Source organism: Amycolatopsis circi, from assembly GCF_003385235.1.
GTDB lineage: Bacteria > Actinomycetota > Actinomycetes > Mycobacteriales > Pseudonocardiaceae > Amycolatopsis > Amycolatopsis circi.
On the sequence record NZ_PQIA01000053.1, the window covers coordinates 1 to 55518 of the forward strand.

General features: G+C 69.2%; 54 protein-coding genes and 1 pseudogene. 24 read left to right on the forward strand and 31 right to left on the reverse strand.

From position 1 onward, the window contains the following. Window positions 1–308, reverse strand: a 308-nt coding sequence (locus D0D37_RS22570) for an LLM class flavin-dependent oxidoreductase (protein WP_116202604.1), incomplete at its 3' end; no start/stop codon positions are given. Between the two features lie 106 nt (window positions 309–414). Then, complete coding sequence (locus D0D37_RS22575) at window positions 415–1596, reverse strand: NAD(P)-dependent malic enzyme (protein WP_116202557.1); 1182 nt, start codon at window positions 1594–1596, stop codon at window positions 415–417. Between the two features lie 371 nt (window positions 1597–1967). Here D0D37_RS22575 and D0D37_RS22580 point away from each other — a divergent pair, with 371 nt between their 5' ends. Continuing rightward, window positions 1968–2576 carry a dTDP-4-dehydrorhamnose 3,5-epimerase family protein gene (locus D0D37_RS22580; protein WP_116202558.1) on the forward strand — a complete coding sequence of 203 codons (609 nt, stop codon included), beginning with the start codon at window positions 1968–1970 and terminating at the stop codon, window positions 2574–2576. Here the strand turns inward: D0D37_RS22580 and D0D37_RS22585 are convergent. Both D0D37_RS22585 and D0D37_RS22590 read right to left on the reverse strand, forming a co-directional pair. After that, window positions 2573–4192: a GMC oxidoreductase gene (locus D0D37_RS22585; protein ID WP_116202559.1), complete on the reverse strand. Its 1620-nt coding sequence runs from the start codon at window positions 4190–4192 to the stop codon at window positions 2573–2575. The genes D0D37_RS22580 and D0D37_RS22585 overlap by 4 nt on opposite strands. A gap of 144 nt (window positions 4193–4336) precedes the next feature. Further along, window positions 4337–4810 (reverse strand): hotdog fold domain-containing protein, encoded by a 474-nt coding sequence (locus tag D0D37_RS22590; RefSeq protein ID WP_116202560.1) that lies wholly within the window; start codon window positions 4808–4810, stop codon window positions 4337–4339. An 86-nt stretch (window positions 4811–4896) separates the two neighbouring features. On the opposite strand from D0D37_RS22590, the gene D0D37_RS22595 reads away from it, so the two are divergent. Beyond that, a complete protein-coding gene (locus tag D0D37_RS22595; protein ID WP_116202561.1) occupies window positions 4897–5487 on the forward strand; it encodes an acid phosphatase in 591 nt (196 codons plus the stop codon). A 1-nt stretch (window position 5488) separates the two neighbouring features. Continuing rightward, a complete protein-coding gene (locus tag D0D37_RS22600) occupies window positions 5489–5971 on the forward strand; it encodes a GNAT family N-acetyltransferase (protein ID WP_116202562.1) in 483 nt (160 codons plus the stop codon). A gap of 54 nt (window positions 5972–6025) precedes the next feature. On the opposite strand, the gene D0D37_RS22605 is transcribed toward D0D37_RS22600, so the two are convergent. Then, a complete protein-coding gene (locus D0D37_RS22605) occupies window positions 6026–7609 on the reverse strand; it encodes an alpha/beta hydrolase (RefSeq protein WP_116202563.1) in 1584 nt (527 codons plus the stop codon). 120 nt (window positions 7610–7729) lie between these two features. After that, complete coding sequence (locus D0D37_RS22610) at window positions 7730–8212, reverse strand: hypothetical protein (protein ID WP_116202564.1); 483 nt, start codon at window positions 8210–8212, stop codon at window positions 7730–7732. 355 nt (window positions 8213–8567) lie between these two features. On the opposite strand from D0D37_RS22610, the gene D0D37_RS22615 reads away from it, so the two are divergent. Then, on the forward strand, window positions 8568–9494 hold the full coding sequence (locus D0D37_RS22615) for a diacylglycerol/lipid kinase family protein (protein ID WP_116202565.1): 927 nt from the start codon (window positions 8568–8570) through the stop codon (window positions 9492–9494). A gap of 271 nt (window positions 9495–9765) precedes the next feature. Beyond that, a complete protein-coding gene (locus D0D37_RS22620; RefSeq protein WP_009082948.1) occupies window positions 9766–10020 on the forward strand; it encodes a WhiB family transcriptional regulator in 255 nt (84 codons plus the stop codon). A 261-nt stretch (window positions 10021–10281) separates the two neighbouring features. Here the strand turns inward: D0D37_RS22620 and D0D37_RS22625 are convergent, their stop codons facing one another. Both D0D37_RS22625 and D0D37_RS22630 read right to left on the reverse strand, forming a co-directional pair. Then, window positions 10282–11238: a GNAT family N-acetyltransferase gene (locus tag D0D37_RS22625; RefSeq protein WP_116202566.1), complete on the reverse strand. Its 957-nt coding sequence runs from the start codon at window positions 11236–11238 to the stop codon at window positions 10282–10284. A 44-nt stretch (window positions 11239–11282) separates the two neighbouring features. Then, complete coding sequence (locus D0D37_RS22630) at window positions 11283–12803, reverse strand: sensor histidine kinase (RefSeq protein WP_116202567.1); 1521 nt, start codon at window positions 12801–12803, stop codon at window positions 11283–11285. Window positions 12804–12993: 190 nt separating this feature from the next. Between D0D37_RS22630 and D0D37_RS48875 the strand changes: the two genes are divergently transcribed. After that, window positions 12994–13068 (forward strand): 50S ribosomal protein bL37, encoded by a 75-nt coding sequence (locus D0D37_RS48875; RefSeq protein ID WP_098515123.1) that lies wholly within the window; start codon window positions 12994–12996, stop codon window positions 13066–13068. Between the two features lie 66 nt (window positions 13069–13134). On the opposite strand, the gene rsrA is transcribed toward D0D37_RS48875, so the two are convergent. Both rsrA and D0D37_RS22640 read right to left on the reverse strand, forming a co-directional pair. After that, a complete protein-coding gene (rsrA, locus tag D0D37_RS22635) occupies window positions 13135–13458 on the reverse strand; it encodes a mycothiol system anti-sigma-R factor (protein ID WP_116202568.1) in 324 nt (107 codons plus the stop codon). Beyond that, window positions 13455–14081, reverse strand: coding sequence for a sigma-70 family RNA polymerase sigma factor (locus D0D37_RS22640; RefSeq protein WP_116202605.1), 627 nt, complete (start codon window positions 14079–14081; stop codon window positions 13455–13457). The genes rsrA and D0D37_RS22640 overlap by 4 nt, the downstream gene beginning before the upstream one ends. Before the next feature lie 189 nt (window positions 14082–14270). Here D0D37_RS22640 and ybaK point away from each other — a divergent pair, with 189 nt between their 5' ends. Continuing rightward, window positions 14271–14750: a Cys-tRNA(Pro) deacylase gene (ybaK, locus tag D0D37_RS22645; RefSeq protein WP_116202569.1), complete on the forward strand. Its 480-nt coding sequence runs from the start codon at window positions 14271–14273 to the stop codon at window positions 14748–14750. Here the strand turns inward: ybaK and D0D37_RS22650 are convergent. Next, window positions 14747–15484 carry a class I SAM-dependent methyltransferase gene (locus D0D37_RS22650; protein ID WP_116202570.1) on the reverse strand — a complete coding sequence of 246 codons (738 nt, stop codon included), beginning with the start codon at window positions 15482–15484 and terminating at the stop codon, window positions 14747–14749. The genes ybaK and D0D37_RS22650 overlap by 4 nt on opposite strands. Further along, window positions 15481–17475: a sensor histidine kinase gene (locus D0D37_RS22655; RefSeq protein ID WP_116202571.1), complete on the reverse strand. Its 1995-nt coding sequence runs from the start codon at window positions 17473–17475 to the stop codon at window positions 15481–15483. Before D0D37_RS22655 ends, D0D37_RS22650 begins: the two co-directional genes overlap by 4 nt. A 148-nt stretch (window positions 17476–17623) precedes the next feature. On the opposite strand from D0D37_RS22655, the gene D0D37_RS22660 reads away from it, so the two are divergent. Further along, complete coding sequence (locus tag D0D37_RS22660) at window positions 17624–18805, forward strand: alpha/beta hydrolase (RefSeq protein WP_116202572.1); 1182 nt, start codon at window positions 17624–17626, stop codon at window positions 18803–18805. Window positions 18806–18808: 3 nt separating this feature from the next. Here D0D37_RS22660 and D0D37_RS22665 read toward each other — a convergent pair whose 3' ends face one another. The 3 genes from D0D37_RS22665 to D0D37_RS22675 all read right to left on the reverse strand — a co-directional run bounded on the left by D0D37_RS22665 (window position 18809) and on the right by D0D37_RS22675 (window position 21026). Further along, on the reverse strand, window positions 18809–19486 hold the full coding sequence (locus D0D37_RS22665) for a response regulator transcription factor (RefSeq protein ID WP_116202606.1): 678 nt from the start codon (window positions 19484–19486) through the stop codon (window positions 18809–18811). A gap of 179 nt (window positions 19487–19665) precedes the next feature. After that, window positions 19666–20274 (reverse strand): alpha/beta hydrolase family protein, encoded by a 609-nt coding sequence (locus tag D0D37_RS22670; protein WP_116202573.1) that lies wholly within the window; start codon window positions 20272–20274, stop codon window positions 19666–19668. Continuing rightward, window positions 20271–21026, reverse strand: coding sequence for an SOS response-associated peptidase (locus D0D37_RS22675; RefSeq protein ID WP_116202574.1), 756 nt, complete (start codon window positions 21024–21026; stop codon window positions 20271–20273). Before D0D37_RS22675 ends, D0D37_RS22670 begins: the two co-directional genes overlap by 4 nt. 112 nt (window positions 21027–21138) lie before the next feature. On the opposite strand from D0D37_RS22675, the gene rsgA reads away from it, so the two are divergent. The 4 genes from rsgA (at window position 21139) to D0D37_RS22695 (ending at window position 25083) form a co-directional block, all read left to right on the forward strand. Further along, the gene (rsgA, locus tag D0D37_RS22680; protein WP_116202607.1) at window positions 21139–22170 is read left to right on the forward strand and encodes a ribosome small subunit-dependent GTPase A; all 1032 of its coding nucleotides are present in this window, start codon (window positions 21139–21141) and stop codon (window positions 22168–22170) included. Between the two features lie 72 nt (window positions 22171–22242). Further along, window positions 22243–23046 (forward strand): SCO4651 family lipoprotein, encoded by an 804-nt coding sequence (locus tag D0D37_RS22685; protein WP_116202575.1) that lies wholly within the window; start codon window positions 22243–22245, stop codon window positions 23044–23046. Window positions 23047–23225: 179 nt separating this feature from the next. Next, window positions 23226–24134, forward strand: a complete 909-nt coding sequence (locus D0D37_RS22690) for an SCO4651 family lipoprotein (protein WP_162834398.1) — start codon at window positions 23226–23228, stop codon at window positions 24132–24134. A 151-nt stretch (window positions 24135–24285) separates the two neighbouring features. After that, window positions 24286–25083 (forward strand): SCO4651 family lipoprotein, encoded by a 798-nt coding sequence (locus D0D37_RS22695; protein ID WP_116202577.1) that lies wholly within the window; start codon window positions 24286–24288, stop codon window positions 25081–25083. A 233-nt stretch (window positions 25084–25316) separates the two neighbouring features. Here D0D37_RS22695 and D0D37_RS22705 read toward each other — a convergent pair whose 3' ends face one another. Both D0D37_RS22705 and D0D37_RS22710 read right to left on the reverse strand, forming a co-directional pair. Continuing rightward, entirely contained in the window at window positions 25317–25808 is a 492-nt protein-coding gene (locus D0D37_RS22705) for a DUF6912 family protein (RefSeq protein ID WP_116202578.1), read from the reverse strand. Next, complete coding sequence (locus D0D37_RS22710) at window positions 25805–27202, reverse strand: WS/DGAT/MGAT family O-acyltransferase (protein WP_116202579.1); 1398 nt, start codon at window positions 27200–27202, stop codon at window positions 25805–25807. The genes D0D37_RS22705 and D0D37_RS22710 overlap by 4 nt, the downstream gene beginning before the upstream one ends. Before the next feature lie 34 nt (window positions 27203–27236). Here D0D37_RS22710 and D0D37_RS22715 point away from each other — a divergent pair, with 34 nt between their 5' ends. Then, complete coding sequence (locus D0D37_RS22715; RefSeq protein WP_116202580.1) at window positions 27237–28001, forward strand: TrmH family RNA methyltransferase; 765 nt, start codon at window positions 27237–27239, stop codon at window positions 27999–28001. Window positions 28002–28051: 50 nt separating this feature from the next. Next, entirely contained in the window at window positions 28052–28219 is a 168-nt protein-coding gene (locus D0D37_RS22720) for a TrmH family RNA methyltransferase (protein WP_116202581.1), read from the forward strand. Window positions 28220–28339: 120 nt separating this feature from the next. Here the strand turns inward: D0D37_RS22720 and D0D37_RS22725 are convergent, their stop codons facing one another. Beyond that, window positions 28340–28723: an HAD-IA family hydrolase gene (locus D0D37_RS22725; RefSeq protein WP_116202582.1), complete on the reverse strand. Its 384-nt coding sequence runs from the start codon at window positions 28721–28723 to the stop codon at window positions 28340–28342. Window positions 28724–28890: 167 nt separating this feature from the next. Between D0D37_RS22725 and D0D37_RS22730 the strand changes: the two genes are divergently transcribed. Continuing rightward, complete coding sequence (locus D0D37_RS22730) at window positions 28891–29370, forward strand: Rv3235 family protein (RefSeq protein ID WP_116202583.1); 480 nt, start codon at window positions 28891–28893, stop codon at window positions 29368–29370. A gap of 208 nt (window positions 29371–29578) precedes the next feature. On the opposite strand, the gene secA is transcribed toward D0D37_RS22730, so the two are convergent. The 6 genes from secA to mtrA form a co-directional block, all read right to left on the reverse strand. Then, window positions 29579–32500, reverse strand: a complete 2922-nt coding sequence (secA, locus tag D0D37_RS22735) for a preprotein translocase subunit SecA (RefSeq protein ID WP_116202584.1) — start codon at window positions 32498–32500, stop codon at window positions 29579–29581. A gap of 262 nt (window positions 32501–32762) precedes the next feature. After that, the gene (hpf, locus tag D0D37_RS22740; protein WP_116202585.1) at window positions 32763–33446 is read right to left on the reverse strand and encodes a ribosome hibernation-promoting factor, HPF/YfiA family; all 684 of its coding nucleotides are present in this window, start codon (window positions 33444–33446) and stop codon (window positions 32763–32765) included. Window positions 33447–34211: 765 nt separating this feature from the next. Next, window positions 34212–34856 carry a ComF family protein gene (locus D0D37_RS22750; RefSeq protein ID WP_116202608.1) on the reverse strand — a complete coding sequence of 215 codons (645 nt, stop codon included), beginning with the start codon at window positions 34854–34856 and terminating at the stop codon, window positions 34212–34214. Between the two features lie 62 nt (window positions 34857–34918). After that, window positions 34919–36673: an LpqB family beta-propeller domain-containing protein gene (locus D0D37_RS22755; RefSeq protein ID WP_116202587.1), complete on the reverse strand. Its 1755-nt coding sequence runs from the start codon at window positions 36671–36673 to the stop codon at window positions 34919–34921. Further along, window positions 36670–38400: an MtrAB system histidine kinase MtrB gene (mtrB, locus tag D0D37_RS22760; RefSeq protein WP_116202588.1), complete on the reverse strand. Its 1731-nt coding sequence runs from the start codon at window positions 38398–38400 to the stop codon at window positions 36670–36672. The genes D0D37_RS22755 and mtrB overlap by 4 nt, the downstream gene beginning before the upstream one ends. Window positions 38401–38407: 7 nt before the next feature. Beyond that, entirely contained in the window at window positions 38408–39085 is a 678-nt protein-coding gene (gene mtrA / locus D0D37_RS22765) for an MtrAB system response regulator MtrA (RefSeq protein WP_005150760.1), read from the reverse strand. Window positions 39086–39522: 437 nt separating this feature from the next. Between mtrA and D0D37_RS22770 the strand changes: the two genes are divergently transcribed. From D0D37_RS22770 to solA, 3 genes are all read left to right on the forward strand, one after another. Next, window positions 39523–40308 carry an IclR family transcriptional regulator gene (locus D0D37_RS22770; protein WP_116202589.1) on the forward strand — a complete coding sequence of 262 codons (786 nt, stop codon included), beginning with the start codon at window positions 39523–39525 and terminating at the stop codon, window positions 40306–40308. 181 nt (window positions 40309–40489) lie between these two features. After that, window positions 40490–42727, forward strand: a complete 2238-nt coding sequence (locus tag D0D37_RS22775) for an FAD-dependent oxidoreductase (RefSeq protein WP_116202590.1) — start codon at window positions 40490–40492, stop codon at window positions 42725–42727. Next, window positions 42724–43845, forward strand: coding sequence for an N-methyl-L-tryptophan oxidase (gene solA / locus D0D37_RS22780; RefSeq protein WP_116202591.1), 1122 nt, complete (start codon window positions 42724–42726; stop codon window positions 43843–43845). The genes D0D37_RS22775 and solA overlap by 4 nt, the downstream gene beginning before the upstream one ends. A gap of 32 nt (window positions 43846–43877) precedes the next feature. On the opposite strand, the gene D0D37_RS22785 is transcribed toward solA, so the two are convergent. Then, entirely contained in the window at window positions 43878–44777 is a 900-nt protein-coding gene (locus D0D37_RS22785; RefSeq protein ID WP_116202592.1) for an SDR family oxidoreductase, read from the reverse strand. Window positions 44778–44861: 84 nt separating this feature from the next. On the opposite strand from D0D37_RS22785, the gene D0D37_RS22790 reads away from it, so the two are divergent. Beyond that, window positions 44862–45434 (forward strand): TetR family transcriptional regulator, encoded by a 573-nt coding sequence (locus D0D37_RS22790; RefSeq protein ID WP_116202593.1) that lies wholly within the window; start codon window positions 44862–44864, stop codon window positions 45432–45434. An 18-nt stretch (window positions 45435–45452) separates the two neighbouring features. On the opposite strand, the pseudogene D0D37_RS49000 reads toward D0D37_RS22790, so the two are convergent. The 3 genes and pseudogenes from D0D37_RS49000 to D0D37_RS22805 all read right to left on the reverse strand — a co-directional run. Then, window positions 45453–45554, reverse strand: a pseudogene (locus D0D37_RS49000) (dTMP kinase); the annotation flags it as partial. 97 nt (window positions 45555–45651) lie between these two features. Further along, window positions 45652–46293, reverse strand: a complete 642-nt coding sequence (locus tag D0D37_RS22800) for a dTMP kinase (RefSeq protein ID WP_116202594.1) — start codon at window positions 46291–46293, stop codon at window positions 45652–45654. Between the two features lie 26 nt (window positions 46294–46319). Further along, window positions 46320–46577, reverse strand: a complete 258-nt coding sequence (locus D0D37_RS22805; protein ID WP_244223628.1) for a hypothetical protein — start codon at window positions 46575–46577, stop codon at window positions 46320–46322. 354 nt (window positions 46578–46931) lie between these two features. On the opposite strand from D0D37_RS22805, the gene D0D37_RS22810 reads away from it, so the two are divergent. Beyond that, window positions 46932–47894, forward strand: coding sequence for a hypothetical protein (locus D0D37_RS22810; RefSeq protein ID WP_425266965.1), 963 nt, complete (start codon window positions 46932–46934; stop codon window positions 47892–47894). 68 nt (window positions 47895–47962) lie between these two features. On the opposite strand, the gene D0D37_RS22815 is transcribed toward D0D37_RS22810, so the two are convergent. After that, window positions 47963–48607, reverse strand: a complete 645-nt coding sequence (locus D0D37_RS22815; protein ID WP_116202597.1) for a TetR/AcrR family transcriptional regulator — start codon at window positions 48605–48607, stop codon at window positions 47963–47965. A gap of 104 nt (window positions 48608–48711) precedes the next feature. Here D0D37_RS22815 and D0D37_RS22820 point away from each other — a divergent pair, with 104 nt between their 5' ends. After that, entirely contained in the window at window positions 48712–49491 is a 780-nt protein-coding gene (locus D0D37_RS22820) for a glucose 1-dehydrogenase (protein WP_116202598.1), read from the forward strand. After that, window positions 49488–49955, forward strand: a complete 468-nt coding sequence (locus tag D0D37_RS22825) for a nitroreductase/quinone reductase family protein (RefSeq protein ID WP_116202599.1) — start codon at window positions 49488–49490, stop codon at window positions 49953–49955. Before D0D37_RS22820 ends, D0D37_RS22825 begins: the two co-directional genes overlap by 4 nt. 160 nt (window positions 49956–50115) lie before the next feature. Here D0D37_RS22825 and D0D37_RS22830 read toward each other — a convergent pair whose 3' ends face one another. Continuing rightward, a complete protein-coding gene (locus D0D37_RS22830; protein WP_116202600.1) occupies window positions 50116–50580 on the reverse strand; it encodes a YbaK/EbsC family protein in 465 nt (154 codons plus the stop codon). A gap of 47 nt (window positions 50581–50627) precedes the next feature. Here D0D37_RS22830 and D0D37_RS22835 point away from each other — a divergent pair, with 47 nt between their 5' ends. Next, entirely contained in the window at window positions 50628–51170 is a 543-nt protein-coding gene (locus tag D0D37_RS22835; RefSeq protein ID WP_116202601.1) for a helix-turn-helix domain-containing protein, read from the forward strand. 504 nt (window positions 51171–51674) lie between these two features. Here the strand turns inward: D0D37_RS22835 and ahcY are convergent. Further along, entirely contained in the window at window positions 51675–53156 is a 1482-nt protein-coding gene (ahcY, locus tag D0D37_RS22845) for an adenosylhomocysteinase (protein WP_116202603.1), read from the reverse strand. Between the two features lie 128 nt (window positions 53157–53284). Here ahcY and D0D37_RS22850 point away from each other — a divergent pair, with 128 nt between their 5' ends. Further along, window positions 53285–55516 (forward strand): hypothetical protein, encoded by a 2232-nt coding sequence (locus D0D37_RS22850; RefSeq protein WP_116202609.1) that lies wholly within the window; start codon window positions 53285–53287, stop codon window positions 55514–55516. Window positions 55517–55518 lie beyond the last annotated feature (2 nt).

Sequence of the window (55518 nt, forward strand, 5' to 3'; positions counted from 1 at the left end):
GCATACCCCCGCGACTGCTCCCGATGCCCAGCCCCGATCCCGAGCACAAACCGCCCGGGAAACCTCGAAGCCACCCGCTGATACGAGGCCGCCAGCACCGCCGGATCCCCCGACCACACGTTGACGATGCTCGACCCCACCACCAACGACTCAGTAGCTTCGAGCAGCTCGTCAATCCCGGCCAGCTCCACCCCAGGCCCACCGAGCCACAGCCCCGAATACCCCAGCCGCTCGATCTCGGCCGCCATCGCCGGAGTAGTCAACGCCCCGACCTGCCAAACGCCGTACCCGCGCAATCCGATCTTCATGAAGACCACCGTGCCGACCAAAAAATGGACCAGCAAGTCCAAAATGAGCCCAAAAGAAAGGCTCCCCGGCGACCAACGCCGGGGAGCCCGTTCCAAGAGAAGAACCTCAGCCAGTCACGCCGTCCTGCTCAGCAGCCTTGGCCACCGCAGCCGCCACCTCCGGCGCGACCCGCGGGTCCAGCGGACTGGGCACGATCCGGTCCCGCCCCAGATCGTCCGAAGCCACCGCCACGATCGCCTCGGCAGCGGCCAGCTTCATGTTCTCCGTGATCGCCCGCGCCCCCGCGTCCAGCGCCCCGCGGAACACCCCGGGGAACGCCAGCACGTTGTTGATCTGGTTCGGGAAGTCACTGCGCCCGGTAGCGACGATCGCCGCGTGCTGCGCGGCCACCGCCGGATGCACCTCCGGGTCCGGATTGGACAGCGCGAACACGATCGAGTCATCCGCCATCGTCGACAGCAGCGAGGGATCGATCGTCGCCCCGGACAGCCCGAGGAACACGTCCGCCCCGCGCAGCGCCTCGGCGAGACCGCCGGTCAGCCCGGCCTTGTTCGTGGTCTCCACCAGCTGCCGCTTGATCGGGTTCAGGTCCTCGCGTCCGGCGTGGACGATGCCGCGCGAGTCGAGCACCGTCACGTCCGCGACGCCAGCCGCGAGCAGGATCTTCGCGCAGGCCACCCCAGCCGCGCCCGCCCCGGACACCACGACCCGCTCGCCGGCGATGTCGCGGTCGAGCACCAGGTTCGCGCCGCGCAGGGCGGCGAGGGTGACGATCGCGGTGCCGTGCTGGTCGTCGTGCATGACCGGGCAGTCCAGCGCCTCCTTGAGCTTGTCCTCCAGCTCGAAGCAGCGCGGCGCGGAAATGTCCTCGAGGTTGACCGCGCCGAACGACGGGCGCAGCCGGACCAGGGTCTCGACGATCTCGTCGACGTCGGTGGTGTCGAGCACCAGCGGGATCGAGTCCAGCCCGCCGAAGGTCTTGAAGAGCACCGACTTGCCCTCCATGACCGGCAGCGAAGCGCTCGCGCCGATGTCCCCGAGGCCGAGCACCGCGGTGCCGTCGCTGACCACTGCCACGAGCCGGTCCGCCCAGGTGTACCGCTTCGCCTTGGCCGCGTCCTCGGCGATCGCGCGGCTCACCTTCGCCACGCCGGGCGTGTAGGCGATCGAGAGGTCGCGCGGGTCGGAGATCGGCCGGGTCGCCGCCACGGAGAGCTTGCCGCCCTCGTGCCCGGTGAAGATCTCGGCGTCGGTCACGGCCGCGACGGTGCTGGCCTGGTCGGTCATCGGGTTTCCTGTCGTGGGAATGACGGAAGCGGGCGGATGGGTCTGGGTCATCGAACGTACTCCTGGGACTGCGAGCGGGGGACCACCTGGTCGACGGGCGAAACGCGCCCGTCGAGAGTGGGAACTCGTCCTCCGGACGGCAGCCCAGCGCGGTAGCGCCGGCCTGTCGGCGAGGCGTCTGCGCGGCCATCCGATCCGTGGGGTGTGGCGATGGCCGCCGACGCTGCGGTTCGTCAATCATGACAGGCCCCCGGTCGCACCCGACCCCTCGGTGCGGCTCATGTCACAGATTCGCGATTCCCAAGACGTCCGTCCGGTTTCGGAAGCAGTTCCGTTCCGGGTCCGGAAACGCACTCGATAGGGTGGCCGCCATGGACTTCCGCCCGCTCAAGGTCTCCGGCGCATTCGAGTTCGTCCCGCGCGTCTTCCCCGACGAACGCGGATTGTTCGTCGCGCCGTTCCAGGAAGAGGCGATCGTCCGCGCCGCCGGGCACCCGCTGCGCGTCGCGCAGACGAACCACAGCGTTTCCCGGGCCGGCTCGATCCGCGGCGTGCACTTCGCCGACACCCCGCCGGGACAGGCGAAGTACGTCTACTGCCCGAGCGGGTCGCTGCTGGACGTGGTGGTGGACCTGCGCGTCGGCTCGCCGACGTTCGGCGAATGGGACTCGGTGCGGATCGACTCGACGGAATTCCGCGCGGTGTACGTGGCGGAAGGAATCGGGCACGCCTTCGTCGCGCTGGAAGACAACACCGTGATGACCTACCTGTGCTCGGAGCCGTACAACCCGGCGGGCGAGCACGGCATCAACCCGCTCGACCCGGCGCTGGACCTGCCGTGGCCCGCCGGACTGGCGCCCATTGTGTCCGAAAAGGACAAAGCGGCGCCGACCCTGGCCGAAGCGCTCGACCAGGGCCTGCTGCCGACGTACGCGGATTGCGTGGCGTACTACGAAAAGCTGCGGTCAGCGCACCGCTAGGCGCGCACGCCGTCCTCGGTGATGACCCGTTCGATATTGCGCTCGGCCAGCGCGGTGATCGTCACGAACGGGTTCACGCCGGTGCTGCCCGGAATCAGCGAACCGTCCGTCACGTACAGGTTCCGGTACCCCTTCACGCGCCCGTAGTTGTCGGTCGCGTCGCCGAGCACCAATCCGCCGAGCGGGTGGTAGGTGAAACGGTTCTCGAACGCCCGCGTGTCGCCGAAGAGGTCGTAGCGGTAGATCGTGGAGTTCGCCTTGTTGATCCGGTCGAACAACGACTTCGCCGCGTCGATCGACGGCTGTCCCTGGTCCGGCGTCCACTGCAGTTTCGCCGAATCGCTCGCGGCGTCGTAGGTGAAGTGGCCGCGTTCGGGGTTCTTGGTGATCGCCAGGTACAGGCTCGCCCACGTTTCGAGCCCGGCGGGCACCGGCGCGATTTCGGCGAACACCGGATTCGTCGGGTTGTCCCAGTCGTCGATGCCGAGCGCGGGCATCCCGGCTTCCAGGCTGCCGGTCGTGTCCCAGACGTGGTTGGCGCGGCCGAGCATCACGTTGCCGTTGGTGCCCCAGCCCTGACCGACGGCCTCGGACAGCCGCGGCAGCCGTCCGGTGTCGCGGGCGCGCACCAGCAGTTCGGTCGAACCGAGGCTGCCCGCGCCGAGGAAGAGGTACTTCGTGGACAGATGCTTGGTGGAGAGCACGTTGCCGAGCGCGTCGGACTCGCGCACGACGAGCGTGTACGTGCCGTCCTGCTGCTGAATGATTTCGCGGACCTGGTGCAGCGTCTGGATGGTCACGTTCCCGGTGCCGAGCGCGGCGGCGAGATACGTCTTGTCCAGCGAACGCTTGCCGTGGTTGTTGCCGTAGATGACCTCGGACGCCAGCGCCGAGCGTTCGACCGTGCCGGCTTCTTCCTTCTTCATATACTCGAAGTCGTAGACGCTCGGTACGAACGTGGTCTTCAACCCGGTTTTCTGCGCGGCTTTCCGGGAAACCCGCGCGAACTGGTAGGACTTGCAGGTCTCGAACCAGTTTTCGTCGATGTGGTTCACGCCGAGACCCGCGTTGGCGCGCGGGTAGTACTTGCCGTACATCTCGTCGGCGTTCACCTGCGGCAGGATTTCCTCGAAGTACGAACGCTTCGGCTGCACCGCCATCGCGCCGTTCACCAGCGATCCGCCGCCGACGCCGCGCCCGACGTACACCGACATCCCGCCGTAGTTCACCCGGTCCAGCACCCCGGCGTACGGATCGATGTCGTGGTTCGCCACGTCCAGCCACAGGAACGACGCGAGCGGCGCTTCAGTGCGCTTCTTGAACCACATCGACCGCCGGTCCGGCTTCAGCATGTCGCAGAAGACCTTGCCGTCCGGGCCCGGCTCGTTCCACAGCTGGCCCATTTCGAGCATCACCGTGGGCACGCCCGCCTCGCCGAGCCGCAGCGCGGTGACCGCCGCCCCGTACCCGGTGCCGATCACCACCGCGGGCGAATAGTCCGGCAGCGGCGCGACGGTCCCCGCACGCGCGGTCGTCGCCGAAATGCTGGTCAGTCCGAGGGCCGCGGCGGAGTTCAGCGCGGCGAGGCCGAGAAAACGGCGGCGGTTGAGGGGCATTCACGCATGCTGACCTGGTGCGCCCGCACTGACAAGGCCCAAAGTGAACGGTGTTCGCATTTGCCCAGTAAACGGCGTTAAGTTCACTCGGCCGGGGTAACGCCCCTCGTGCGCGGCAATCCCGGTTCTAACCGTGATCAGCACTCACGACCTACGCGGCGTGACCCACACGGTGATCGTCGCGGTGACCACCTCGGTCCCGCGCGAGTCCACGATCCGCACCGGAACCGGAAGATCGAATCCCGCGGAGCCGAACTCGGGGATCTCCGACAATTCGGCGATCGCCCGCAGCCCGGTTCCGGCCTTCGCGACGTAACTCACTTCCATGCCCTTGGGCAGCCACCGGTGCGTGGCCGGGACGGTCGCCTCGGCCAGCATGCCCATCGCGATCTCGGCGAGATTGCAGGCGGCGATCGCGTGGAAGGTGCGGATGTGGTTGTGGACACCCCACCACTTCGGCGCGGTCACCGAACAGTGGCCGGGACGGATCTCCCTGATGGTCGGCAGCACGGTGCCGAAGTAGGGCACGCGCAGGCACATCGCGGCGGAAAACAGCTGCTTGCCACCGGGTTTGGCGGCCAGCTTGCGCCACAGCCCGTACGTCGAGGGCGAACCCATCAGCACCTCCCAGGTGAAGTTACTCACCAGTAGCCTGACACACGACGAACCTGCCGGGCAAACCCGCCCCGGCTATATTCGGCCGCGTGGCACATCGGCTCTTTCTTCTCCGGCACGGCCAGACCGAATGGTCGTCGAACGGCAAGCACACCGGGCGCACCGACATCCCGCTGACCCCGGCGGGCGAGGAACAGGCGCGCGCGGCGGGCGGCACCCTGCGAACCCTGCTCGGCGGCCCCGGGCTGGTGCTTTCCAGCCCGCGCGGCCGCGCGCTGCGCACGGCGGAACTCGCTGGCCTGCGCGTGGACGAGGTCACCGAGGACCTGGCCGAATGGGATTACGGCGACTACGAAGGCGTCACCACGCCAGAGATCCGCGAGACAGTCCCGGACTGGACCGTCTGGACCCGCCCGATTCCCGGCGGCGAAAGCGCGCAGGACGTGCAGGCGCGCGCGGACAAGGTGCTCGACCGTGCCCGGCGCGAGATCGACAACGGCGACGTCGTCCTGGTCGGGCACGGGCACTTCAGCCGCGTGCTCGTCGCGCGCTGGCTCGGCCTGCCCGGCACCTCGGGTGTCCACTTCGGACTGGACCCGGCCGGTCTCGCGGTACTCGGCGACGAGCGCGGCGAACCGCAGATCGAGCACCTGAACCTGCTGCCCGCCTTGGAGGGATGAAGTGACCGACCCCCGCGTACGGCGGATCCGGCCGGAAGACGTCGACGCCGTCGTGGAACTGGTCTACGCGCTGGCCGAGTACGAACGCGCCCCGCAGGAATGCCATCTCACCTCCGAGCAGCTGCACAACGCGTTGTTCGGCGAGGCCCCGGCGCTGTTCGGCCACGTGGCCGAAGTGGACGGCGACATCGCCGGATTCACCTTGTGGTTCTTGAACTTCTCCACCTGGCGCGGCACGCACGGGATCTATCTGGAAGACCTGTACGTCCGCGAGGAACAGCGCGGTTCGGGCCTCGGCAAGGTGCTGCTGGCGACGCTGGCCGCGGAGTGCGTGGACAAGGGTTATCACCGGCTGGAGTGGTCGGTGCTCAACTGGAATCCGGCGGTCGGGTTTTATCGGGCGCTTGGGGCATTGCCGCAGGACGAGTGGTCGGTGTATCGGCTGACGGACGAGCCGTTGAGGGTGCTCGCCAAGGAAGCGTGAAGGTCGTGAGTGCTGATCACGGTTCTAACCGCGATCAGCACTCACGAGCCCCCTTTACGGCGTGGGCAACGGCAGCCCCGGCAGGTTCTGGTCCGCCGGTACCACCCCGTCGACCAAGTAGCCGTCCACCACTTCGTCGACCGCCTTGTTGCCGCCGATCCCGTAGATGCCGTGGTCGCCTTCCCCGGTGACGGTCAGCATCCGCGAGTTCTGGAACGCGGCATGCGCCTTCCGCGCGCCTTCGATCGGCGTGGCCGGGTCGTGCTCGGACTGGACGATCACCACCGGCGGCACACCCTTCCCGTTCAGCACCGGCATCGGCCGAGGCCGGCCCGGCCAGAAGGCACAGACCTGCGTCGACATCCACAGCGAACTGTGCAGGGTCACGCCCCGGTCGAGGTATTCCTGCGACCGGCGGATCAGCGACTGCCGGTCGCCCTTCCACGGCCCGTCATTGCACAGGGTCGTGATCAACGTCGACACCATCGCGTCATCAGTGCCGGTCTGGGCCGCAACGCCCATCGGACCGGATTTCTTCGCCTCCGCCAACGCCTTGCCGAGCGCCACGCGGGCACCCTCCTTGACTTGCGCCGAAGCCCGCGCGTCGGTCAGCGTTTTGACCCGGACCAGTACGGCGGCGATCGTCGGAAACTGGCTCTTGGCCTTGAGCGCGCCGACGAGGAAGGAGTCCAGCGCGACCGCGCCGATCTTCGTGCCGTTCACCTCGACCGGCTCGCGGGTCAGCGCGTACCGGACGCTCTCGTAGGTTTGCCGGGCCGCCTCGCCGCTCGTGCCGAAGTGGTATTTGACGTCGTAACGGGCCAGCCAGGGCAGGAAGTCCTGCCGCCAGCGGCGTTCGTAGCCTGTCGGCTGGAAGTCGAACGACTGCTGCCAGGTGCCGGTGAACTGGGTCGAGGAGTCCAGCACGAACCGCCCGGTGTGCTGCGGGAACTGCTGGGCGTAGTGCGCGCCGAGCCAGGTGCCCGCCGAGTACCCGATCCAGTTGATCCGGTCGCGGCCGAGCAGGGTGCGCAGCAGGTCCAGGTCCCGGACGTTCTGGAAGGTGCTGATCAGCGATCCCAGCTCGCCCGCGGCCCGGTGGCAGGCGGTCGCGACGTACCGGATCGCGTCGACGATCTGGTTCAGATTGCGCGGATCGCGGTCGCGCGGGTCGAGATCGGCTCCGGTGCTGGCCGCGCCGCCGCAGGTAACGTTGGTGCTGCGGCCGGTGCCGCGGGTGTCGATGCCGATGATTTCCTGGTGCTCGCGCAGCCTGTCCTGGCCGCGCAGCAGGGCGGGGAACCAGCGGCCGGGACCGCCGGGGCCGCCCGGGTTGGTGAGCACCGACGCCGTCGTGGCGCCGGTGGACTTGAGCCTGCTGATGGCGATGGTCAGGAACTGCCCGTCGTCCGGACGGTCCCAGTCCCGAGGCGTGCGGTAGACCGAGCATTCGAGCCCGGAGATGTCCGTGCCCGGCGGCAAATCGGCCAGCTCGCCTGGAGCGCAGGCGTGCCAGTCCAGCGCCTGACCGATGTAGCGGGCCGGGATCTTGGCGGTGTCCGCCGCGGCCGGCAGTGCCGCGGCGAGCAGCCCGCACACGACCGCTGAGCTGGTCACGACGAGGCGCAGTCTCCTCATGGCTTCCCCTCTTAGGAATTCGGGTGAATTCGCTTGCGCAGTCCCGATTCCATCGGCTGAGGGGTGCCCCGGACAGTGCCGCCATGTCACCTACCCGCTATGACGTGACGTCACTACCGCTCAATCCTGTTCGCGACGCTCCCGCTCGGCACGCCGTCCCGCGAGCCCGCCGCGCTCGGCCGCCTCTTCCTCGGTCTCGTCGTCGTGCATTCCCAGCGCCCAGGCCCGCGACGGACGACGGAACAACAGCACCAGCGCCGCCAGCCCGCACAGCCCGATCGGCACGCCCCACAGCGGCTGTCCGGACGGCCCCAGCAGGTACCAGCCGACCCCGATCAGCAGCAGCGCCACGACGACGCCGGGCGAGCGCGCCCACGTCTGGCCGAGCAGCAGCCCGACCGAGGCGGCGAGGAAGATCAGCGCCAGCACCGCGTAGGTGCCGAACTCGGCCCACACGTTGTTGCCCGGGATCGGCGGGTTCCGCAGCCCGTGCACCAGCAGCACCACGCCGAAGACCAGCAGGCCCAGCCCGGGAAGCCCGGTCAGGACGCCGGCGAGGCGGACCTCGAGCGGGGTGGGCGGCGGGTTCTCGGGATGCGACACGGGCGCGGCCCTTCTGCAGCTGCGGTGCGGAACTTTGCGGGAACTTGCCGGGGCACAGCCACCCGACCAGCGCGAGTCACCGTGCGTGAGCACTACTGATCGTATGCCACCCGGTCGGCCGTTTTCCGGGGCGGCGGCCGAAGAGAAAATCGGGGCAGTCGTGGATGAGCGGGCGGTCGGCCCGGGTGCACTTGTCACGACGCGCGGAGTTTTCGCCGTCTGCAGAGGAGGACCGCCCGCCACAGGGTCGCCACAGGTCACCGAGCCGGGACGGCGTGCGCAAGCGGCTGAGCTTCGCGTCACCATGTGGCGCTGGAGGTACGTCCGCCGAGCGAAATGCACTTACCCTGCGGTAGTGCGCGCCATCCTCGTCGTGAACCCCCAGGCCACCTCGACCACCGCGGGTGGCCGGGACGTGCTGGCGCACGCGCTGGCCAGCCAGGTGAAGCTCGACGTCGTCGAAACCGACTATCGCGGGCACGCGCTCGCGGTGGCCCGTTCGGCGGCTCGCGACGGCTACGACCTGGTGGTGGCGCACGGCGGCGACGGCACGGTCAACGAGGTCGTCAACGGCCTGCTCGCCGATTCCGCGGGCGCTCCCGGGCGCTCCGGGTCCGTCCCGATGCTCGGCGTCGTGCCGGGCGGCTCGGCCAACGTGTTCGCGCGCGCGGCCGGACTGCCCGCCGATCCGGTCGAGGCGACCCACCAGTTGCTCACCGCGCTGGAAACCGAACGGACCCGAAGGATCGGCCTCGGGCTGGCCGACGGGCACTGGTTCACCTTCAACGCGGGCCTCGGCTGGGACGCCGACGTCGTCGGCCGCGTCGCGAAACGGCGCGGCAAGCAAACCAGCGCGAGCCTCTATCTGCGGGCCGCGGTGCGCTCCTACTTCCGGCCTCCGCTCGGGCGGCCGGCGCTGACCGTCCGGATCCCGGGCGAGGAACCCGCCGAGGCGGTGACCGCGTTCGTGTCGAACACCGATCCGTGGACTTACCTCGGGGAACGTCCGGTCCATCTCAACTCCGGCTGCTCGTTCGAGACCGGATTGGGCCTGTTCGCGTTGAACGGTCTGCGATTGCCCACCGTGTTCACGCATGTACGGCAAGCTCTCCTCACGGAGAGCGATCAGCACGGCCGCCGTCTGCTCCGCCGCGACGATGTGCCTCTGATCCGCATCGACGCAGCTGAACCGGTCAACTTCCAGGTCGACGGGGACCTCGTCGGGCAACGCACCCGGGTCGAGTTCCAGAGCGTCCCGGATGCACTCACCGTAGTCGGATAGCCGACCGACCCCTGATCGCCCGCGGCAAAGTGTGTGCTGCCGCTCGGCGACGCAAACCTTCCGTTCACCGCACCGGCCTTCCGGCGAGCGGACATTTTCAGAACGAAACCGCAGGTCAGAGGCATAGCTCGGGCGGGTGAGCTGACTCACCGATCTTGTCGAAACCCTTGTCGAACGCGGTGCTTCGTGAAAGCATTCACAAGCACCCAAAAACACGACCGCCACTACTGTGGCGCGGCCCTCCCGCGTCACTGTGAAGGAGCTCACGAACATGGACTGGCGCCACGACGCGGCCTGCCGAGACGAGGACCCCGAGCTGTTCTTCCCGGTGGGAACCAGCGGTCCGGCTCTGTTGCAGGTCTCCGAGGCGAAGGCCGTGTGCCACCGCTGCCCCGCGGCTTCCGACTGCCTGGCCTGGGCTTTGGCCAGCGGCCAGGACGCCGGCGTCTGGGGCGGAATGAGCGAAGACGAGCGACGCGCGCTCAAGCGCCGCCGTACGCACATCGGCACGCGTACCACCGCCTGAGTCTTTCGACTCAGCTGCTGCACCCAGAATCACATCGCACCACCTCGGACCGGACTTTCGCCCGGCGGGCATTCGCGTGCCCGTGCCGCACATGGCGACATATACCCGGTTCGAGCGTAACAACCGAGGTCGGCCACCCCGCATCCGGGTGCCGCCTCACCCAGGACTATCCACGTCCTCCCGCGGAACGTTGAACGGGCCGGTACCGCCGAGCTTCACCGGTACCGGCCCTTCGACGCGTCTGGGTCCACTGTGGACACTTCACGCCTCGAGCGCCCAGCGCACGTAGCGCATCTTCGGGGCGAACCCGGCGTGCTCGAAAACTCCGGGAGCGCCGGACGGGCTCGCCGCGTCCACGGTCAGGCTGGCTTGGTCGTAGCCGTTTTCGACCGCGGCCCGCAACGCGCACCCGATCGCCGCGCTGGCGAGCCCGCGGTTCCGGTAAGCGGGAACCGTGCCGATCACCATGAGATGCGCGTCGCGGATACCGGTCGCTTCGGCGTCGGCGGCCCAGGACAGGGTCAGCACGAGACTCGCCGGAACACCGGTTTCCTTGTCCCGTAGCAGAAAGCTGAGTTCCGGCCGCAGCGCGTGGCCGGCGAATTTGTTCTGCCACGCGTCCGCGGGCAACGGCGGCGCGTTCCAATGATCCACAAAGGACTCGTTGCGGACGAGCCGGAACTCGTCGGCGTTCTCCGCCGACCACCGCTCGACGCGAAACCCGCCGGGCACCGGCGCGACCGCACCGCCCAGCGGATGTTCCATCCGCCGGAAATACCGGACCGGCGCGAACCCTTGCGAGCGAACGAGTTCCGGCACGCCCTCGATGTGCTCGGCTTTGTGGACGTCCACAAAGAGCCTCAGCTCCGGGTGGTGCGCCGCGTGCACCGTTCTCGCCGCTTCGATCCCGGCTTTCACGAGCGTGGTGCCGATTCCGCGGCGGCGGTATGCGGGATGGACTCCGCCGTCGAGAAGCACCCGGTCGACCTCGTCCGCGAACTGCTTGTAGCGGATTTTCATGTAGCCGACCATGCGCTCGCCGTCGAACGCGGCGAGACTCGCGCGTTCGAGATCGGCGTACGGATCGATCAGCTCCTGGAGAGTGTCTTCCGCGGTGTAGTACTCGCCGATCCGGTCGACCGCCTCGATGGCGTTGAGCAGATCGGCCGACGACTGGGCGTCCGCTTTCGTGAGCGGCCGCCACGTGAGGGCAGGCATGCGCCGGACAGTAATCCGGTGCGAACAGGCTGTCGCCAGGTTTTCTAGAGCCGCCGCGACAACGGAATCCGCAGCGCCGCTTCGGTGCCCGGGACCCGGTTGCCCGCCTCGTCGGTCCGGACCTGGCGCAGCGAAAGCGACCCGCGCAGTTCCGATTCGACCAGCGTCCGCACGATCTGCAGGCCCAGCCCGTCGCTGCGCTCCAGCGAGAACCCGGACGGCAGGCCGCGGCCGTTGTCGCGGATCAGGATGTCCAGCCAGCGCGCGGACCGCTCCACGATCAGCTCGACCTTGCCCGGCCGTCCCTGCGGGAACGCGTGCTCGATCGCGTTCTGCACCAGTTCGGCCAGCACCATCACCAGCGGCGTGGCGATCTCGGCCACGACCACGCCGAACGAGCCCTTGCGCGTCATGCCGACCTGCGATTCCGCGGTGGCGACCTCGCCGACCATCGGGAGCACGTTGTCGAGCAGCTTGTCCAGGTCCACGCGCTCGTCGACGGAGATCGACAGCGCCTCGTGCACCATCGCGATCGACGACACCCGCCGCACCGATTCGCCCAGCGCCAGCCGGGCCTCGTCGCTCGTGGTGCGCCGGGACTGCAGCCGCAGCAGCGCGGCAACGGTCTGCAGGTTGTTCTTCACGCGGTGATGGATCTCGCGGATCGTGGCGTCCTTCGACATCAGCGCGCGGTCGCGGCGCTTGACCTCGGTGACGTCGCGGACCAGCACCAACGCGCCCGCGGGCTGCCCGGCCGGGCGCAGCGGCAGCGCACGGAACAGCACGACCGCGCCGCGCTTCGAGTCGGCCTCGGTGCGGGTGGAGGGCTTGCCGTCGAGGGCCTCGATGATCCGGTGCGACACCTCGGTGGCGTCGAACGGGTCGCGGATCAGCAACCGGGTGAGCGGGGCCAGCCGCTGTCCGACGAGGTCCGATTCGTGGCCCATCCGGTGGTAGGCGGACAGGCCGTTCGGGCTGGCGAACACGACGGTGCCGGCCTGGTCGAGCCGGACGAGACCGTCGCCGACGCGCGGGCTGGTGTGCGTGTCGGTCTGGTTGCCGCCGGCGGGCGGGAAGGTGCCGTCCACGATCATCTGGCACAGGTCGCCCGCGCTGCCGAGGTAGGCGATCTCCAGCGGGCTCGGGACGCGCGGCGCGGCGAGGTTGGTCTCGCGGCTCAGCACGGCGATCACGTCGCCGCCGAAGCTCACCGGCACCGCCTCGCGGCGCATCGGCAGGTCCCGGTACCAGTGCGGGTCTTCCTCGCGGCAGATCTTGACCTCGCGCATGGCCTTGGCCAGCTGCGGATGCTCGTCCACGGTGAACCGGGTGCCGACGACGTCCTCGGGATGCGCGGTGGGCGCGGTCGTCGGCCGGGCGTGCGCGACACACACGAAATCGCCGCCGTCGGGCTGGTGTTCCACGGAAACCGGAACCCAGAGCAGGAAGTCGGCGAACGACAGGTCGGCCAGCAGCTGCCACTCCGCGACGACGGTCTGCAGGTGGTCGGCCGCTTCGCCGGGGAGGCCGGTGTTCTCGGCGAGCAGGTCGGCAAGGGTCGACACGGCTACCGGCCGCCCTCGAATGCGGTGTGTTCGTTCATGCCTGCGCACCTCCTGAGTCCATCCAACCAGAGCGCAGAAGCGGGTGCCGCCGAGGAGTCGCCGGGCCGCATGACACACTTGACCAGTTGACCCGTGCCCGGCCGGTGTGTCGCACCCCGCCCCGGGACACTCAGCACACCGAGGAGAGAACATGTCGAAGCGCGCCCGCAAGCGTCGCGACCGCAAGAAGAACGGCGCCAACCACGGCAAGAAGCCCAACGCCTGAGTCCGCGCCAGGACCTGACGCGGCCCCCGCACCGGATCGGTGCGGGGGCCGTTGTCGTGAAAGCGGTCAGTCGCGGCTGGTGCGCTGTTCCACGGTGATCTCGGTGCGCTCCACGGTGACGCCGCCCTGCGTGGCGACGGTCTGCCGGATCGACGCGCGCAGCCTGCTCTTCAGCTCCGCCGGGGCGAGGTCGCCGCCGCATTTGCGGGCGAGCAGGTGCTTGAGCTGCTCGTCGATGCCGTACTCCTCGAGGCACGGCGGGCAGTCCTCGATGTGCCTGCGCAGTTCCGCGTCCCGCTCCGGACTGCATTCGCGGTCGAGCAGCAGGTAGATCTCCGCGAGCGCGTCCTCGCAGGGCATCTTCTCCGCGGGCACGTCTTCCGAGCTCATCGTTTCGCCACCTCCTCGCGGTTCCCCCGGATGAAGCCGCGCTCGCGCGCGACGTCGGCCAGCAGGTCGCGCAGCTGCGCGCGGCCGCGGTGCAGCCTGGACATCACGGTGCCGATCGGAGTGTCCATGATCTCGGCGATCTCCTTGTACGCGAAACCCTCGACGTCGGCGAGGTAGACCGCGAGCCGGAACTCCTCGGGGAGCTTCTGCAGCGCCGCCTTGACGTCGGTGTCGGGGAGATTGTCCATCGCCTCGACCTCGGCCGAGCGAAGGCCGACCGACGTGTGGCTCTCGGCGCGGGCGATCTGCCAGTCGCTGATCTCGTCCGTGGGCTGCTGCACCGGCTGCCGCTGACGTTTGCGGTAGCCGTTGATGTAGGTGTTGGTGAGGATGCGGTACATCCACGCCTTGAGGTTCGTGCCTGCCTTGAAGGACGCGAACGCCGCGTACGCCTTCAGGTAGGTCTCCTGGACCAGGTCCTCGGCGTCGGACGGGTTGCGGGTCATCCGCATAGCGGCCGCGTACAGCTGGTCGAGCAGGGGCATCGCGTCGCGCTCGAAGCGCTCCGCTAGCTCCAGCTCGTCGGCCGCCGTCTCCGGCGCGGAGTTGGGGGTGCTCGGCAAACCGTTCCCTTCCCGTTCGGCGTCGATGCGCTTCTGCGCATACGGCAGCACCGAGTTTACGCGGGGGTTCGGGAAGCCGGTCCCGGGACGGCTCCTGCCGGGGCGGGGAGTGGCGAGCGTGGTGGTCACGATGTCTGTAACAGAACGTCCCGACCGGGCATTCCCGGCTTGTTTCGTAGACTCGCCCGCATGGCGGGCAAGGGCACTCCGGCGACGGCGCTGCTGCAGAAGCAGAAGGTGACGCACACCGTGCACACCTACGACCACGATCCCCGGGCGGAGTCGTTCGGCCTGGAGGCGGTGGAAGCGCTGGGCCTGGAGCCCGGGCGGGTGTTCAAAACGCTGGTCGCGGACGTGGACGGGAAACTCGTCGTCGGTGTGGTGCCGGTCACCGGCCAGCTGGATCTGAAGGCGCTGGCCGCGGCGGCCGGGGGCAAAAAGGCGAAAATGGCCGACCCGGCCGCTGCCCAGCGGGCCACCGGTTATGTGCTCGGCGGGATCTCGCCGCTCGGCCACCGGAGCCGCCTGCCCGTAGTCCTGGACGGTTCGGCGCTGGGCTATCCGACGATGTTCTGCTCCGGCGGCCGACGCGGGCTTGAGGTGGAGCTGGACCCGGCCGAACTGGTGCGGCTGACTGGTGCGGTGGTGGCCGGGATCGCGGCTGGTTAAGCGGCTTCGGGCGCTTCTGGTACTTCGAGGACGAAGAACAGGAAGCAGAGAAAAGCTTCCTTGCCCTGCATTTCCTCGGGGAACTTCTCGCGCGCGCCCTCTGCCGGATACGGCTCGCTGAGCACCGAGGTGCGGAATCCGGCCTTGGTGAAGGCTTCGGTCATCGCGTGCAGCGGGCGGTGCCAGTACGAGAGCACGCCCTTTTGGCCGTTGAAAGTGTATTCCTCGGACCATTGTTCGGTGGCGAAGTAGTTGCCCTCGGGGTGGACGATTTTGTAGATGATCGGATGGTTGACGGCCAGGATCAGCCGTCCGCCGGGCCGGATGATCCGCCGCAGCTCGGCCAGCGGAGCGGTCCAGTCCTCGAGGTAGTGCAGGACCAAGGCCGCGATGACGTCGTCGAACGCCTGGTCGGCGTAGGGAAGCGGCTGGCTGATGTCGGCGACCCGGAGATCCGCGTCGTCGCCGAGTCTCTGCCGCGCGAGGCGGACCATGGTGGCACTGAAATCGAAGCCGCTCACGTGCGCGCCGCGGTCCCTCAGCGAGGCGAACAACGGTCCGGCACCGCAGCCCGCGTCGAGGATCCTGCGGCCGGTCACGTCGCCAGCGAGATCGAGAATCGCGGGGCGGGTGTAGTAGGCGTTGATGAGACTGTGCTCGGTTTCGATCGCGTAGGCCTCGCCGAAGGTGTCGTAGTCATTGGCGAGGGTTTCGTCGGAAGCGTTGGCAGTCATGGAATCCACCCTGGCACGGGTTCGCTTTCTCGGACCGGCAACTGGGCGCGCACCGTAGTGCCGGAGTCCGGCAGGCTGACGATCGTCAGCCTGCCGCCCACAGTGTCCGCCCGGTCGCGCAACCCGGCCAGACCGCTTCCGTCGGTGGAATCCGAAGGGAAGCCGCAGCCGTTGTCACGGATTTCGAGGCACAGCTCCCCTGCCTCCAGCGAAAGCCGCATGGTCACCTGCGTGGCCCGGGCGTGCTTGAGAACGTTGGCCAGCGCCTCCGAAACGATGAAATAGGCGGTCTCCTCGAGGTCGACGGCGAACCGGGCGGCCCGCACCTCCGGATCGGCGTCGACGGCGACGGGGATCGGCATCCGGCGGGCGCGGGATTCCACCGCGGCCGCCAGGCCTTGGTCGGTCAGCTCGGCTGGGTGAATGCGGTGAGCCGCTTCGCGGACTTCGTCGATGACGCGGCAGAGCGCCTCCTGCGCCGCGTCGAGCGCCGGATCGACGTGGCCGGGATCCCGCCGGAGCTGGTCGCGGGCAAGCCCCAGCGTGGTCAGCAACACGATCAGCTCCTGCTGGATGCCGTCGTGCAGGCGCCGCTGGATCCGTCGCCGCTCGCTGCTCTGGGCGTGCACGATGCGGGCTCGCGACGCCTCCAGCTCGCCGGCCTGACGCTCGATCTGGTCCAGGCGGGCCAGCAGTTCCGCGGAAAGCCCGACGTTGTGCACTGCCAGCGCGCTCTGCCGGGCGAGGGTGGTGACCAGTTCCTCGTCCGCGGCGGTGAACTCCCCTTCGGTCTTGGGACCGCACTCGATCAGGCCCAGCCGGTCCCCGCCGTGCCGGAGGGCCGCTTCCAGGCGAGCGGTCGCGCTCGGCGGCGGTTCGCCCGCGGTCGCGACGACCGATTGTTCCGGTGGTTGCAGGCGCACGCGTGCCCAGCGCAGATCCAAGGCCTCGCGCAGACCGCCGGCCAGCTGATCGGCGAGCGCGGGCAAGTCGAATGCCTGCTCAAGAGTGCCGCCGAGGTGCACCAGAAGTTCGTAGCTGCTGGGACGGCGACCGAACACCCGGAGGGAAGCGGCGCGGGAAAGCCGGGCCCGGATCGGCAAGACCGCCAGGGCCGCGGCGACCGTGACCAGCATCGCCGGCCAGAGCGAGAGAAAGCGGCTCGCGGCGAGGCTCAGCCCGGCCACCACGCCGAGGTACCACAACGCGATCAGCAACCAGAGCAATCGGTACCGGGTCGAACGCCGGACCTCGACGCCGAGCATCCGGTAGCGGAAAGCCGCCACCGCCAGCGCGACCGGAACCGCCACCGTCGCCAGCAAGACGAGGATCGGGGCGAGTTGTCCGGTGCTGCCGGGCACCAGCCGGCTCGCCAGGACCAGCGGGGCCAGCACCGCCGTACCGACGAGCACCGCCATCCCCAGCAGCCAGCGCAGGAGGCGCCGTTGTGCCCGGGGAAGCAGAAAGTACCGCGCGGCCAGCAAAACCGGTCCCAGCACGAGAAGCCACATCCCCAGCGGAATCGGGCTGACCGGAAGCGGCCCGCCCGCGAACGTGAGGACCAGCGCGAACGGCACCACCAGCCACAGCGCGCGCAGCACCGCCTTCTCGTAGGCGAACCGGTAACGACCGTCCGGCAGCAACCCCACCAACCGGACCGCCGTCACGACGAGAACCGCCGCGATCCCTCCGATCAGCACTCGCCAGATCCGGGGCAGCTGAACGAAATCGAACGCGTTTCCCGCCGCGGCGGCCAGGAACGCGACAGCCGTCAGCATCGCGAACAGCACGCCGACGGCCAGCGCCTGCCGCGCGACCGGATGCGGTGGCACCAGCCGCCACGCGAAAACCCCGACCAGCCAGCTCGGCAGCGGCCCGGCGACTGCGATCGCCAAGGTGAGCGGGTTGTCCAGCACGGTCAGTGCCGCGACGACCGACCAGAGCACGCAGGCCGCGCCAGTCAGCGCGGACACCCGGAGCAACCACCGCATCTTCCCTCCCCAGTGGCCACCATGGTCGCCGGGCTCGCCGGTAGAGGCAAACCTCCACCGGGACGCCAGGACTGCCGGATGTTCCGGGCCGCCGCGGCACGCGAGAGTTCTGGGGCCAGCTGGACCCCAAACCGTTGCGGAGGAAGAAATGTTTCGTGGATTGATCGTGGTCGTCGCCGCGTCGCTGCTCGCGGGAAGCACTGCCCAGGCTCAGCCCGCGCCATCGCTCGTCCTCGATCTGCCGGCACCGACCGGCCCGCATGCCGTCGGCGTCGCAGAACTGCATCTGGTCGACCGGGCCAGACCGGACCCGTGGGACGCCAAGCTGGCCTTTCGGGAGCTGATGACCACCGTGTTCTACCCCGCCGCCGACACTCGCGGCTACCCGATCGCCCCGCAGATGACGGCCGCCGCGGCACAGCTTTTTCCCGGGATTGACGCCCAATGGCTGCATCCGGAACTACCGCGTTCGGGGGTGGACTGGGCAGCCACCATGACCCACGCGCACACCGGCGCGCCCGCTGAGCCGGTCCGGCGACCGGTCGTGCTCTACAGCCCGGGCCTCGGTGACCCGCGCACGCTCGGCACCAGTGTCGCGGAAGACCTGGCCAGCCACGGCTACGTGGTGGTGACTGTCGATCACCCCGGAGAGACGAGCGAGGTCGACCTGCCGGGCAGACTGCCGCGGACCATCAAGGACCTGCCCGCCGATCCCCGAACCAGTCCGTCGGTCTTCCGCACGATGATGACCACTCGCTTCGCCGACCTCCGCTTCGTCCTCGACGAGCTGGAATCCCTTGCCGCGGGCGGGAATCCGGACGCGGAGAAACGCACTCTGCCCGACAGTCTCGACCGAGCCCTTGATCTGCGGCGCGTCGGCATGTACGGCCACGGAGCCGGCGGCGCGACGGCGGCCGAGGCGTTGTACGAGGACCCGAGAATCGACGCGGCAGCCGACCTGGACGGGTACCTCGACTACCTGCCGGACTCTCCCGGCCAGGACGGCGAACTGCTCCCGGTGGCCGCGCACGGCGTCCACCGGCCGGTGTTGCTGCTGGGAACAGCCGGTTTCCGGGACGCGCGGATCACCCGGACGTGGTCCGCGCTGCTCGCTCACCGGCACGGTTGCACCCGCTGGTCGCAGATCGACGACGCCGCGCACTGGGCGCTCACCGACTTCGGCGTCGAGGCACCCCAATTGGAAGCTGCCGGGCTGATGAGCCAGCAGAACCGGGACAAGCTCGTCGGGACCATCGGGGATGCCGCGGCTGTAGTGCGTGATCGCGTGGTCTCGTTCTTCGATCAGCACTTGCGGCATCGCACTCGCTGACTGTCAGGCGGGCGTGTCGTGGCGGAGGTAGGCCAGTACCGCCGCCACGCGGTGGTGCAGGCCGGGCTCCCCGGCGAGGCCGAGCTTCGCGAAAGTGGAGTTGACGTGCTTCTCGATCGTCGATTCGGCCAGGTTCAGGGACTCGGCGATACCCCGGTTGTTCCGGCCCTCGGCCATGAGCCGCAGGACGTCGAGTTCGCGCGCAGTCAGCCTGGCCAGCGGCGATGCGGCGTCGCGCCGGCGGCTGTGCAGCAGAACTTCCACGATGCGCGGGTCGACCACCGAGCCGCCGGAGGCGACTTCGCCGAGAGCGCGGACGACTTCGCCGACGTCGCCGATCCGTTCCTTGAGCAGGTAGGCCAGCCCTGAGGTGCCGTGCTGGAAGAGGGCGAACGCGTACTGTTCGCTGGCGTGCTGGGACAGCACCACCACCCCGATCCCGGGATGACCGGCCCGGATGGCATGGGCGGCGGTGATGCCTTCGAGGTGGTGGCCGGGCGGCATCCGGATGTCCGCGACCACCGCGTCCGGACGCTCGCGCTCGACGGCGGCGAGCAGTTCCTCGCCAGTGCCGACAGTGGCAAGGACCGTGACGCGGCCAGAGCCTTCGAGGAGTTTGCGGGTGCCTTCCCGGACCAGGTAGTGGTCGTCGGCGATGACGACGCGCAGCTGATCGGTCATTTCGCGGTCTCCGAATCCGACGGCTGCGCGCGAGCCCACTACGCCCAGTCTATCCGCCGCCGCCCGAGCAAAACCGGGATCAACGACAGTTGCCCACAGGCCCGGCAAGCTGTGGACAACTCCTCATAACAAGCACTGACCTGCAGTTTTGTCACACCGGACTATCCACACCCGCACCGTCAAAGATGCGGCCGGACAACCCGCCCCAGCCACTCCGCCGCGGCCCGCGCCACCGCGTCCAAATCGCTCGCCAACGAATGATCCCCCGCCACCACGACAACCTCGTGATGCGGCGCGGCCGAAGGCCTCCCGAACGGATCCCGCTCACCCTGGATCACCAGCGCGGGCACCTCCACCGCGTCCAGTTCGGCCTGCCGCGACTTCTCCGGCTTCCCCGGCGGATGCTCCGGAAAAGCCAAGCACAGCACCGCGACCGCCTGCCCGGCCGAGGCCGTCCGGCAAGCGACCCGCGCACCGGAAGACCGACCGCCGAACACCAACGGCAAGTCGTCGAACCGGGCGGAAATCTCGTCCGCCACCGTCAGCCAGGCCGTGTCCAGTTGCTTGGCCGGAGCCGGAGCCCGGCGGCCAGCCACCCGATACGGCTGTTCCACCAGCGCCACATGCATCCCGGCCGCCTTCGCCGCCTGGGCTACCGCCACGAGATCCTTCGCCCCGATGCCGCCGCCCGCGCCGTGGCCGAGCAGCAGCACCGCGTCGCCGTCGGGCGCGCAATGCAGTTCGACCCGCGCGAGGCCGTGTTCGGTGTCGATCTCCAGCGTGGTCATGACAGGTCGAACAGCGAGTCGACGGACTGCTCGGTTTCCGCGCGCCGCAACAGGTCCGGGCCGTTGTTGCGGACGTTGTTCACCAGGCTCGACACCGGCCGCAGCTCCAGCGATTCGACGACCGCGGGCGGCGTCGGCACCATCAGTTCGTCCACTTCGGACCGGTCCGGGTCGAGCCAGCCCGTCCAGTGGTCGCGCGGCACGATCAACGGCATCCGGTGATGCACGTCGGCGAGCTGGCCTTCGGCGTCCGTCGTGATGATCGAGAAGGTGATCAGCGGTTCGGCGTCGGCGTCGTCCTTCGGCCGCCAGCTCTCCCAAATTCCGCCGAACGCAAGCGAATTCCCGGAGGGATCCGTCATGTAGAACGGCTCCTTCTCCTTGCCCGTGCGCCGCCACTCGAACCAGCCGTCGGCGGGAACGAGACACCTGCGCGACGCCAGTGCGCGCTTGAACGCGGGCTTCTCCTTCGCGGTTTCCGCCCGGGTGTTGATCATCCGCGAACCCGCCGAAGGATCCTTGGCCCAGAACGGAACCAGGCCCCACCGCATGATCCGCAGCGAGCGCTCCGCCGGTTCGTCTTCGAGGACGAGCCCGTCGGCGTCGCGGGGATGGCGCTGCACCACGGTCACGACGTTCTTGGTCGGCGCGACGTTGTGGTCCACTCGCGCCCGGCCCTCGGTCAGGTCGACCGCGGCGAACTCCTCGACCAGCTTCGCCGGGTCTTTCGTCGCGGCGTAACGGCCGCACATGCCAACCTCCTCGGGGTGCCTCAAGGGCCATCGTCGCACGCAAACCGGGCCCCGCGCGACCGGCATGGGATCATTCGACCAGGCAAAGGGCGACCGGGAGGACGTGGGCGGCTTGGCGCGAGGCGACTGGACGCGGCTGGACGAATCCGACGTGCGGGTGCGTCCCGGCAAGGGCACCAGGCCACGCAGCAAGCGCAGGCCCGAGCACGCCGACGCGGTCACCGCGATGGTGATCGGCAAGGACCGCGGCCGCTGGACGTGCGCGGTCGACGCCGACCCGGGCCGCGTCGTGATGGCCATGCGGGCCCGCGAAATGGGCCGCGTCTCGGTGGTCGTCGGGGACATCGTCGCGCTGGTCGGCGACGTGTCCGGACGGCCCGACACGCTCGCCCGGATCGTCCGCGTCGACGAGCGCACCAGCGTGCTGCGCCGCACCGCCGACGACACCGACCCGTACGAGCGCGTGGTCGTCGCGAACGCCGCGCAGCTGCTGATCGTCACCTCGCTGGCCGACCCCCTCCCCCGGCCCGGATTCATCGACCGTTGCCTCGTCGCGTGCTACGCGGGCGGCCTGGAACCCGTGCTGTGCCTGACGAAAGCCGACCTCGCCAGCCCGGATTCGCTGCTCGCCGGCTACGCGGGCCTGGACGTCCCGGCCATCGTCACCCGGCACGACGAGGAACCCGAGGGCCTGCGCGAACGCCTCGCCGGCCGGATCACCGCCCTCGTCGGACACTCCGGAGTCGGCAAGTCGACATTGGTCAACCGGCTGGTCCCCGCCGCCGAACTGGCGACCGGCGACGTCAGCTCGGTCGGCAAGGGACGGCACACCTCGGTGGCCGCGGTGGCGTTGCCGCTGGCAGGCGGGGGCTGGGTGGTCGACACCCCCGGCGTCCGGTCGTTCGGCCTCGCGCACGTGACCGCGGACGACATCGTCGACGCCTTCGAGGAGTTCGCCGAGGCCGCCGAGGAATGCCCGCCGAACTGCGGCCACCTCGGCCCGCCCGAGGACCCGGGCTGCGCGCTGGACGCCGTGGTCTCCGACGGCAACGCCGGGGCGGACCGGCTGACGTCGCTGCGAAGGCTTTTGGTCTCGCGAGCGGGCGGCGGAAACAGCGGCGGCGACATCCGCGCCGAATCGTGATCTGACCGGCGTAACCCCTGGCGTCCGCTGCCGATACGAAGTGCGACAGCACCAAAGTCCAGGGGGAACTTCATGCGGCTCCGCGTTGGCGCCGTGGCCGTTTGCGCCGCGCTCGCGCTGGCTGGGTGCGGCGCGCCCGCAACGTCGTCGGCGGCGAGCCCGTTCGCTGATGCCGGATCGCTCGCCGCGGCCATCCGCCAGAGCCTCGGCAAAACCGGCACGGTGCGGCTGATCATGTCCGACGAGGGCGGCAAAGGATCGGCCGAAGTCGAGGTCGGCCTCCTCTACAACGGCCCGCACACCGCGGTCGACCTGCGCCTGTCCAACGGCAGCGAAGTGCGCATGCCCGGCGAGACGTTGTTCTTCAAACCGGCCAGCGCGCAAGCCGACCAGCTTGACTCCGCTCGCCGGTGGATCCGTTTCTTCCCGCTCGCCACTGACATGTACTCCAGAGCGTTCTGGAAGCTCGCGAAGCAAACCGCCGAACAGACCGACCCGCTGCGCACCGTCGACCAGCTCGCCCAGGCCGGCGAACTGACCGGGTCCGAGCAGGTCGAACTCGACGGCCGCAAGCTCACGCACTACACCGTGCAGCTCGATTTCGACCGCGTCGCCGAGCATCTGATCGGGTTCATCGCCGACGAATCGCAGGACCGGATCCGGGCGCGGCTGTCCGGGAAGGGCGTCCGGATCCCGCTGAACCTGTGGCTGGACGACTACCAGCGGCCGGTCAAGGTCACCCTGGACGAACGGCCCATGGCCCGGTTCGACCCCGGCCTGACCGGCTCCGTGCTGACCGTCCGGTACCAGCGCTGGGGCACTCCGGTCGAGGTCGCGGCGCCAGCGGCGGATCTGGTGGACAACATGGGCGGATAAGATAAACCGGAAGAAAACCTCTCCGGCGGAGGGAACCTTTGCCCGCCGGACAGCGTCACAGAAGCGACCTCGCGGAGTCACCCGCCAGTGGCCCGCGCGCCGGACCGCAAGGACGCGGCCATCGAGGCCGGCCGGCGACAACGCAGGTGAAAGACCGATTCCTTCCTAGGGGGAGAACCATGCGCAAGACCACGACGTTCGCCGTCGCCGCCGGTGCGGCGCTGGCGCTGGTGCTGACGGGCTGCGGCTCGAGCGCCGAGAACGGCACCGCGGCCCCGGCCGGCCAGGCCAAGGACGGCGGGTCCGGCCTGGCGTCGCCGTTCAGCGACGCACTGAAGCTGGCCGACGCGGCCAAGCAGGGCACCGAAAAGGCCAAGTCGGCGAAGATGTCGATGGACATGGCGATGGGCGGCCAGACCATGAAGGCCGAGGGCGCGATGCGCTTCGACGGCGAGAACTCGGCCATGACGATGACGATGAACATGCCGCAGGGCTCCATCGAGATGCGCTACGTCGACAAGACCCTCTACATCAAGGTCCCGGCCGCGCAGGCCAAGCAGTTCGGCTCCGACAAGCCGTGGCTGAAGATCTCGCCGGACGCCAAGGACCCGACGTCGCAGTCGTTCAGCAAGATGATGTCGCAGTCGACCCAGCAGAGCGACCCGACGCAGATCCTCGACCAGGTGTCGAAGACCGGCCAGATCGTCGGGGCCGACCAGGTCGAGCTGAACGGCGAGAAGGTCAACCACTACAAGGTGGAGATGGACGTCAGCAAGTCCGTCGAGACCTACTCCAAGGGCCAGCCCGCCGAGGTCCAGGAGCAGATGAAGAAGATGCTCGCGGGCAAGAACATCAAGATCCCGGCCGAGATCTGGATCGACAAGGATCAGCTCCCGCTGCAGATCACGATGGACCAGTCCGAGATGATGAAGTCGCTCGGCGCGTCGACGGGCTCGAGCGCCGCGGCCGCCGCGGGCGGCAAGATGACCGTCAAGTACACCGACTGGGGCAAGCCGGTCGACGTGGCCGCGCCGCCCGCCGACCAGGTCGCCGACTTCGGCGAGGTCATGAAGAAGATGGGGCACTGATCCCCGAGGCTTTTCGCGGGCCCCGAGCCGCTCCGGCTCGGGGCCCGTTTTTTGTGCGCTACTGCCGGTAGCACGCGTTCCCCCGAACGGGTCGGCCCCGCTCGCTGTGCTTGGCTTGAGGCCCTTACGGCCGGTCAGAGAGGGTTTTCGGATGCGCAGGACGGCCGTCGCGGGTGTCGCCGCGCTGCTGGCGATCGCCTCGGCGGGATGTTCCGGCACCCCGGAGCCGCAGCGCTTCACCGACGCCCGCGCGCTCGCGGACGCCGCCTCCGCCGCGACCTTGGCCGGGCACACCGCGAAGTTCACCGCTGACGTCACCACCGGCACCCTCGTGTCCCACGGAAAGGGCCAGGCGAAATTCGACCGCGCGGGAACGGCTCTGTCGATGACGACGGACTACGTCGGCGAGCCGATCGAACTGCGCCTGGTCGACAAGACGCTGTACGCGAAGGTCCCGGAGAGCGCGCGGGACCAGGTCACCGACCACAAAGCGTGGGTGAAGGTGTCGCCGGACGGCACCGACCCGCTTTCGCAGGTGCTGGGCGGCAGCCTGGCGCAGCTGGCCGAGCAGAACGACCCGGCACGCACCCTGGCGCAGGTCCGCACGGCGGGGACGGTGGCCTCCAGCGAGGAAACCACCCTCGACGGAGCCTCGGCCGAGCACTACCACCTGACCGTCGACCTGGCGAAGCTCGGCTCCGAACTGCCCGGCGGCCTGCCCGCCGAAGCGCTGACCCGCCTCGGCGACCGCGGCAAGACGGTCCCGTTCGACCTTTGGCTGGACGCGCAGCACCGGCCGATGCAGCTGGTCCTGGACCTGACGCCGGTCATGCAGGCCACCGGCCAGACCGGTGTCGCCACAGTCAAAGCGCGCTACACGGACTGGAACTCCCCCGTCACGGTCAACGCCCCCGCCCCGGCCGACATCGGCACCCTGACCGGCGGCTGACCCGCCACCAAAGCCTCGTGAGTGTTTATCCCGGTTAGAACCGGCATAAACACTCACGAGACCCGGCACCCTGACCGGCGGCTAGGCCAGGCCAGCGGGCCGCACCCGCAGCTTGGCCGCGATGCGGGCGAGCGCCTGCTGGTCGGCGGCGGTGAGCCACTGCGCCTCGGCTGACTGTCCGTGAAGGGCTCCTTCCGGGAATCTGATTCCCTCAAGGAGTCCTTCACGGACCGCTAAAGCAGTTCGAGCAGGAAGGGCAGTTCCTGCAGCGCGTACCAGGCCAGCTCGTGGTCTTCGGCGTCGCCGAGGGTGAATTCGGCGTCCTCGTCGCCGAGATCAGCCGCGTCGATCACCGCCGCGGCGGCGGTCACCGCGTCCTCCGCCTCGGCCGAGTCCACGTGGATGGCCGCGATCTGGGACTTCGGCACCGGACCCGCGAGCCGCACGACGGCCGAGTCCAGATCGGGCCGCAGCGTCGCGTCGTCGACGTCCACCGACACCACCGCGCGCCGCGGTTCGCCCTTTTCCTCAGCGGCGATCAGGCGCAGCGAGGCCCGGGCCGCGTCCAGCAAAGCGGCGTATTCCAGTTCCTCGTCGGAACCGCTCGCGTACGCCTCGCGCAGGGCGGGCGTCAGCGCGAAACCGGTGCCGCTGCGAGCGCGGAACTCGCCGTTGGCCTCCAGGTCTCGCAGCATCGCGATCGTCGCAGGCAGATAAACCCTCACCAGTGCGCACCCTTCAGCTCTTCAAGCGCTTCTTCGATCATCCCGCCGAGCAGCCCGACGTCGAACGCGGCCTTGCGGTCGCCGTTGAGTCCGAAGTAGACACCGCCGTGGTAGGAGGTGACCCCGATCGCCAGCGCCTGCGTGCGCATCAGCGGCATCACCGGGAACATCTCCACCAGTCTCGCCTCCCCGGCGTACATCGGCACCTGCGGCCCCGGCGAATTCGTGATCATCAGGTTGAAAATCCGCCCGGACAGCGATCCGCCCGCCCGCGCGCCGAGCGAATGCAGCGTCGCCGGCGCGAAGCCGCTCACCTTCAGCAACCCGCGCGCGGCCACCGATCTTCCCGAATTCAGGTGCTCGGCCATCGCGTGGCCGATGTGCTGCAGCCGCAGCACCGCGCTCGGCTCGCCGACCGGCAGGTCGATCAGGTACGCCGCGACCTGGTTGCCGACCAGCGCGGGCGTGGCGAACTCGGCGGTTTCGGCGTCGGTGACCGCCATCGGCACGAGCGCGCGCACGGTTTCGGTCGGCGTGAGGTTCTCCCCGCGCGACAGCAGCCATTCCCGCAGCGCGCCGGTGATCGCAGCGAGGATGACGTCGTTGACCGTGCCGCCGTGGTCCGCGCGGATCTTGCGGAAATCCTCCAACCGCGTACGCACGACCGAGAACACGCGACCGCCAGACACCCGGACGTTCAACGGCCCGGGCGGTGCGGGCCGCGTGATCGTCGCCGCGACGCCACCGAGCGTTTCGACAGCCTTGCTCACCGTGGTCACCGCGTCGCCCGCGATCGAGCGCACGTTCTCGATCAGCTCGCCGGGCCGTTGCACGGTCTCGCTCATCGCGTCGAGGACCTGCTGCGTACGACTCGGCTCGCGCCGCGGCACCCACATGTCCTCGAACGGCTCGGGCGGTTCGGGGGTCTCATCGAGGATCAGCTGGCCGAGGTCGATCGTGCCGACACCGTCCACAACGGACTGGTGCGTTTTCGTCACCATCGCGACCCGGTCGCCGGACAATCCCTCGACGAAATACGCCTCCCACAACGGCCGTTCCGGCGCGAGCCGCCGCGACATCAGCCGCGCGACCAGGTCGAACAGCTGGTCGTCGCTGCCCGGCTGGGGCAGCGCGGAGCGGCGGACGTGGTAGTTCAGGTCGAAGTCGACGTCGTCCACCCACACCGGGCGCGCGAGATGCCCCGGCACGCCGAGCACGCGCTGGCGGTAGCGGGGCAGGAACGCCAGCCGCGCGCCGACGAGGTCGAGCACCTGCTCGTAGGTGAATCCGGACGACGGCCGCTCGAAGATCGCCACGCCCCCGACGTGCATCGGCGTCGTCTGGTCCTCGACGTACAGGAACGAGGCGTCCAGCGCGGACAGGCGGTCGGGCATGAGCCGATCCTTACACAATGCGAGACTGGCCGGTGTGGGTGATGAGCTGGCGGGTTCGCCGAAAGACCGCTTCCTGACCGTTTACGGGCGCAAGCCCGTGCTGGAGGCGCTGGGCGATCCGGACCTGCGCGTGGACAAGGTGATCCTCGCCGACACCGCGCGCGGCCCCGCCGCCACGGAGATCCAACGCGCCGCGAAAGCCGCCGGGGTGCCGGTGCAGCGCGCGAGTGCGCACCGGGTGAAAGTGCTGGCCGGCAACGGAAAACAGGACCAGGGCGTACTGGCCGATGTCGTCGCGCCCCGAATGCGCGCCCTTGCCGCGGCCCTCGACGACCGCCGTCCGCCTGCCCGGCTGCTGCTCCTAGACGGCATCACGACGCCAGCCAACGTCGGAATGATCCTGCGCACCGCGACGGCCGCCGGTTTGTCTGGCGTGATCGTGCCGCGCCGGGGCGTCGCCGCGCTGGATCCGATGGTGGTGAAGTCCTCGGCAGGCGTTGCCTTCCGGGCACCGGTACTGCGCTGCGGCTCGGCGCGCGAGGCGGCGGAAATGCTGGTGGAGGCCGGATACAGCCTGTTCGCGCTTGGTGCCTCGGCGGGGACGTCGGTGTTTGATGTGGAGCTGCCGCAGAGGTCGGCTTTCGTGCTGGGCGGGGAGACGGAAGGCGTCGGCGAGGCAGTCGCTGAGCTGGTGACCGAGTGGGTGTCGATCCCGATGCCCGGCGACGTCGAATCACTCAACGTCTCCGCCGCAGCCGCAGTCCTGTCCTTCGAACTCGTGCGACGCGGAGTCAACTGAACAACACCGCGAACGTCGAGGACATCGGTGTTCGATGTGGAGCTGCCGCAATGGTCGGCGTTCACGCTCGGCGGGAGACCGACGGCGGTGCCGAGGCGGTCGCTGAGTTGGTGACCGAGTGGGTGTCGATCCCGATGCCGGGCGACGTCGAATCGCTGAACGTCTCCGCCGCAGCCGCAGTGCTGTCCTTCGAACTCGTGCGACGCGGGGCCAGCTGAACAACACCGCGAGCGTCGAGGACATCGGTGCCCGACGCAAAACCGCCGCAACGGTCGCCGTTCGTGCTGGGAGAGGAGACGCGGCCGCAGTGCTGTCCTTCCAACTCGTGCGACGCGGGCTCAGCTGAACAACGCCGCCAGTTCCTCGAGAGTGTCGGCGATCGAGCGGTGGTGCACGCCGACCATGCCCGCGGCGACGGCCCCGCGCACGTTTCGTTCTGCGTCGTCCACGAATACGCATCTGGGCGCGGCCAGGCCGATCCGCTCGGCCGCGACTAGGTAAATCTCGCGGTCCGGCTTGGCCACGCCGACCTCGCCGGAGAAGACGAGTGCGTCAAAGTACTGCGACAGCTCGGTTTTCACCCCCGGCGCGGCTCCCGGAGCGTTCGAGACGAGCGCGGTGCGGGTGCCGTTCGCGCGGGCGTCTCGGAGGTATTCGTAGAGAAGCGCGGCGTCCGGGTCGGTAAGCACTCCGGCGTAGTCGACTAGCAAGCCTTTCAGCACTTCGTCAGCCTATCTGCCGTTCGGCCGCGCCAGGCCCATAGCGCATCGGGCAGATCCAGTCTGCGACATTCTGCCCTTTTCGCCGGATCAGGCATTCAATGTCCCATCGGGCGGCGGTGAAACGCACTAACTCCTGGGTGGACGTCCACGTTTCGGGAGGGAACTCAATGACGAACCACAGCCTCCGGCCGCTTTCCGCTGTCCCGGGGGTCACCGGCCGACGCACGCATCGTCGCGGCGCGTGGCCGTCGCCGTACGATCTGCCGCCTGCTGGGCATCGGCTGTTGCGGCTCAGCGATCCGCCTACCGGGCGACGGCTCAGCCAACGGCTCAACGCCATTCTCGAAGTCCTCGCCGGACGGCGCGCGGCCGGGCAGATCCGTCCGCTCGTGGACGAGGCGTTGTTTTCCCGGCTCAGCAGCCAGGGGCTGATGCCGGGCATCCGCCATCACGTCGCCGGGGAGCTGCGCGTCTGCCGTCCAGCCGAGACGGCGCTCGAAACCAGCGCGATCATCCATTCCGGACCTCGGGTGCTCGCGCTGGCGGCCCGGTTCGAGCGCACGCGGACGGGCTGGGTGTGCACGCGGTTTCACGTGCTCGCGCCGCGAACCGAAAGTGTGCAGGCTGGACGGCCGTCGGTGGCCTGAGCGGGACAGGTGTCCTGACTACCAGGACAAGGGTCCTGCGGCCACAAAGACTAAGCAGGCCTTATTTAGCGGGCATGGGTCCGAGCGGGTCATTCCGCCCAACCCGCTCGACCAGCCAACGCCGAGTCCACTGTGGACCCGAACGACAGAACGGCAGCACGAGCGTTCTCGTGCTGCCGTTCTCAGTCGTGCCATCCGCAGTGGACGGTCAGCGACGCGGTCCCTTCTTGCCCTTCTTGGACTGCGCCCGCTCGGCGGCGCGGCGTTCCCGCCGGGTGCCGCCGTTCGCGCCGCCCGCTTCCGAGTCGTTCGCACTGTCCGAATGGGACTCGACGCCGCCGCCCTCGGACGGGCCCGACATCGTCAGTCCGGATTGGACACCGCCGCCGCCGAGTCCCTTGCCGCGCAGGGCGGACGGGACCGAATCGGAGTCGGTGGCCGGCGGCTGGGGCGGAGCGGGGCGAGCGTGCTTGCCCCCGTCCTCGTCCTGGCCGAAGGCACCGGCCGCCGCGGCGGTCGCGGACGTGACTCCGCCCGGGAGCGCCGACGGTTCCGGCTGCTGCACGGTTTCCGGCTCGGCGCGCTCGACCTGGAGGTTGAACAGGAAGCCGACGGCCTCCTCCTTCAGCGAGTCGAGCATCGCGCGGAACATGTCGAAGCCCTCGCGCTGGTACTCGATCAGCGGGTCGCGCTGCGCGAGCGCCCGCATCCCGATGCCCTCCTTGAGATAGTCCATCTCGTAGAGGTGCTCGCGCCACTTGCGGTCCAGCACGGTGAGCATGACCTGGCGCTCGAGGCGGCGCATCGAGCCTTCCTCGCCGACCAGCTCGTCGATCTCGGCCTCGCGCTTGGCGTACGCGGCGAGCGCGTCGTCGACCAGCGCCTGGGTGAGGCCTTCCGCGTCGAGATCGCCGTCTTCGACCAGCTCGTCCCAGTCGAGACTCACCGGATACAGCGTCTTCAGCGCGGTCCACAGCTGCTCGTGGTCCCAGTCCTCGGCGTAGCCCTGGGACGTCGCGCCCGCGGCGTACGCCTTCACCACGTCGATGATCATGTGCTCGATCTGCTCGCGCAGGTCCTCGCCGCCGAGCACGCGCAGTCGCTCGGCGTAGATCACCTTGCGCTGCTCGTTCATGACCTCGTCGTACTTGAGGACGTTCTTGCGGGTCTCCATGTTGAGCTGCTCGACCTGGGTCTGCGCGCTCTTGATCGCCTTGGAGACCATCTTGTGCTCGATCGGCACGTCGTCCGGCAGCCGCATCGTGGTCATGATGCGCTCGACCAGCACCGCGTTGAACCGGCGCATCAGGTCGTCGCCCAGTGAGAGGTAGAACCGCGATTCGCCGGGGTCGCCCTGTCGTCCGGAACGACCGCGCAGCTGGTTGTCGATGCGCCGTGATTCGTGCCGCTCGGTGCCGAGCACGTAGAGGCCGCCCGCCTCGCGGACCGCGTCGGCTTCGGCCCGCGCCTCTTCCTTGATCTCCTCGAGCACCTTCGGCCACGCGGCCTCGTACTCCTCGGAGTGCTCGACCGGGTCGAGGCCGCGCTCGCGCAGCACCTCGTCGGCCATGATGTCCGGGTTGCCGCCGAGCACGATGTCGGTACCGCGGCCCGCCATGTTCGTGGCGACGGTGACCTGGCCCTTCTTGCCCGCGCGCGCGACGATCAGCGCTTCCTTGTTGTGGTACTTCGCGTTCAGCACCTCGTGCGGCACGCCCAGCTTGAGCAGCAGCTTCGACAGGTGCTCGGACTTCTCGACGCTCGTCGTGCCGACCAGCACCGGCTGGCCCTTTTCGTGCCGCTCGGCGATGTCCTCGGCGACGGCCTCGAACTTGGCCTGCTCGTTCTTGTAGATCAGGTCGGCGCGGTCCGCGCGGACCATCGGCCGGTTCGTCGGGATCGGCACCACGCCGAGCTTGTAGGTCTGGTGGAACTCGGCCGCCTCGGTCTCGGCGGTACCGGTCATGCCGGCCAGCTTCTTGTAGAGCCGGAAGTAGTTCTGCAGCGTGATCGTGGCGAGCGTCTGGTTCTCTGCCTTGATCTCGACGCCTTCCTTGGCCTCGATCGCCTGGTGCATGCCCTCGTTGTAGCGGCGGCCGACGAGGATGCGCCCGGTGAACTCGTCGACGATCATGACCTCGCCGTCGCGGACGATGTAGTCCTTGTCCTTGTGGTAGAGCTCCTTGACCTTCAAAGCGTTGTTCAAGTAGCCGACCAGCGGGGTGTTCGCCGCCTCGTAGAGGTTCTCGATGCCGAGCTGGTCCTCGACGAACCGGACGCCCTTCTCGGTGACCGCGACGGTGCGCTTCCGGACGTCGGTCTCGTAGTGGTACTTCGAGTTGATCAGGTTGGCCTTCTCGACCCGCTCGCGCGTCCCCATCGTGGTGGTGTCGATGCCCTGCATCAGCGGCGCGAGCCGGGCGAACTCGACGTACCACCGCGACGACTGGTCCGCCGGGCCGGAGATGATCAGCGGGGTGCGCGCCTCGTCGATGAGGATCGAGTCGACCTCGTCGACGATCGCGAAGTTGTGCCCGCGCTGCACGCACTCGTCGAGCGACCACGTCATGTTGTCGCGCAGGTAGTCGAAGCCGAACTCGTTGTTCGTGCCGTAGGTGACGTCGGCGTTGTAGTGCTTGCGCCGCTCCTGCGGGTCCTGCTCGGCGATGATGACGCCGACCTCGAGCCCGAGGAAGCGATGGATGCGGCCCATCCACTCGGCGTCGCGCTTGGCGAGGTAGTCGTTGGTGGTGACGACGTGCACGCCGTCACCCGGAATGGCGTTCAGGTAGGCCGCGAGGACGCAGGTCAGCGTCTTGCCCTCGCCGGTCTTCATCTCGGCGACCTGGCCGAGGTGCAGCGCGGCCCCGCCCATGAGCTGGACGTCGTACGGCCGCTGCCCGAGCACCCGGTGCGCCGCTTCCCTGGCGACGGCGAACGCCTCCGGCAGCAGCTCGTCCAGGGATTCGCCCTTGCCGTACCGCTCGCGGAACTCGTCGGTCTTGGCCCGCAGTTCGGCGTCCGACAGGTCCTTCACGTCGTCTTCGAGGGTGTTGATGTGATCGGCGATGTTGCGCAGCCGCTTCACCATCTTGCCCTCGCCCGCGCGGAGCAGGCGGTTCAGCACCATCCGGTCGACCTCACTAGCTGATCATGATCGAGCCCAGGCCGTTCCCGGGCAGTAATCGCCACGGCTGGCGCCCGTGTGCGCCGCCGCCGTCTCCCCCATCGTAGGGAACGCGGGCTGGTCCGCGCACGCACGTCGTCGCAGAAGGTCACGGGAGGTTTGCACAGGTCCCGACGAAGGTCGGGTAGCGCGTCGTGCTCCGGGCGCGCGGACGGCCCGCACGCGTTCGCGTGCGGGCCGCCGGCGAGGTTGTTCTCCGGTGGGGTCAGCCCAGCCGGATCACGCCGTAGTCGAAGCCCTTTCGCCGGTAGACGACACTCGGCCGGCCGGCCTCGGAGTCGTTGAACAGGTAGAAGTCGTGGCCGACCAGCTCCATCTCGTAGAGAGCCTGGTCCACCGTCATGGGGTCCGCGTCGTGTTGCTTCTCGCGGACGACGCGGCCGGGCTGATGGCCCAGGTCCTCGTCTTCCCAGCGCCCCTGCCGGGGAATGTCGCCCGCACTCGTCGCCGCGAAACCGTTCGCCATGGATTCGGTCGCGTCGGGTGCGTCCAGGACGGCCGTGCCCGTGGCGGGCCCGGCGACGGCATCGGATCCGCCGACCGCGGACGTCGCCTCGGCGACCGACTCGGGACGGCTGCGTCCGTAATGCACGCGCCTGCGGTCGTGTGTCCGCCGGAGCCGGTTTTCCAGCTTGGTGACGGCGGAGTCGAGCGCTGCGTAGAAGTCGGCTGCGCTCGCTTCCGCGCGAACAGCCGGACCGCGGCCCTTCCCGGTGATTTCGACGCGCTGGCAGCTCTTGGCCTGCCTGCGGTTGGGCTCGTGGAAGAGCTCCACGTCGTAGCGGATGACCTTCTTGTCGTAGCGCTCAAGGCGGGCCAGCTTTTCGCTGACAAGCGCCCGGTAATGCTCGGGCACCTCCACGTTGCGGCCCTTAACGACGATGTCCATACACGACCTCCCTCGCTGAGGAAACTGCGAGCTGTTGTGTTCTCACGGCACCGGTACTACAGCGGCTACTGCACGGGTTCGGCGGGCTGATAAAGAATTCGCGACCGGATCACGACGTCTCGTGGCGGTAGCGCGAACGCGGACTCAGCGGGCCGCCGGCGCCAGGGACATGGGCTGCACACCTCCCTGCCTGCGGGTATTGCTGATAGCGGTGCACGTTAGCTTCATCACGCCGTCCGCAACAGCCCCCGAGCCGGGGGATGTCACGATCCGGGAACCCGTCACGGGGCGCAGTGAATCATGCGTGCGCAGCCCGGAACCGCCGCCCGGAAGGCCGAGCGCGCGAGCCCAAGTTTCACGCGGACGGCTCAACCCGGCGACACCCCGGACGCCGAGGGTGACCGGCCCCCTCAGCACAGCCGCCACCTCGGTGGACTGCCCCGCCGCGGGAGTGATTCCGGCCTTGATCCTCATGTCCGGACAACGGGCGACGACGGCGGGAGGTTCCCTCTTGACATCACTCGTGTAGGTGACACCTGGCGGTAGTGTGCGTTCGAGCGCGGGCGGCCTCCCTGGCGAGAAAGCGGCGGAAGTTTTCGGACGGGTGGTTTTTGGAAGCGTTCCGTTTTAGCGGCGACCGGAGCGGACGATCAGTTTCCGAACAGCCGGATTTCGGTTTCGGATGGCGCCGGTCTCGGCACTCGGCGGATTCTCGGCGGACTGGGCCAGGGCGCGTTCGGGTTTCGGACGTGGGACAGGCTGCTTTCAGACTGTCGCCAGCAGGGCGAGTACCGCCACCACCGGCACGCCCGCGTTTTTCAACGCCGTGACGCATGCGGCGGACGTGGCGCCTGTGGTGATCACGTCGTCCACCACCACGACCCGCGTGCCCGGCGGCGGACGGCCAGCCGCGGCGAAGCGAAGTCGCCCTTCCAGGTTGGCCGCTCGTTCCGCCCGGCTCAGGCCGACCGCGTCCTGTCCGCCTTTCAACACCAGGGCAGGCGCGACATAAGCCCCCGTCAGCCGAGCGGCTTCCGACGCGATCCGAAGGACGTGCGGCCCTCCTCGAACCCGCGAAGCGGTCCGTCGGCTCGGAGCCGGAACCAGGCACCACGGACTGGCGCGAGGCTCGCCGGGAGACAACGCCATCAGGGCGGCGGCCAGTATCCAGCCCAAAAACGGGGCCACGTCCCGACGGCGGCGTTCCTTGCAGGCGATCAAGGTTCGCTTGGCGACGCCCGCGTAGCGCGCCAAGGCGTAGGCCGGAGCCAACGCCGCCAGCGGCGCGCGAAACACCTCAGTGGGGGACCCCCACGCCGTGGAGCATCCGGCGCACACGGCCGCGCCGCGGATCTCGCATCCCGCGCAGTAGGTCGGCAGGAGCAGGTTCATCAACAGTCTCAGCAACATGACCAAGAGTGTGCACCCGACCACCGACAGTTTCGGGCCGCGCGAAGACCGGAGCCCGGAAATCAGCCCGGATAGAACGGATCCGCGTTCTGCATCGAGTGCGACTGCGGCCGCCACACCTCGCCCAACTCGGTCGCCGTCCACAGTCCGCCCGCGTCCGCGACCACGATCGGCTGGCCCGGGGCCGCCGCGACCGCGCGCACCGGTGCGGTGAGGTTCGAACTGTTGTAGGCGTCCATCCGCCGTCCGTCGACCGACAGGCGCTGCACCGGCTGCGAGGGCGAAGACGTCGCGGCCACAAGAGTGTCCGGCGTAGAACCCCAATCCACGTCCGAGACGTCGATCAAGACCCCAGGCTGCAGGACGCGCGGCTCGCGCAAGGTGACCGTGTCGCCGCTGCGCACCACCGACGCCACGACCAGCTGGCCGTTCACCGTCGCGGCCACGCGGGCGCCGTCCCGGGAAAGCCGGAGGACACCGATCGGCCCGAGTGCCAGCAGGTCGTTCGCGTTGACGCTCTGGCGCAGCCAGCGGCCGTTCGGGTCGAGCACCATCCGCGCGATGATCGAATGGTCGACGACCGTCCACACCTCGTTCGACGGGCCGGCTCCGGGCTGGGCGGGCCGCCAGGTCGGGCGGCTCAGCGAACCGCCGCCGAGGTCGACCGTCGGCAGGTCGCGGCCGAGGTCGCCGATGCGCAGCCGGACCCGGTCGCCGTCCTGCTCGACCACCGCGAGGCGTTTGCCGTCGATGGACTGGGCCGCGTTCACGACCTGGTAAGCGCCCTCGCCCGCGGCGCCCGCGATCGGCGCGCCGTCGCTGAGCGAGCGGACGCGGCCGCCGATCGTCATCAGGCCCCGCAGATCCGGGCTCGCGTTGTACGAGGGCACGTCGCTGCCGCGCCAGTACTCGTGGTCGCGCACGAGCGGCGCGCCGTCGGCCAGCAGCCGGATCCGGGTGGACGTGACGGTCTGCATCGACAGCACGATCTGCGCGGCGATCAGCGACCGGGTTTCCGGGCTGGTCCCGGCGAGCCCGCTCAACGGGACGGTGAGCGAGCCGTCGTCGTTGTTCTTCACGTTGCTTTCGAGCGACACCCCGTCGCCGAACAGGTTCTTCACCGCGCCGGCGAGCCCGGCGGACGGCCCTTGCAGGATCAGGTCCATGACCCGGCCCGGCATGCCCGACTGCGGTTTCGCCGGGACATAGCGCAGGTCCGGCACGAAGGCCCCGGAATCCGGCGAGTAGAAACTCACCGCGACCGGGTTGTAGTTGCCGTCGAATTCGTCGTCGGTCACCAGCAGCACCGGCGGGGGCGGGCTGGAGATCCGCCATTGCCCGTCGGCCTGCTTGTGCACCTGGAAGGTCTGCTCGACCGGACCGCTGCCGGGAATGAACGCGGAGTCCGCGCTGAGCGTGCCCAGCACCGAACCGCGCACCGAAACCGTGCGGACGTTCGGATCCGGCGCCGTCGACGACGGAGCGGGCGTGGCGGTCGCGCCGGAAGCCGCGGTGTCGTAGACCGTGCTGAACGTCTTGTCGATGATCGTGAACGAGCGGTTCGGCCGCCACGCGCCGCGCTGTTTTTCGTCGAGGAACGCCCGCGAGGCCGCGTTGCCGGACCGCGGATCGGCGTTGGCCTTGATGAACAACCGCACGATGTCGAGCGGTTCGGCACCCGCGGGCGGTTCCGGCGCGTCGTTGGCCTGCTGCGGAGCCTTTTCGACGGACACCACGACCGGCAGCGATTCCTGCGGAACGTTCGCGCAGCTCACGAGCACCAGTGCGCAGGCGAGAAAGAGAAGCGCTCGCCTCACTGACCGACCTCCTCCCGGTCCGGGGCCGGATCGGCGAGGATCGCTTCCGGCGCGGGGTGCAGTTCGGCGACCGACGACGGCGACAGCGTGATCTCCGAAACGGCGTCGGGCGGGGGCAGCACCAGCGGGCTTTCCGCGATCGGCACGCCCTGGCGGCGCGGCACCTCGAGCCGGAAGCACGCGCCGTGTCCCGGCTCGCCCCACGCATCGAGGACGCCGCCGTGCAGCCGCGCGTCCTCCTGGCTGATCGCGAGGCCGAGCCCGGTGCCGCCGGTGCGCCGGTTGCGCGACGGGTCGGCGCGCCAGAACCGGTTGAACACCAGCTCGGCCTCCCCCGCCCGCAGGCCGACGCCGTAGTCCCGGACGGTGATCGCGACCGCGGTCTCGTTCACCGCGACCGTCAGCACCACCGGTTTGCCCTCGCTGTGGTCGACGGCGTTGGCCAGCAGATTGCGCAGGATCCGTTCGATCCGGCGCGCGTCCACCTCGGCCGCGGTGTCCTCGTCCGGCAGCACCAGTTCGACGACGCTGCCCGCGGTTCCGGCGAGCACCCGCACCTGCTCGACCGCGCGGGTCGCGATCGGCCGCACGTCGATGTACTCCGCGGACAGCTCCTCGACGCCCGCGTCGAGCCTGCTGATCTCCAGCAGGTCGCCGAGCAGCGCCTCGAACCGGTCCAGCTCGTCGACCAGCAGCTCGGTGGAACGGGCGAGGCCGGGCGGGAACTGTTCGCGGGACGCGTGCAGCACGTCGGCGGCCATCCGCACGGTGGTCAGCGGGGTGCGCAGCTCGTGCGACACGTCGGAGGTGAACCGGCGCTGCAGGCCGCCGAATTCCTCGAGCTGGCGGATCTGGTTCTGAATGCTGGCCGCCATGCTGTTGTAGGACACCGCGAGCTTGGCGAGGTCGTCCTCGCCCACGACGGCGAGGCGCTGGTCGAGATCGCCGCCCGCGAACTGCTCGGCCGCCGCGACGGCTTGCCGGACCGGCCGCACCACCTGCCGGACCACCAGGTTCGTGATGCCGGCGAGCAACAGCAGCAGCACGATTCCGGCCACGAACAAGGTGTTCTGGACCGTCGACACGGTGGTCTGCTCGCTCGTGAGCGGGAACAGCAGGTACAGCTGCAGCGGACTGGCCCCGGACATCAGCGAGGTCCCGACGATCAGGTACGTGGTCCGCACGCCGTTCTCGTCGACGGTGTGCTCGAGCCGCGCGAGGTGGTCGGCCTCGACGAACTGGCGCAGCCGCTCCGGCACCGAGTTGAACGGCCCGACGTACACCGGGTCGGCGTCCGATTGGCCGCGCCCGACGCTGGCCAGCACCGGTTCGAAGGTGCCCGCGGTCGAACCCGCGCGCGAGGAGGACGTGGTCGAGATCTTCTTGAGCGCGTTCTGCAGGCGCGTGTGCAGCGCGTCCGGGGACTCGCCGCCGATCCCCACTAGCTCGCGCGCGGCGGTGTCGGCGAGCGCCTGGGTCTGCTCGGTCGCGGCGTGGCGCTTGGTGTCCAGCAGCCGTTCGGTGATCTGGTTCTGCAGGACCATGCCCAGCACGAACACCACGGCCGACGACAGCGCCAGCGTCGAGATCGTGACGCGGAACTGCAGCGAGTGCTTCCACAGCTCGTTGAACGCCACCGCTCGGCGGCGAGCGAAAACCACGACCCGGCCGGCGAGCCGGGCCGTGGCGCGGGCGGCGGCTCGGAGCCGCCCCGCGAAACCGGTCATCGCACGCTCACGGCGGGCCGGCCTTGTACCCGACTCCGCGCACCGTCAGCACCACCTCGGGGTGCTCCGGGTCCTTCTCCACCTTCGAGCGCAGGCGCTGGACGTGCACGTTCACCAGCCGGGTGTCGGCCGCGTGCCGGTAGCCCCACACCTGCTCCAGCAGCACCTCGCGGGTGAACACCTGGCGCGGCTTGCGGGCCAGCGCCACGAGCAGGTCGAACTCGAGCGGGGTCAGCGGGATCGCCTTGCCCTCCCGGGTGACCTCGTGCCCGGGAACGTCGATCGCGAGGTCGCCGATGGTGAGCGATTCGGCGGGCTCGGCCTCGGTGCGGCGCATCCGGGCGCGCACGCGGGCGACGAGTTCCTTCGGCTTGAACGGCTTGACCACGTAGTCGTCGGCGCCGGATTCGAGCCCGAGCACGATGTCCACGGTGTCGCTCTTGGCGGTGAGCATGACGATCGGCACGCCGGACTCGGCGCGGATCGCCTTGCACACGTCGATGCCGTTCATGCCGGGCAGCATGAGGTCGAGCAGGACCAGGTCCGGTTTCAGCTCCCGCAGCGCGGGAAGCGCCCGCGAACCGTCCGCGACCACCGCGGTGTCGAACCCTTCGCCGCGGAGCACGATGGTGAGCATCTCCGCGAGCGCCGGGTCGTCGTCGACCACCAAGACACGTGCCTTCATGACCACATGTTCGCACTACCTCCCGCACCGGCGCGCACGACCCGCGCGTTTGACCACCGGAAAGATCAAGATCACCGGCCCAATGCCAGGGACTCAGGCCGTGCGGCCTCGGCGTGCCGATCGTCTGCAAAAGACTCAAAGCTCGCCGAAATGCCCGATCCATGCCCTCGCGGCCGCTTGCTCGCGTCCGTGAGGGGAACCCTGAGGGAATCAGAGTCCCCCAGGGTTCCCCTCACGGACAGCGCACCCCGCACCCGCCCTCGCCAACCCTCGCGACCAGGACAGACACCCCTCAGGCCGCACCCACAGCGCCTCCTCAAGTCCCTGGCATCGGATCACCGGCCCGGTGGGGCCGTCCGGACCCGTCGGTCGTCCAGCCGGGAACGGATTCGCCCGCTCAGCCGAACAGATCGCAGCCGAACGGTTACTGTTGCGCTATGCGGAACCAGGACTCGGGAAACGCAACGGGAAGCGCGGTGCAGTCCGTCGACCGGGCGATCACGGTTCTGGAACTGCTGGCCTCGGGCGGCGAAGCCGGCATCACCGAGATCGCCGGCGCACTAGGGGTGCACAAGTCCACCGCTTCCCGGCTGCTGAGCGTGCTGGAGGCGCACGGGCTGGTCGAGCAGCTGGGCGAACGCGGCAAGTACGCGATCGGATTCGGCGTGGTCCGGCTGGCGGGCGCCGCGACCGGCCGGATGGACCTGGCGAAGCTCGGCAGGCAGACCTGCCAGTCGCTCGCCGAGGAGCTGGGCGAGACGGTCAACATCGCGATCGCGGACGACGGCGTCGCGATCAACATCAGCCAGGCCCGAGGGTCGGCGGCGATCACCACACAGAACTGGACCGGGCAGCGCACGCCGCTGCACGCCACTTCCAGCGGCAAGGTGCTGCTCGCCGCGATGGACGACGACGTGCGCAAGCGGATGCTCGCGCACGACCTGGAGCAGTACACGCCGCGCACCACGGTCGACCGGGACGAGCTGGCGGCCGAACTGGAGCGCGTCGCAGAGGACGGTTACGCGGCTTCTTTCGAGGAGCTGGAGCTGGGCATGCACGCGGTCGCGGTGCCGGTGCGCGGTCCCGGCGGCGAAGTCGTGGCGGCGATGAGCGCGTCCGGTCCGTCCTACCGGCTGTCCAAGCAGCGGATCCGGCAGATCGTCGCGCCGATGGCCGAGGCGGCACGGGAGCTTTCCGCTCAGCTTGGCTACTTTTCCGCGTGACTCCCCGGCCGCGGCGGCTCTCTTGACAGCGTGCCCGCGATCCCGCAATTTGTGAGTTGCAGCAGACGGAACATCGATCTCCATCCGCAACGCCTCCGTTCCCCGGCGGGGCGTTCCGGCATGCCTGTCTCGTCCCGAGCCGGGCCGTCCGCGACGGCCGGCAGGCAGGAGGTACCTCGCGATGGCGGTGCGACCGCGGGTGGTTGTGCTCGGCGCCGGGCTCCTCGGCTGCGCGGTCGCCGACGAGCTGACCGAACGAGGCTGGACGGAGGTCACCGTCCTCGAACCGGAACCGGCGATCGCCTCGGCCGGGCCGGGGCTGCTGTTCCGCACGCACGCCGACCGCACGGCGTCCGAGTTCGCGAAGTACACCGCGGAGAAGTACAGCGGGCTGACCGTCGACGGCGGCTGGTGTTTCCAGCCGGTCGGCAGCCTGGAACTCGCGACCGCGCCGGAACAGCTTTCCCGGCTGCGGCAACGGCTTGGCTGGGCGACGTCGTCCGGCGTGCGCGGCTATCTGCGCGAACCGGGCGAATGCGCTCAGCTGCACCCGCTGCTCGACCCCGCGAAGGTGGTCGGCGGCCTGCATCTCCCCGGCGACGGGCTCGTCAAACCGATCCGCGCGGCGCTCGCCCAGGCCCGTCGCGCGAAGGACCGGGGCGCGAGATTCCTTACTGGGCAAGAGATTGTCGAGATCGTGCGCACGGCGGGCCGGGTGACCGCGGTGGCGACCGCGACCGACCGGTTCCGCGCCGACGTGGTCATCTCGTGCGCCGGAGTGCGCGGGCCGCAATTCGGGCGACTGGTCGATCTCGCGGTGCCGGTGGTGCCGATCGCCGTCGATCACGCGCGGACGACGCCGTTGGCGCAGCTCGCCGGGGACAACGACCACTTCACCGAGGCGGACAAACCGATCCTGCGCGGTGCCGGGCTGTCGCTGCGCGAGCACGTCGACCGGCTGGGCATCAGCGCGCTGGGCCCGGTCGAGACTGACGCCGAGTTCGCGCCGGCGGGCTTCGAAGAGTCGTGGACGGCCGCGCTCGGGCTGGTGCCCGCGCTGGCCGACGCGAAGGTCGAGGAGGGTGTCCGGCAGCTGGTCCCTGGCACGCCGGACGGGTTGCCGTTGCTGGGCGAGCATCCGGATCTCGACGGGTACTGGGTCGCCGAAGCGGTGGACTGTGCGTGGTCCGCCGGAGTCGCGCGGGAGTTGACGCGCTGGCTCATCGAAGGGCAAGCGCACCTCGACCTGCACTCCGTCGACCTCGCCCGGTTCGATCGGCTGCAACTCGCGCCCGGCCGGGTGCGCGAACGGAGTTTGGCAGCGGCGGGCCATCAACGGCCAGCGACGGAACTGCTGCGGACCTCGCCCTGTTACGAGCGCGAAGTCGCGCTGGGTGCGGAGTTTCGCGAGGAAGACGGCTGGGCGCGGCCGCAGCGGTACTCCTCCGGTGGACGCGCGGAAGCAGTCGCGGCGCGGAGCCGGGTGGCGTTGTTCGATCTGACCCCGCGGCGACGGCTGGAGATCACCGGCCGCGGCGCGCTGCCGTTCCTGCAGACGATGACCACTAACCAGCTCGACCGGCCGCCCGGCTCGGTCACCAGCGCGTTGCTGCTCGGCGAAGATGGCGGGATTCGCAGCGATCTGACCGTTGCGCGGCTCGGCGTGGAGGAGTTTCACGTCGCGGCGCACCACCATCGGGATGTCGCGTGGCTGCGCCGTCATCTGCCCGGCGACGGCTCGGTCCAGCTGCGCGAAACGACCAGTGGCACTTGCTGTCTCGGCTTGTGGGGACCGCTCGCCGAGCGAATGCTGCCGGAACTGTCCACATCGGACTCCCGGGTCTGGCGGACGTACGTCGGCGACATGCCGGTGACCGTGCTGCGCGTGTCGGAGGTGGGCGAACCCGGCTGGGAGCTGCACACCGGCGCGGATCTCGGCCGGTCGTTGTGGGACACGCTCTGGTCGGCCGGGCAGCCGCACGGGATCGTCGCGGCCGGCGAGGACGCGCTGCGCAGCCTCCGAATGGAGGAAGGGCACCGAAGATGCGGCGTCGACGTGACCACCGAGCATGACCCGTACGAAGCCGGGCTCGGATTCGCGGTGCGGATGGACAAGGGTTACTTCCTCGGCCGGGACACGCTTCTCCACCGTTCTCCGTCGACGGCTCGTCGGAAACTGGCGTGCTTGACCATCGACAACGGGCATTCCGTCATGCAGGGTCGCGAGCCGGTGTACGTCGACGGCCGCCCGGCGGGGTATGTCACGAGCGGCGCGTACGGCTACACCATCGACAAAAACTTGGCCTACGCCTGGCTTCCCGTCGAGGACGCCCGCCCGCGGACGCCGGTGGAAATCGAACACTTCGGGGAACGGTTCGCAGCGAAGGTGGCCGCAGAGCCGTTAAGGAGCAGCGAATGACGCATTACGACGTGATCGTGCTCGGTCTTGGCGGAATGGGCAGCGCGGCTGCCTACCGGCTGGCGCAACGGGGCCAGAAGGTGCTCGGTATCGACCAGTTCGCGCCGGTGCACAACCTCGGTTCGAGCCACGGCGGTTCACGGATCACGCGGCAGGCGTACCTCGAAGGTCCGGATTACGTCCCGCTGCTGCTGCGCGCACACGAAATGTGGGACGAACTCGAACGCGACTCCGGACGGTCGCTGTTCACCCGCTGCGGCGCGGTGATGGGCGGACCGCCGGAGTCGCGCACGATCACGGGCAGCACGCTTTCCGCGGAGAAGTTCGATATCCCGCACGAAATCCTGGACACGACGGAGATCCGGCACCGGTTCCCCACCATCACCCCGGCCGAGGACGAGGTGGCGCTGTGGGAACCCGGCGCCGGATTCGTGTCGCCGGAAGGAAGCGTTGCCGCGCACCTTCAACTCGCCGCGCGCCACGGTGCCGAATTGCACCACGAGGAGCAGGTTTTCACCTGGACCACCACGGAAACCGGGGTGCGCGTCGGCACCGCTTCGAGCTACTACACGGCCGAGCGGCTCGTGCTGTGCCCCGGCGCGTGGGCACCGGTGCTGCTCGGGGACCTAGGCGTCGACTTCGAGGTGCGTCGCCAGGTCCAATACTGGTTCGAGCCGACTGACGTGCAGCCGTTCGTCGACCATCCCGTGTACATCTGGGAAACCGCGGAAGGCGGCCAGTTCTACGGATTTCCCGCGCACACCGCGCAAGGCGTCAAAGTCGCCGTGCACCTTGGCGGCGAGCCCTGCACCGCCGACACGATCGACCGGCGGATCCGCGACGACGAGGTGCGCGCGGTCGCGGCCGTCGTCGGTTCCCGGATTCCGACGCTCCCGGCGACCTTCCGCCGCGCGGCGACCTGCCTCTACACCAACACGCCGGACGAGCATTTCGTGATCGCCCCGCACCCGAAGCATCCGCGTGTGGTCGTGGCGTGCGGGTTTTCCGGGCACGGGTTTAAGTTCGTGCCGGTGGTCGGGGAGATTCTCGCTGACCTGGTGGTGGACGGGGAGACTCGGCATCCGATCTCGCTGTTCGATCCGGCGAGGTTCTCGTGAGTGTTGATCACGGTTAGAACCGTGATCAACACTCACGACCCGAAGTAGTGCTCCTCCGCCAGATCTTCAAGCAGCCCAGGCTGTTCCGGCTTCCAGCCAAGCAGTTCACGCGTGCGCGCGGCGGACGTCGGCGCGTCCATCTGCACCATCGGCGCCAGGAACGCGAAGTGCGCCGGAGCTTCCTCCGGCGTGATGGACTTCGCCGGGACACCGAGCCGCGCGCCGATCGTCTCGGCGATCTGCCGGAGCGAGAGGGCTTCGTCGCCGACCGCGTGCAGTACGACCCCGGCCGGGGCACTCTCCAATGCCAGCCGGTAGAGCCGAGCCGCGTCGAGCGTGTGGCCCGCGGACCAGCGGTTCGCCCCTTCGCCGACGTACGGCGACACCCCGGCCGCGCGGGCGAAACGGATCATGGTCGGAACGAAACCGTGCTTGTCGAGCGAGCTGTGCACCGACGGCGGCAGCCGCACGACTGACGACCGGACGCCGCGATCGGCGAGCCCGAGCACGTAGTTCTCCGCGTCGACCCGCGGACCGCTGGGAAGCCGGTCGTCCTCGACGGCAGTGCGGCCGAGCCCGGCGAACATCAGGGTTCCGGAGGTCGCGACCAGTGGTTTCCCGGTGCCGGCGAGGGCTTCGCCGAGTGCCTTCAGCGCGGTGAGATCCGCGTCGGCAGCTCCGGCCAGCTCGCCGCGGGCCATCAGGTCGTGCTTGAACGCCAGGTGCACGACGCCGTCCGCCTCGGCGGCCGCCGCGCGCAAGCCGTCGAGGTCGTCGAGGTCGCCGCGCCGCACCTGCGCGCCGCGTTCGGCGAGCGTCGCGGCGGAGGCGTCCGACCGGGCGAGGCCGACCACCTCGTGCCCGGCGGCGAGCAGTTCAGGGACGAGAGCCGAGCCGACGTGCCCGCTGGCTCCGGTGACGAAAACCCGCATGGGCCTTCCTTTCACTGTTGATGACACCTAGTGCCATCACAGTACGCCTGATGTCATCCGGTGTCATCACCTAGACTGGACGGCATGGGCCGCTGGGAACCGAACGCACGCCAACGCTTGGAGCGGGCCGCGCTCGACCTGTTCACCGAACGCGGCTACGACCAGACCACGGTCGCCGAAATCGCCGAACGCGCCGGTCTCACGAAACGGACCTTCTTCCGCTATTTCGCCGACAAACGGGAAGTGCTGTTCGGTGGGCAGGAGGAACTGACCCGGCTGTTCTCCGAAGGCATCGCCGGGACGCCAGCGGACGCGACGCCGTTCGAAGCGGTCGGCGGGGCATTGGATGCCGTCGCCGCGGTTTTCACCGGCGAGCGGCTTGCTCCGGCCCGGCAACGGCAGCCGGTCGTGGCGGCGAACAGCGACCTGCTGGAGCGCGAATTGCTCAAGCGCACCAAGCTGGTCGCGGCCATGCACGACGCGCTCGCCGCGCACGGAGTCGGCGAACCGACCGCGACCGTCGCGGCCGAATTGGGCTGCCTCGCGTTCGGCATGGCTTTCCACCGCTGGATCGAGGCGGGAAATCGGCGGGAGTTCGGCGCGCTGGCGGGCGAAGCGCTCGACGAATTGCGCACCGCGACCGCGGCCCTCGGTTAAGAAAGCAGCGACTTCGCCAACGCCAGCCACGCCGTCCAGCACCTGCCACGGCGCAAGCCACGACTCCGCAGCCCACTCGTCGTACACCGCGGCATAGCGCTGCTGCAGCGAATCGTCCGACCCCGCCCGGCGCACTGCCCACTAGGTCAAGGCAGGAAATCGGCGCGCTGGCCGTCGAAGCGCTCGATGGATTGCGGCCAGCGACCGCAGCCTTGGGTTAAGAAAGCAGCGACTTCGCCAACGTCGGCAAGTCAACCCCAGCCACGCCGTCCAGCACATGCCACGGCGCGAGCCACGACTCCGCGGCCAACTCGTCGTATACCGCGGCACAACGCTGCTGCAGCGAATCGTCCGACTCGAACGCGTCACGCACCCTCGCCGCATCCGACTCCGCACGGCGCACTGCCCGCTCGGCAGCGACCTCCGGGCTCACCCGCAGCAGCAGATGCGCGTCCGGCCGCGGCAAGCCGAACCGCGTCACCTCGAGGTCCCAAACCCACTGCACCACAGCGCCATCCGCGTGCTCGCGCAGGCGCGCGGCGGCGTACGCGGCGTTCGAGGCGACGTAGCGGTCCAGCAGGACCACGTCGTTGGCCGCGAGCAGTTCGCGGATCTCGTCGGCGGCGCCGCTGCGGTCGAGGGCGTAAAGCATCGCCATCCCGTATACCGAATCGGCGAGGTCGCCGTGCCCGCGATGCAGCGCTTCCCGCACCAGGTCGGCATGCACGCTGCGGCCATAACGCGGGAAGTCGAGACTGCCCACGCTCGCGCCAGCGTCCTTCAGCGCAGCAGTCAGCCCCTCGGACAGCGTGCGCTTGCCCGCGCCGTCCAGACCTTCGATTACGACCAGTCGCCCCACGCCGTCGAAGATACTTGGTGGCGTGCTCAGGCCGTCTCGCGGCGCGCTCGGACGTAGCCGAAGTAACCCACCGGCACCGCGACCAGCAGCCCGGCGAGGCACAGCAGCGGAATCCAGTCGTCGCTGTGCGGCTGCGCGGGCGTGCTTTGGCCGTCCCGGGGGACGACCTCGCTGCGCGGCACGGCCGTAAGGTGGGCGTTGCCGGTGTCGGCGGGCTGCGCCGCGCCCGCGCCCGGTGCCGACACCGGCAACGCCAGGCCCGTGAACGCTACGAGAAGCAGCAAGCGTCCGACGTGCCTTCGGCAAGTGGTCGAGGACCGCCGGACCCGCCCGGCAGTGCTCCCCACGTGATTCGGTTTCCCCAAGCCCATGACGCACCTCCCGCCTAGACGTGGCCAGTGGTGGTCACAACGGTGAACCGGTCGATCACGCCGAGCAAGATGCCTGTCCGGCGACGGGGGTGTTCCGGGTCGGCGGTGGAACACGGAACGGTTACCCTTCCGTGGCCAAGCACACCAAACGGGGGCCGGACCCGTTACCGCGCGCTGCTAACGTGAACGTTCCGCGGCATTCACGCCCAGCGCGCGGGCGGCGTTGAAGGGACAGCGGTGGCACGAGACGGGGATGGCCCACTGATCATGGAACCTGGCCGGCGCGGCGCGAGTGAACTGCCGCCCGAGCTCGGCGAAGCACTGCGATCCGGAGAATTCCACCAGGCGCTGCGGCTCGCGATCGCCCATCGCGGCCTGTCGCTCGCCCGGCTGCGGGCGCACCTCGCGCTCCGCGGCGTCCACATCGGACAGTCGACGCTGAGCTACTGGCAGCGCGGGCTGCGCCAGCCCGAGGTGCCGAAGGCGCTGCCCGCGGTCCGCGCGCTGGAGTCGGTGCTCCAGCTGCCGGCGGACTCGCTGGTGGTGCTGATCGGCCCGCGCACGGCGCGGCCGCGCGGGCACCAGGCGGCGGCGTCGTTCCACGACCTGCGCTCGGGCGAGATGGGCGCGATCGTCGAGCAGCTGATGAGCGACCTCGGCGCGCCGCCGACGTCCCGGCAGTCGAATTCCGACCTGGAAATGCTGTCGGTGCACGACCAGATCACCATCGACGAACAGCAGCACCAGGTGAAATTCCGGACCCGGCTGGTCACCCGCGCGCGGCGGCACGGCCCGGACCGGTACGTGGCCGTCTACAACGGCGACCCCGGCTGCCGGATCGACGACGTCGAGCTGATCACCGCGGAAGGCTGCCGCGTCGGCCGGATCCGCAGGCACCCGGCCCGCGAGACGATGGCGACGGAGCTGCTTTTCGACCGGAAGCTCGCCGAGGGCGAGATCCACGTTTTCTGCTTCGAAATCCACGACAATTCCGCCGTGACGTTCCCCGGGTATTACCGGATGCTGCGCGACCAGTGCGCGAGCTATCTGCTGCAACTGCAGTTCGCGCCGAGCGCGATGCCCGCCCGGATCACGCGCGAAGTCCGCGCCCGCGACGACGCCCTGCCGGTCGAGGCGGAGGAATTGCCGTGCGACACCGGCGGCGTGACGAGCGGGTATTTCCGCGACACCGGACCGGGGCTGGCCGGCATCGCGGTGGAATGGAACTGAGCTTTATCGGCTCTTCGCAAATGAGGGTGCGGCCCTGAGCTTGTCGGGCCCTTTGGCGGCGGCCGGTCTCAGTCGCCGGCGGACGCCCCTGGTCCCGTCACGGCGTACCGGGTGGCGATGGTGCGGACGGCCTCGTCGACTACCTGGGCGACGCGTTCGGCGCTCACCTCCCAGTCCGGCACCAGGAGTGTCGGCCAGAAGACGTAGTTGGAGATCATGCCCAGGAACTGGGTGGCCGCGAGGTCCACGTCCTCGACCCGCACCGTTCCCGCCTCGTGCTCAGCCAGAAGATAGCTGCGCACGGACTCGAAGTAGGGCATCTTCCCGCGCGAGAACTGCGCATGGGCCAGTTCGGGGAATCGCGGCAGCTCCGCGATGACGATCCGGAACAGGTCGGTCATCTGGGGCCGGCTCAGCAACTGGGCATAACGGCGTCCGATGGCGCTGAGCCCGTCGACGACGTTGCCCGCCGGCGGAGGTTCCTCCTCGTCAGCGGTCGACCATGACTCGGTGACGATGGCGTCGAACAGGGCAGCCTTGCTCGGAAACTGCTTGAACAAGGTGGCCCGCGAAACGCCCGAATGCTCCGCGATCCGCGCCAGCGACGTCCGGTCGTAGCCCAGCTCGAGAAACAGCGCGGTCGCGGCCGTCACGATCAGCGCGCGCTTTTCCTGGGCGACGCGCTGGTGATACGTCGGCACAACCCTGCTCATGGGCTGAGGCTACGAGGTGAGTGGCTTGACTCGCCACTGCCGCCGCCCTAGCGTTGGGGTGGTGAGTCGATCGGCTCACCACTCACGTACCGAAGGAACATTCGATGTCCCGCTTCGACAACCAGACCGTGCTCGTGACCGGTGGAGCCGGCGGCCAGGGCTCGAGCCACGTACGCGCCTTTCACGCGGAGGGCGCGAACGTGGTGATCGGCGGCATCGACGCGCAACGCGGCACCGCTCTCGCCGACGAACTCGGACCCCGCGCTCGCTTCGCCCTCCTTGACGTCACCGACGAAAGTTCGTGGTCCGCCGCCGTGCTAGCCGCCGAGAGCGCTTTCGGCGCCCTGAACGTGCTCGTCAACAACGCGGGCGTGCAGAATCCGCCAGCAACAATCGAGAACACGGACCAGGCCACGTGGTCGCGCATCCTCGACATCAACCTCACCGGGATCTTCCTCGGCATCAAGATCGCGACCCCCGCTCTTCGCCGCGCGGCAGGGGGAGCCATCGTCAACGTCGCCTCGATCATGGGCCTGAGCGGCACGGCGCACTACGCGCCGTACGTCGCCAGCAAGTGGGCCGTGCGAGGCCTGACCCAAACCGCAGCGCTCGAACTCGGCCGCGACCACATTCGCGTGAACACCATCCACCCTGGCGTGATCTCGACCCCCTTCATCCACGAACCAGCGGCCGGTGCCACCGCGGCGATCGCCGACTTCTACTCACCCGAGCCGTTCGCCGTCCCCCGGCTCGGGGAACCGGCCGACGTCACCCGGCTTCTCCTGTTCCTCGCGTCATCGGACGCGTCGTTCATCACCGGGTCGGAGTACGTCATCGACGGCGGACTCCTCCTCGGCCCCGCCCTCCAGGCCCAGACCGCATGAGCGCTCCAGGCACGAACGACTCCGCACGGGACGCATCGCTATCCCACCTGCCCGACCACGTCCGGCGAGCCATCGAGATCACCCGCGCCGCGGGCACCGGAGAACGGATCATCGACATCACGACGCTGGGGCGCCGCACCGGCCGGCCACGCCGCATCGAGATCTTCTTCTACCGAGCCGCAGGTGCCACCTACCTGTGCAGCGGTGCCGGCGGTGCCGCGACCGACTGGCATGCGAATCTCCTCGCCAATCCCGACTTCACCTTCCACCTCAAGAACGGGATTCGCGCGGATCTGGCGGCACGGGCCACGCCGGTCACCGACCCAGCCGAACGTCAGGCCGTGCTGGCGGAGATCGTCGCGGATCTCAATCAGCCCCACGATCCCGGCACCATCCGGCCGACCCGGCTCGAAGACTGGGCTGGGAGTCGGCTGATGCGCATCAGCTTCCGCCATCGACCGTGATCCCCGTGCGCGAAGCCACCGCCGGTGAGCGCACCAATGTGTTCGCCCGCGACCGCCCTCCGCGGCTCAGCACTCGGATTCCGCGACCTCACCGACTACATCGCCAGAAGCCTGCTCGAGATTGGCGGGTTCAGTGCACGACTACAGCAGCAACCGTGTTTTACCCGTCCACCCGCTCCGGCGTGCCCTTGGTGATCCGGACCAGTTCGTCGAACGTCGTCGGGAAGACGGCGTTCGGCGTCCCGGCCGCGGCCCACACCTCGGAGTACTGCCGCAACGCCTCGTCGACCACCGTCTCCAGCGGCACCGGATGCCCGACCGGCGAGACCCCGCCGATCACCTGCCCGGTCGCCACCCGCACCTCGTCCGGCTTGGCCCGGCGGATCCGGCCGCGCCCGAGCTTCGCGGCGAGCGCGTTGACGTCCACCCGATGCGCGCCACTGGTCAAGACCAGCAGCGGGGCGTCGTCGGCCAGGAAGACCAGACTGTTCGCGATCGCGCCGACCGGACAACCGAGCGCTTCCGCCGCCTCAGCCGCCGTCCGCGTGGACTGCGGGAGAGCCCGCGCCTGACCAGCGACGCCTGCCGCGTCCAGCGCGTCCTGCACGTTTCGCATTGCCGACATCCGCACACCTCCAGCTGTTCTGTAAACAGAACACTAGACTAGGCCGAGTGTCGACGTCACCCGCCCCGGACGGCCGCGCGCTCGCCGCGGCGGTCGGTACCCGCATCCGGACGCTGCGCACCCGCGCGGGCGTCGGCCTGACCACGCTCGCCGCCGACAGCGGCCTCGGCAAGGGAACGCTGTCGGAGCTGGAAAACGGTCGCCGCAACCCGACGCTGGACACGTTGTTCGCCATCGCCACCGCGCTGTCGATCCCGTTGAGCGACTTGCTCTTCGGCGACGACGGCGTAGCGGAAGCTCACGGCGACAGCGTGGCCGCGACCCTGCTCGGCCGCTGGGAGGACCCGGACGGCATGACCGAGGTGTACCGGCTGACGATCCACGAGCGGGTTCAGGTGTCGCATCCGCACAGCGCGGGGGTGCGGGAAGTCCTGACGGTGCTGACCGGAACGGCGGAGGTGGGACCGGTTGATGCGCCGGTGACGGTTTCCGCAGCGGGGACGCATACGTTTATCGCGGAAACGGACCATGTTTATCGCGGAATTGGCGGACCAGCTACGGCGGTGTTGACGATGCGGTATCCGCGTTAGCGGACGAGAAGCCCATTGGCTTTTGCCGCATCGCGACCGCTAGGTAAAGCACATCGAGTGCGCGAAGGGAATAGTTCTCGACGGCTAAGCGCTGCACGGCGCGAAAACGCGCAAGGCCGGAGGAATCACACCTAACGTCGAAGACAGCTCGTAGCATCGAACTGATCGAGAAACTCCCGCGCCTCCTGGATGCGTCCGGACCGCTTGGCCGCCGCCATCGCGCTGGCGAACTCGAAGCGGGTCAGCTCACTCGCAGGGACTCGGTTCCGATCGCTCGCCAGCAGGTCGCGCGGCTCAGCGTGCTCAGGCTCGTCAGCGAAGAACACACGCACGACCGCACTCGCATCGGCGTAGCAGACAGTCACCATTCGCCCCGCGACCAGTTGAGCACCTCGCTGATCGACGTGCCCCCACCAGCCGAACGTCGCCCCAGGTATCACATGTTTTCAATTGCAGACAAAAGCCGCCCCAGAACGCATTCCGGGGCGGCTTCAGCGTCAACGATCAGTAACGGTAGTGCTCCGACTTGAACGGGCCCTCGACGTCCACGTCGATGTATTCCGCCTGTTCCTTCGACAGCTTCGTCAGCTCGCCGCCCAGCGCCTCGAGGTGGATCCGCGCGACCTTTTCGTCCAGCTTCTTCGGGAGGCGGTAGACCTCCTTGTCGTACTCCTCGGTCTTTGTGAAGAGTTCGACCTGCGCGATGACCTGGTTCGCGAAGCTGTTCGACATCACGAAGCTCGGGTGCCCGGTCGCGTTGCCCAGGTTCAGCAGTCGCCCCTCGGACAGCACAAGAATGCTCTTGCCGTCCGGGAAGACCCACTCGTCGACCTGCGGCTTGATGTTCACGCGCCGCACGCCGGGGTAGCGGGCGAGACCGGCCATGTCGAGTTCGTTGTCGAAGTGGCCGATGTTGCCGACGATCGCCTGGTGCTTCATCCGCGCCATGTGCTCGACCATCACCACGTTCTTGTTTCCGGTGGTGGTGACGTAGATGTCGCCCTCGTCCAGCACCGTCTCCAGGCGCTTGACCTCGTAGCCGTCCATCATCGCCTGCAGCGCGCAGATCGGGTCGATCTCGGTGATGATCACCCGGGCGCCCTGGCCGCGCAGCGATTCCGCCGCGCCCTTGCCGACGTCGCCGTAGCCGCAGACCACCGCGACCTTGCCGCCGATCAGCACGTCGGTGCCGCGGTTGATGCCGTCGATCAGCGAGTGCCGGATGCCGTAGCGGTTGTCGAACTTCGACTTCGTCACCGAGTCGTTGACGTTGATCGCCGGGAACAGCAGTTCGCCCGCGGCCGCCAGCTGATACAGCCGCAGCACGCCGGTGGTGGTCTCCTCGGTGACGCCCTTGACGCTCTGCCCGATGGCGGTCCACTTACCGGAGTCCGCCCCTGCGCTCGCAATCGAAGCACGCAGCAGTTCGAGGAAGACCTTCCACTCCTCCGGGTCCTCGTCGTCGGCGGTCGGGACCACGCCGGCCTTCTCGTACTCGGTGCCCTTGTGCACCAGCATGGTGGCGTCGCCGCCGTCGTCGAGGATCATGTTCGGGCCTTCGCCCTCCCACGTGAGCATCCGCTCAGTGCACCACCAGTATTCCTCGAGCGTCTCGCCCTTCCACGCGAACACCGGGACGCCCTTGGGCTCCTCGGCGGTGCCGTGCGGCCCGACGACGACCGCGGCCGCGGCGTGGTCCTGCGTGGAGAAGATGTTGCACGAAGCCCAGCGCACCTCCGCGCCGAGCGCCACCAGCGTCTCGATCAGCACCGCGGTCTGCACGGTCATGTGCAGCGACCCGGCGATCCGCGCCCCGCGCAGCGGGTAAACCTCAGCGTATTCGCGACGCAGCGCCATCAGGCCGGGCATCTCGTGCTCGGCGAGCCGGATCTCCTTCCGGCCGAACTCGGCGGCCTCGAGATCGGCGACGGCGAATTCGAGGCCGCCCCGGGTGTCGTGCCGCTTGACAACGCTTTCGGGGGTCATAGTGCGGTTCCTCCAAGGTTTGATGGCACCTGAACAGTACCGTTGTCGGCTCGACCCTGACTCGAACGGATGAGGAGAGAATCACCGTGCCCGCCCCGCTCCCCGGCCCTGACACCCGCATCGTCGAAATGAGGGTGTCCGGACTCGTGGGCACGAGCGGCGAGACGCTCCTCGACACGGTCCAGACCGTCGACGTCGCCGGCGACGAACTCGGCCGAGTGGTGCGCCCGGCCGACCGGCTGCGGCGTCCGGCACCCGGTCCGGTGGTGCCCGCGCTCGGCCGGTCGATCCCGCGCACCGTCGAAGGCTACCTGTGGAGCGGCATGACGTCCGGCGGCGTCGCGAAGGCCGCCTGGGCGCTGCTGTTCCCGTTCTCGCTGGCGAACGTCGCGTTCTGGATGCTGCCGCCAGTGCACCGCGGCCGCTGGCTCGGCGGCCTGTGCCGCGGCCTGCTGCGGATCGCCGCGGTGCTGCTCACCATGCTGCTGGTCAGCCAGATCGCGGCGGCCGTGCTGGACCTCGTCGCGACGCAATGCCTCGCACCCGGGCGAGCCTGTCTGACCTGGGTGACCCCGGAGCTGCGCAAGGGCCCGCTGCGGATCGGCGTCGGCGTGGCCGTGCTGCTCGCGCTGGTCTACGCGCTGCACCGGATCTCGTCCACGAACTGGCGAGTGCGCCCGCCCGATCATCCCGGCCGCCAAGGCGTCCCGATGCGATTGCGAGCAGATCCGGAAGCGCCCGGAATGTCCGCAACACACGCGGTTGCCGCACTCGCCTGCATTGCCTTGTTATTGCTGGGCGGCCCATTCCACGTGCCGACGAAAATCCCGCAATTGATCGCGTGGATCTGCACCCTCGCCCTGGTCCTCGCGGTCCTCATCGGAGGCGCGATCGGCAGCGACACCGGTGCCATCGCCCGCCGAAGCCTGATCACCTTCGCGACACTGCTGGTCATCTTCGCCGCCGTGCTGGCCAAACCGGTCGACGACCGGCTCCCCGGAGTCGACAACACCGTCGAAGGCCTCGGCGGCTCTCTGCTCGTCGTCACCCTGCTCTTCGCGCTCGCGCTGATCCCGTCGGCACTGCTGGCGCGCTCCGTCTGGCGAGACCGCCCACGCCGACTCCGGCCATGGCTAGGAGGCTGGGCCGCAGCCCCCGTCCTCGCACTCGCCGGACTCCTCGGCGGCGGTTTCGGCGCCGGACTCGCGATTGCCGTCCGAAAGCTGCTCCGCGCTGAAAAGCTCACCCTGCCCACGACCTACGACCTGGTCACCGTCCTGTGGGGCGGCGGACTAGGCCTGATGGCGCTACTGGCCGTTGCGGGCTACGCCATCGCCGTCCCCCTGCGCCGCCGCCGACGCGGCGTACCGCCCATCGTCGAACTGATGGAACACGACGACCAGCAAGAACAAGACGCCGCCAAGGCTTGGGCACGTTCCGCATGGGAACGCCGTCACCTGCACCACCTGACGCTGATCGTCGCGCTGGCCCTGTGCGTCGGCGCGATCGCGCTACTGGTCGTACGGTTCGGCTTCAACCTGCAGCCCAACTGGTTCACCACAGTCTCGGCGATCGGCGTATTCGCGCTGGGCGCTCTAGCCGCCGGTCTGCTGAGAGTGGTCTACTCCGCAGCCCGCTCCCCTCAACGGAGCCGACACTTAGGCGCCCTAGCGGATCTCGTCTCCTTCTGGCCGCGCGCCGCACACCCCGGCGTGCCGCCCTGCTACGCGCTCAAAGTCGTCCCGGAACTGGCAGACCGGGTCAAGGAACACCTAGCCGAACCCGGCACCCGAGTCGTGTTGTCGGGCCTGAACCTGGGCAGCATCCTCACAGTTCTGACCGCCGCCCAACTGTGCGCCGAACTCCCTCCGAACGAACGCGACCGAGTCGGCCTCCTCACCGCCGGCTCCCCCCTGCAATGGGGCTACCAACGCGCTTTCCCCGCAGTCCTGCCGCAGGATTCCTTGGCCGAACTGTTCTCCTCACTGGACGGCCGGTGGCGCGCACTATGCCGAGGAACAGACATCTTCGGCGGCGGCGTAACGACCTGGCGCCACCAAACGAGCAGCGGCCACCTCCTGGGCGAGGGCTACCTCCCGGAAGGCAAATGGGGAGCCCTGGAAGCAACTCCCGACGACGCAGGAGTCCTGGTCCTGGGCGGCGACCACTGGGTCCCAGACCCCCTGCGCTCCCCCGACGGCCGCCACCGATGGGCCCCCGGAGTCCTCAAACACACTGAGTACTTGGCCGACCCCGAGTGGGACAACGCAGTCGCGATGGCCGCAGGCCTAGGCCGCCCCAACTCCCGCGCCCTAGGCGAACAGGGTTCCCTCTTCGGCGACCTACCCCGCCCCCGCTAGCC

Coding starts and splice junctions, on each gene's coding strand:
- D0D37_RS22575 (WP_116202557.1), bottom strand. CDS start 1,596: ATGACCGACCAGGCCAGCACCGTCGCGGCCGTGACCGACGCCGAGATC.
- D0D37_RS22580 (WP_116202558.1), top strand. CDS start 1,968: ATGGACTTCCGCCCGCTCAAGGTCTCCGGCGCATTCGAGTTCGTCCCG.
- D0D37_RS22585 (WP_116202559.1), bottom strand. CDS start 4,192: ATGCCCCTCAACCGCCGCCGTTTTCTCGGCCTCGCCGCGCTGAACTCC.
- D0D37_RS22590 (WP_116202560.1), bottom strand. CDS start 4,810: ATGGGTTCGCCCTCGACGTACGGGCTGTGGCGCAAGCTGGCCGCCAAA.
- D0D37_RS22605 (WP_116202563.1), bottom strand. CDS start 7,609: ATGAGGAGACTGCGCCTCGTCGTGACCAGCTCAGCGGTCGTGTGCGGG.
- D0D37_RS22620 (WP_009082948.1), top strand. CDS start 9,766: ATGGACTGGCGCCACGACGCGGCCTGCCGAGACGAGGACCCCGAGCTG.
- D0D37_RS22625 (WP_116202566.1), bottom strand. CDS start 11,238: ATGCCTGCCCTCACGTGGCGGCCGCTCACGAAAGCGGACGCCCAGTCG.
- rsrA (WP_116202568.1), bottom strand. CDS start 13,458: ATGAGCTCGGAAGACGTGCCCGCGGAGAAGATGCCCTGCGAGGACGCG.
- ybaK (WP_116202569.1), top strand. CDS start 14,271: ATGGCGGGCAAGGGCACTCCGGCGACGGCGCTGCTGCAGAAGCAGAAG.
- D0D37_RS22650 (WP_116202570.1), bottom strand. CDS start 15,484: ATGACTGCCAACGCTTCCGACGAAACCCTCGCCAATGACTACGACACC.
- D0D37_RS22655 (WP_116202571.1), bottom strand. CDS start 17,475: ATGCGGTGGTTGCTCCGGGTGTCCGCGCTGACTGGCGCGGCCTGCGTG.
- D0D37_RS22660 (WP_116202572.1), top strand. CDS start 17,624: ATGTTTCGTGGATTGATCGTGGTCGTCGCCGCGTCGCTGCTCGCGGGA.
- D0D37_RS22665 (WP_116202606.1), bottom strand. CDS start 19,486: ATGACCGATCAGCTGCGCGTCGTCATCGCCGACGACCACTACCTGGTC.
- D0D37_RS22670 (WP_116202573.1), bottom strand. CDS start 20,274: ATGACCACGCTGGAGATCGACACCGAACACGGCCTCGCGCGGGTCGAA.
- D0D37_RS22675 (WP_116202574.1), bottom strand. CDS start 21,026: ATGTGCGGCCGTTACGCCGCGACGAAAGACCCGGCGAAGCTGGTCGAG.
- D0D37_RS22685 (WP_116202575.1), top strand. CDS start 22,243: ATGCGGCTCCGCGTTGGCGCCGTGGCCGTTTGCGCCGCGCTCGCGCTG.
- D0D37_RS22690 (WP_162834398.1), top strand. CDS start 23,226: ATGCGCAAGACCACGACGTTCGCCGTCGCCGCCGGTGCGGCGCTGGCG.
- D0D37_RS22695 (WP_116202577.1), top strand. CDS start 24,286: ATGCGCAGGACGGCCGTCGCGGGTGTCGCCGCGCTGCTGGCGATCGCC.
- D0D37_RS22710 (WP_116202579.1), bottom strand. CDS start 27,202: ATGCCCGACCGCCTGTCCGCGCTGGACGCCTCGTTCCTGTACGTCGAG.
- D0D37_RS22720 (WP_116202581.1), top strand. CDS start 28,052: ATGGTCGGCGTTCACGCTCGGCGGGAGACCGACGGCGGTGCCGAGGCG.
- D0D37_RS22730 (WP_116202583.1), top strand. CDS start 28,891: ATGACGAACCACAGCCTCCGGCCGCTTTCCGCTGTCCCGGGGGTCACC.
- secA (WP_116202584.1), bottom strand. CDS start 32,500: ATGGTGCTGAACCGCCTGCTCCGCGCGGGCGAGGGCAAGATGGTGAAG.
- hpf (WP_116202585.1), bottom strand. CDS start 33,446: ATGGACATCGTCGTTAAGGGCCGCAACGTGGAGGTGCCCGAGCATTAC.
- D0D37_RS22750 (WP_116202608.1), bottom strand. CDS start 34,856: ATGTTGCTGAGACTGTTGATGAACCTGCTCCTGCCGACCTACTGCGCG.
- mtrB (WP_116202588.1), bottom strand. CDS start 38,400: ATGACCGGTTTCGCGGGGCGGCTCCGAGCCGCCGCCCGCGCCACGGCC.
- mtrA (WP_005150760.1), bottom strand. CDS start 39,085: ATGAAGGCACGTGTCTTGGTGGTCGACGACGACCCGGCGCTCGCGGAG.
- D0D37_RS22770 (WP_116202589.1), top strand. CDS start 39,523: ATGCGGAACCAGGACTCGGGAAACGCAACGGGAAGCGCGGTGCAGTCC.
- D0D37_RS22775 (WP_116202590.1), top strand. CDS start 40,490: ATGGCGGTGCGACCGCGGGTGGTTGTGCTCGGCGCCGGGCTCCTCGGC.
- solA (WP_116202591.1), top strand. CDS start 42,724: ATGACGCATTACGACGTGATCGTGCTCGGTCTTGGCGGAATGGGCAGC.
- D0D37_RS22785 (WP_116202592.1), bottom strand. CDS start 44,777: ATGCGGGTTTTCGTCACCGGAGCCAGCGGGCACGTCGGCTCGGCTCTC.
- D0D37_RS22790 (WP_116202593.1), top strand. CDS start 44,862: ATGGGCCGCTGGGAACCGAACGCACGCCAACGCTTGGAGCGGGCCGCG.
- D0D37_RS22810 (WP_425266965.1), top strand. CDS start 46,932: ATGGAACCTGGCCGGCGCGGCGCGAGTGAACTGCCGCCCGAGCTCGGC.
- D0D37_RS22815 (WP_116202597.1), bottom strand. CDS start 48,607: ATGAGCAGGGTTGTGCCGACGTATCACCAGCGCGTCGCCCAGGAAAAG.
- D0D37_RS22820 (WP_116202598.1), top strand. CDS start 48,712: ATGTCCCGCTTCGACAACCAGACCGTGCTCGTGACCGGTGGAGCCGGC.
- D0D37_RS22825 (WP_116202599.1), top strand. CDS start 49,488: ATGAGCGCTCCAGGCACGAACGACTCCGCACGGGACGCATCGCTATCC.
- D0D37_RS22830 (WP_116202600.1), bottom strand. CDS start 50,580: ATGTCGGCAATGCGAAACGTGCAGGACGCGCTGGACGCGGCAGGCGTC.
- ahcY (WP_116202603.1), bottom strand. CDS start 53,156: ATGACCCCCGAAAGCGTTGTCAAGCGGCACGACACCCGGGGCGGCCTC.
- D0D37_RS22850 (WP_116202609.1), top strand. CDS start 53,285: ATGAGGGTGTCCGGACTCGTGGGCACGAGCGGCGAGACGCTCCTCGAC.